The 57,671-nt window shown below is 39.6% G+C and carries 55 protein-coding genes (1 of these 55 running past the window's edge); 32 read left to right on the top strand and 23 right to left on the bottom strand.

What is annotated here, in order from left to right:
• Together IL356_RS13245 and IL356_RS13240 are read right to left on the bottom strand one after the other, a co-directional pair.
• A protein-coding gene (locus IL356_RS13245; RefSeq protein WP_121848059.1) for an RluA family pseudouridine synthase crosses the window boundary here: on the bottom strand, positions 1-543 show its 5' portion. The gene continues 483 nt to the left of window position 1, outside the view; the window shows 543 of its 1,026 coding nt (coding positions 1-543); it begins with the start codon at positions 541-543; its stop codon lies off the left edge, out of view.
• A 3-nt stretch (positions 544-546) separates the two neighbouring features.
• Positions 547-1,134 (bottom strand): PASTA domain-containing protein, encoded by a 588-nt coding sequence (locus IL356_RS13240; RefSeq protein WP_121848058.1) that lies wholly within the window; start codon positions 1,132-1,134, stop codon positions 547-549.
• A 199-nt stretch (positions 1,135-1,333) separates the two neighbouring features.
• On the opposite strand from IL356_RS13240, the gene IL356_RS13235 reads away from it, so the two are divergent.
• The 5 genes from IL356_RS13235 to IL356_RS13215 all read left to right on the top strand — a co-directional run bounded on the left by IL356_RS13235 (position 1,334) and on the right by IL356_RS13215 (position 7,252).
• Positions 1,334-2,311: a D-alanine--D-alanine ligase gene (locus tag IL356_RS13235; RefSeq protein ID WP_121850631.1), complete on the top strand. Its 978-nt coding sequence runs from the start codon at positions 1,334-1,336 to the stop codon at positions 2,309-2,311.
• A 105-nt stretch (positions 2,312-2,416) separates the two neighbouring features.
• Positions 2,417-2,872, top strand: a complete 456-nt coding sequence (gene coaD / locus IL356_RS13230; RefSeq protein ID WP_121848057.1) for a pantetheine-phosphate adenylyltransferase — start codon at positions 2,417-2,419, stop codon at positions 2,870-2,872.
• Positions 2,873-3,114: 242 nt separating this feature from the next.
• Positions 3,115-4,962, top strand: coding sequence for a PAS domain-containing sensor histidine kinase (locus IL356_RS13225; protein WP_121848056.1), 1,848 nt, complete (start codon positions 3,115-3,117; stop codon positions 4,960-4,962).
• The gene (locus tag IL356_RS13220) at positions 4,949-5,353 is read left to right on the top strand and encodes a response regulator (protein WP_121848055.1); all 405 of its coding nucleotides are present in this window, start codon (positions 4,949-4,951) and stop codon (positions 5,351-5,353) included. The genes IL356_RS13225 and IL356_RS13220 overlap by 14 nt, the downstream gene beginning before the upstream one ends.
• Before the next feature lie 102 nt (positions 5,354-5,455).
• Positions 5,456-7,252: a M14 family metallopeptidase gene (locus IL356_RS13215; protein ID WP_121848054.1), complete on the top strand. Its 1,797-nt coding sequence runs from the start codon at positions 5,456-5,458 to the stop codon at positions 7,250-7,252.
• Here the strand turns inward: IL356_RS13215 and IL356_RS13210 are convergent.
• Positions 7,249-7,836: an NUDIX hydrolase gene (locus IL356_RS13210; protein WP_121850630.1), complete on the bottom strand. Its 588-nt coding sequence runs from the start codon at positions 7,834-7,836 to the stop codon at positions 7,249-7,251. The two genes, IL356_RS13215 and IL356_RS13210, sit on opposite strands and share 4 nt — an antisense overlap.
• A 7-nt stretch (positions 7,837-7,843) precedes the next feature.
• Between IL356_RS13210 and pyrE the strand changes: the two genes are divergently transcribed.
• Positions 7,844-8,485 carry an orotate phosphoribosyltransferase gene (gene pyrE / locus IL356_RS13205; RefSeq protein WP_121848053.1) on the top strand — a complete coding sequence of 214 codons (642 nt, stop codon included), beginning with the start codon at positions 7,844-7,846 and terminating at the stop codon, positions 8,483-8,485.
• A 4-nt stretch (positions 8,486-8,489) separates the two neighbouring features.
• On the top strand, positions 8,490-8,882 hold the full coding sequence (locus tag IL356_RS13200) for an SRPBCC family protein (RefSeq protein WP_121848052.1): 393 nt from the start codon (positions 8,490-8,492) through the stop codon (positions 8,880-8,882).
• Positions 8,883-8,909: 27 nt separating this feature from the next.
• Here IL356_RS13200 and IL356_RS13195 read toward each other — a convergent pair whose 3' ends face one another.
• A complete protein-coding gene (locus IL356_RS13195; RefSeq protein ID WP_121848051.1) occupies positions 8,910-9,641 on the bottom strand; it encodes a biotin--[acetyl-CoA-carboxylase] ligase in 732 nt (243 codons plus the stop codon).
• 96 nt (positions 9,642-9,737) lie between these two features.
• On the opposite strand from IL356_RS13195, the gene rsfS reads away from it, so the two are divergent.
• The 6 genes from rsfS to IL356_RS13165 all read left to right on the top strand — a co-directional run bounded on the left by rsfS (position 9,738) and on the right by IL356_RS13165 (position 14,527).
• Entirely contained in the window at positions 9,738-10,115 is a 378-nt protein-coding gene (gene rsfS, locus IL356_RS13190) for a ribosome silencing factor (RefSeq protein WP_121848050.1), read from the top strand.
• Positions 10,116-10,124: 9 nt separating this feature from the next.
• Complete coding sequence (gene ftsH, locus IL356_RS13185; RefSeq protein ID WP_121848049.1) at positions 10,125-12,134, top strand: ATP-dependent zinc metalloprotease FtsH; 2,010 nt, start codon at positions 10,125-10,127, stop codon at positions 12,132-12,134.
• A gap of 63 nt (positions 12,135-12,197) precedes the next feature.
• Positions 12,198-12,812, top strand: a complete 615-nt coding sequence (locus IL356_RS13180) for an LUD domain-containing protein (RefSeq protein ID WP_121848048.1) — start codon at positions 12,198-12,200, stop codon at positions 12,810-12,812.
• A gap of 3 nt (positions 12,813-12,815) precedes the next feature.
• Entirely contained in the window at positions 12,816-13,619 is an 804-nt protein-coding gene (locus IL356_RS13175; RefSeq protein ID WP_121848047.1) for a phosphatidate cytidylyltransferase, read from the top strand.
• Positions 13,609-14,292 (top strand): phosphatidylserine decarboxylase family protein, encoded by a 684-nt coding sequence (locus tag IL356_RS13170; RefSeq protein ID WP_121848046.1) that lies wholly within the window; start codon positions 13,609-13,611, stop codon positions 14,290-14,292. Before IL356_RS13175 ends, IL356_RS13170 begins: the two co-directional genes overlap by 11 nt.
• Complete coding sequence (locus IL356_RS13165; protein WP_121848045.1) at positions 14,267-14,527, top strand: acyl-CoA-binding protein; 261 nt, start codon at positions 14,267-14,269, stop codon at positions 14,525-14,527. The genes IL356_RS13170 and IL356_RS13165 overlap by 26 nt, the downstream gene beginning before the upstream one ends.
• A gap of 23 nt (positions 14,528-14,550) precedes the next feature.
• Here IL356_RS13165 and IL356_RS13160 read toward each other — a convergent pair whose 3' ends face one another.
• From IL356_RS13160 to IL356_RS13140, 5 genes are all read right to left on the bottom strand, one after another.
• Entirely contained in the window at positions 14,551-15,312 is a 762-nt protein-coding gene (locus tag IL356_RS13160; protein WP_121848044.1) for a creatininase family protein, read from the bottom strand.
• A 101-nt stretch (positions 15,313-15,413) separates the two neighbouring features.
• Positions 15,414-16,682 (bottom strand): sterol desaturase family protein, encoded by a 1,269-nt coding sequence (locus tag IL356_RS13155; protein WP_121848043.1) that lies wholly within the window; start codon positions 16,680-16,682, stop codon positions 15,414-15,416.
• A gap of 42 nt (positions 16,683-16,724) precedes the next feature.
• Entirely contained in the window at positions 16,725-17,312 is a 588-nt protein-coding gene (locus IL356_RS13150; RefSeq protein ID WP_121848042.1) for a hypothetical protein, read from the bottom strand.
• A 278-nt stretch (positions 17,313-17,590) separates the two neighbouring features.
• A complete protein-coding gene (locus tag IL356_RS13145) occupies positions 17,591-18,160 on the bottom strand; it encodes a TetR/AcrR family transcriptional regulator (protein ID WP_162987819.1) in 570 nt (189 codons plus the stop codon).
• Between the two features lie 140 nt (positions 18,161-18,300).
• Positions 18,301-20,931, bottom strand: a complete 2,631-nt coding sequence (locus IL356_RS13140; protein WP_121850629.1) for a valine--tRNA ligase — start codon at positions 20,929-20,931, stop codon at positions 18,301-18,303.
• 196 nt (positions 20,932-21,127) lie between these two features.
• On the opposite strand from IL356_RS13140, the gene IL356_RS13135 reads away from it, so the two are divergent.
• Positions 21,128-21,514: a DUF1573 domain-containing protein gene (locus IL356_RS13135; RefSeq protein ID WP_121848040.1), complete on the top strand. Its 387-nt coding sequence runs from the start codon at positions 21,128-21,130 to the stop codon at positions 21,512-21,514.
• Positions 21,515-21,564: 50 nt separating this feature from the next.
• Here the strand turns inward: IL356_RS13135 and IL356_RS13130 are convergent, their stop codons facing one another.
• A complete protein-coding gene (locus IL356_RS13130; RefSeq protein ID WP_225621497.1) occupies positions 21,565-22,893 on the bottom strand; it encodes an aspartyl protease family protein in 1,329 nt (442 codons plus the stop codon).
• Positions 22,894-23,046: 153 nt separating this feature from the next.
• Between IL356_RS13130 and IL356_RS13125 the strand changes: the two genes are divergently transcribed.
• The 9 genes from IL356_RS13125 to IL356_RS13085 all read left to right on the top strand — a co-directional run bounded on the left by IL356_RS13125 (position 23,047) and on the right by IL356_RS13085 (position 31,958).
• The gene (locus IL356_RS13125; protein ID WP_121848039.1) at positions 23,047-24,237 is read left to right on the top strand and encodes a pyridoxal phosphate-dependent aminotransferase; all 1,191 of its coding nucleotides are present in this window, start codon (positions 23,047-23,049) and stop codon (positions 24,235-24,237) included.
• Positions 24,237-25,253 carry a UDP-N-acetylmuramate dehydrogenase gene (gene murB, locus IL356_RS13120; protein ID WP_121848038.1) on the top strand — a complete coding sequence of 339 codons (1,017 nt, stop codon included), beginning with the start codon at positions 24,237-24,239 and terminating at the stop codon, positions 25,251-25,253. The genes IL356_RS13125 and murB overlap by 1 nt, the downstream gene beginning before the upstream one ends.
• 208 nt (positions 25,254-25,461) lie before the next feature.
• Complete coding sequence (locus IL356_RS13115; protein WP_121848037.1) at positions 25,462-26,025, top strand: RNA polymerase sigma factor; 564 nt, start codon at positions 25,462-25,464, stop codon at positions 26,023-26,025.
• 7 nt (positions 26,026-26,032) lie between these two features.
• A complete protein-coding gene (locus IL356_RS13110; RefSeq protein ID WP_121848036.1) occupies positions 26,033-26,791 on the top strand; it encodes an anti-sigma factor in 759 nt (252 codons plus the stop codon).
• Between the two features lie 87 nt (positions 26,792-26,878).
• A complete protein-coding gene (locus tag IL356_RS13105; protein WP_121848035.1) occupies positions 26,879-27,097 on the top strand; it encodes a membrane or secreted protein in 219 nt (72 codons plus the stop codon).
• 17 nt (positions 27,098-27,114) lie between these two features.
• On the top strand, positions 27,115-27,669 hold the full coding sequence (locus IL356_RS13100) for an RNA polymerase sigma factor (protein ID WP_121848034.1): 555 nt from the start codon (positions 27,115-27,117) through the stop codon (positions 27,667-27,669).
• Positions 27,670-27,787: 118 nt separating this feature from the next.
• A complete protein-coding gene (gene lipA, locus IL356_RS13095) occupies positions 27,788-28,663 on the top strand; it encodes a lipoyl synthase (RefSeq protein ID WP_121848033.1) in 876 nt (291 codons plus the stop codon).
• A gap of 44 nt (positions 28,664-28,707) precedes the next feature.
• The gene (gene gap / locus IL356_RS13090; RefSeq protein ID WP_121848032.1) at positions 28,708-29,718 is read left to right on the top strand and encodes a type I glyceraldehyde-3-phosphate dehydrogenase; all 1,011 of its coding nucleotides are present in this window, start codon (positions 28,708-28,710) and stop codon (positions 29,716-29,718) included.
• Positions 29,715-31,958, top strand: coding sequence for an ATP-binding protein (locus IL356_RS13085; RefSeq protein WP_317125495.1), 2,244 nt, complete (start codon positions 29,715-29,717; stop codon positions 31,956-31,958). Before gap ends, IL356_RS13085 begins: the two co-directional genes overlap by 4 nt.
• Here IL356_RS13085 and lpxK read toward each other — a convergent pair.
• Positions 31,951-33,018 (bottom strand): tetraacyldisaccharide 4'-kinase, encoded by a 1,068-nt coding sequence (gene lpxK / locus IL356_RS13080; RefSeq protein ID WP_317125494.1) that lies wholly within the window; start codon positions 33,016-33,018, stop codon positions 31,951-31,953. The two genes, IL356_RS13085 and lpxK, sit on opposite strands and share 8 nt — an antisense overlap.
• On the opposite strand from lpxK, the gene IL356_RS13075 reads away from it, so the two are divergent.
• A complete protein-coding gene (locus IL356_RS13075; RefSeq protein ID WP_121848030.1) occupies positions 32,995-34,089 on the top strand; it encodes a Nif3-like dinuclear metal center hexameric protein in 1,095 nt (364 codons plus the stop codon). The genes lpxK and IL356_RS13075 overlap by 24 nt on opposite strands.
• A 6-nt stretch (positions 34,090-34,095) precedes the next feature.
• Positions 34,096-34,875, top strand: coding sequence for a zinc ribbon domain-containing protein (locus IL356_RS13070; RefSeq protein ID WP_121848029.1), 780 nt, complete (start codon positions 34,096-34,098; stop codon positions 34,873-34,875).
• 74 nt (positions 34,876-34,949) lie between these two features.
• Here the strand turns inward: IL356_RS13070 and IL356_RS13065 are convergent, their stop codons facing one another.
• Positions 34,950-36,296, bottom strand: coding sequence for an FAD-dependent oxidoreductase (locus IL356_RS13065; RefSeq protein ID WP_121848028.1), 1,347 nt, complete (start codon positions 36,294-36,296; stop codon positions 34,950-34,952).
• 251 nt (positions 36,297-36,547) lie between these two features.
• Here IL356_RS13065 and IL356_RS13060 point away from each other — a divergent pair, with 251 nt between their 5' ends.
• A complete protein-coding gene (locus tag IL356_RS13060) occupies positions 36,548-38,080 on the top strand; it encodes a cryptochrome/photolyase family protein (protein WP_121848027.1) in 1,533 nt (510 codons plus the stop codon).
• 158 nt (positions 38,081-38,238) lie between these two features.
• On the opposite strand, the gene IL356_RS13055 is transcribed toward IL356_RS13060, so the two are convergent.
• Positions 38,239-38,787: a ClpP family protease gene (locus IL356_RS13055; RefSeq protein ID WP_121848026.1), complete on the bottom strand. Its 549-nt coding sequence runs from the start codon at positions 38,785-38,787 to the stop codon at positions 38,239-38,241.
• Positions 38,788-38,980: 193 nt separating this feature from the next.
• Between IL356_RS13055 and IL356_RS13050 the strand changes: the two genes are divergently transcribed.
• Positions 38,981-39,664, top strand: a complete 684-nt coding sequence (locus IL356_RS13050) for a hypothetical protein (RefSeq protein ID WP_225621496.1) — start codon at positions 38,981-38,983, stop codon at positions 39,662-39,664.
• A gap of 3 nt (positions 39,665-39,667) precedes the next feature.
• Here the strand turns inward: IL356_RS13050 and IL356_RS13045 are convergent, their stop codons facing one another.
• Entirely contained in the window at positions 39,668-40,816 is a 1,149-nt protein-coding gene (locus tag IL356_RS13045) for an MFS transporter (RefSeq protein ID WP_121848025.1), read from the bottom strand.
• A gap of 330 nt (positions 40,817-41,146) precedes the next feature.
• On the opposite strand from IL356_RS13045, the gene IL356_RS13040 reads away from it, so the two are divergent.
• Complete coding sequence (locus IL356_RS13040; protein WP_121848024.1) at positions 41,147-42,739, top strand: sensor histidine kinase; 1,593 nt, start codon at positions 41,147-41,149, stop codon at positions 42,737-42,739.
• Between the two features lie 59 nt (positions 42,740-42,798).
• On the top strand, positions 42,799-43,191 hold the full coding sequence (locus IL356_RS13035; RefSeq protein ID WP_121848023.1) for a response regulator: 393 nt from the start codon (positions 42,799-42,801) through the stop codon (positions 43,189-43,191).
• A 4-nt stretch (positions 43,192-43,195) separates the two neighbouring features.
• On the opposite strand, the gene kynU is transcribed toward IL356_RS13035, so the two are convergent.
• Both kynU and IL356_RS13025 read right to left on the bottom strand, forming a co-directional pair.
• A complete protein-coding gene (gene kynU, locus IL356_RS13030; RefSeq protein WP_121848022.1) occupies positions 43,196-44,461 on the bottom strand; it encodes a kynureninase in 1,266 nt (421 codons plus the stop codon).
• A gap of 60 nt (positions 44,462-44,521) precedes the next feature.
• Positions 44,522-44,983, bottom strand: a complete 462-nt coding sequence (locus IL356_RS13025) for a GNAT family N-acetyltransferase (protein ID WP_121848021.1) — start codon at positions 44,981-44,983, stop codon at positions 44,522-44,524.
• Positions 44,984-45,048: 65 nt separating this feature from the next.
• Between IL356_RS13025 and IL356_RS13020 the strand changes: the two genes are divergently transcribed.
• Positions 45,049-45,690 (top strand): O-methyltransferase, encoded by a 642-nt coding sequence (locus IL356_RS13020; RefSeq protein ID WP_121848020.1) that lies wholly within the window; start codon positions 45,049-45,051, stop codon positions 45,688-45,690.
• On the opposite strand, the gene IL356_RS13015 is transcribed toward IL356_RS13020, so the two are convergent.
• The 6 genes from IL356_RS13015 to IL356_RS12990 form a co-directional block, all read right to left on the bottom strand.
• Positions 45,656-46,228 (bottom strand): phosphatase PAP2 family protein, encoded by a 573-nt coding sequence (locus IL356_RS13015; RefSeq protein WP_121848019.1) that lies wholly within the window; start codon positions 46,226-46,228, stop codon positions 45,656-45,658. The two genes, IL356_RS13020 and IL356_RS13015, sit on opposite strands and share 35 nt — an antisense overlap.
• Positions 46,229-46,231: 3 nt before the next feature.
• Positions 46,232-46,570 carry a Sec-independent protein translocase subunit TatA/TatB gene (locus IL356_RS13010; protein ID WP_121848018.1) on the bottom strand — a complete coding sequence of 113 codons (339 nt, stop codon included), beginning with the start codon at positions 46,568-46,570 and terminating at the stop codon, positions 46,232-46,234.
• A 119-nt stretch (positions 46,571-46,689) separates the two neighbouring features.
• Positions 46,690-49,002, bottom strand: coding sequence for a M1 family metallopeptidase (locus IL356_RS13005; protein ID WP_121848017.1), 2,313 nt, complete (start codon positions 49,000-49,002; stop codon positions 46,690-46,692).
• A 60-nt stretch (positions 49,003-49,062) separates the two neighbouring features.
• Positions 49,063-49,569, bottom strand: a complete 507-nt coding sequence (locus IL356_RS13000; protein ID WP_121848016.1) for a DUF6702 family protein — start codon at positions 49,567-49,569, stop codon at positions 49,063-49,065.
• Between the two features lie 51 nt (positions 49,570-49,620).
• On the bottom strand, positions 49,621-50,400 hold the full coding sequence (locus IL356_RS12995; protein ID WP_121848015.1) for a carboxypeptidase-like regulatory domain-containing protein: 780 nt from the start codon (positions 50,398-50,400) through the stop codon (positions 49,621-49,623).
• A complete protein-coding gene (locus tag IL356_RS12990) occupies positions 50,387-51,133 on the bottom strand; it encodes a hypothetical protein (RefSeq protein WP_121848014.1) in 747 nt (248 codons plus the stop codon). The genes IL356_RS12995 and IL356_RS12990 overlap by 14 nt, the downstream gene beginning before the upstream one ends.
• Positions 51,134-51,431: 298 nt before the next feature.
• Between IL356_RS12990 and IL356_RS12985 the strand changes: the two genes are divergently transcribed.
• Together IL356_RS12985 and IL356_RS12980 are read left to right on the top strand one after the other, a co-directional pair.
• Positions 51,432-55,154: a beta strand repeat-containing protein gene (locus IL356_RS12985; protein WP_192466556.1), complete on the top strand. Its 3,723-nt coding sequence runs from the start codon at positions 51,432-51,434 to the stop codon at positions 55,152-55,154.
• An 11-nt stretch (positions 55,155-55,165) separates the two neighbouring features.
• On the top strand, positions 55,166-56,314 hold the full coding sequence (locus IL356_RS12980) for a gliding motility-associated C-terminal domain-containing protein (protein ID WP_121848012.1): 1,149 nt from the start codon (positions 55,166-55,168) through the stop codon (positions 56,312-56,314).
• A gap of 297 nt (positions 56,315-56,611) precedes the next feature.
• On the opposite strand, the gene IL356_RS12975 is transcribed toward IL356_RS12980, so the two are convergent.
• Positions 56,612-57,671: gliding motility-associated C-terminal domain-containing protein (locus IL356_RS12975; protein ID WP_192466555.1), on the bottom strand; the 1,060-nt coding region annotated here is incomplete at its 5' end.

Below are 57,671 nucleotides of genomic sequence, written 5' to 3'. Positions count from 1 at the left end.
TTCAGATGTCTTATCAAAAAATTGTTTGGCCAAGTGGGTCATAGCCGCCTCCGTTTTGGCAACGACCAAAAGCCCGGACGTATCTTTATCAATTCTATGTACCAACCCTGGGCGTTCATTACTATTGACAGGCAAATCTTTAATGTGATGCAGAAGGGCATTGATTAAGGTACCAGAGTAGTTACCATGCCCGGGATGCACAACCATTCCGGCAGGTTTGTTCACTACCAAAAGCACCTCATCTTCATAGACTATATCTAAAGGAATATCTTCAGGCACCAATAAGAACTCGTGGGGCGGATGCTCGAACATCACCTTGACCTCATCGGCCGGTTTCACCTTATAATTCTGCTTAACTATAGAGCCATTGACCCAAATATGTCCGCTTTTGGCAGCCTGTTGAATTTTATTTCGGGTAGCATACTCGATAAAATTCATTAAAAATTTATCTACCCTTAAAGGTTCTTGACCTTTCGCCGCTGTAAAACTATGATGCTCAAAAAGTTCATCATCGTTCCACTCTTCATTTTCTTGTGATTGCATAGGTTATTCAGAGTCTGCTTGTACCCTAGCCTCGTCTGAAACGGTACCGTTACCGCAGACCAGTTCTATCTTAGATGTCTTGGGAAGTTTATCGCCAGGTTTCACATATTTACCTTTGTACTTGATGTGGTAAACCATATCTTTTCCGAGCTCATCAATATAAGTGACTCTTTGAATATCGAGCCCTACCGCACGCAACATAGAAGTTGCATTTCGTTGCGTAACCTGTATGATGTTGGGTATGGATACTTTTTTATATCCTGAAGGATTGACCGTAAAGTAGATTTTTCGATTCTCTTTTACTTTATTGCCCGCAGGTGGGTTTTGTTCAATAATAGAAAATCTTGGATATTCAGGATTATAATTGGCAGAATCAAGTACCTCATAGCGTAGACTTGCATCTTCAACGGCCTTTCTCATTTCAGGCACCGACATTTTCGAAAAATCAGGAACCTCTACAAACTCTCCGTGATTAGTGGTATTGTCCAAATAACGTAAAACCAAAAACACTAAAATGATGGTAACCAAAATGGCTAGACCTATTTGTATGAGAAAAACTTTACTTCTTAGAAAATTTAAAAAATTTCGCATGAGGATTATTTAGACGTCACAAATATAAGTAATGATGCGCTTCAATATTTTGTTTTAAGACAAAGTTGGGTGCACCTAAAGTTTGAATAATATAATATTCGATTCAAGAATCGATGATAAATCTACTGCTCACAAAATTTTAGTGACAATTCAGACTGTTTTTCTTTTCTTTGAATCGAACTTTTCAAAAAACGAACAAATGAAAAAGAATATTGCCATAATCATGGGTGGCTACTCGAGCGAAGTACAGATTTCTTTAAAAAGCGGCAATGTTGTTTACGAATCTATGAATAGGGAAAAGTTCAACCTTTATCGCATTCATATATTAAAAGAAAAATGGGTTTATGTTGATGAGAAAGATATTGAGCACCCTGTCGATCGTCATGACTTCACCGTAGAAATCAATGGCGAAAAAATCTCATTTGATTGTGTTTTCAACGCGATTCATGGTACGCCGGGTGAAGATGGTTTGATGCAGGCCTATTTTAAGCTTCTTAACATACCCCAAACATCATGCGATTATTATCAATCTGCATTAACATTCAATAAGAGGGATTTACTCAGTACCTTAAAACCATACGGAATCAAATCGGCTACTTCCTATTACTTGAACATGGGCGATGAGATTAAACCAGACCTCATCGTAGCCAAAGTCGGCCTACCCTGTTTCGTTAAAGCTAACAAAGCGGGTAGCAGTTTTGGTATAACCAAGGTGTATAAAAATGAAGAATTGGTACCAGCCATCAAAAAGGCGTATCAAGAAGATGATGAAGTTATTATTGAGTCATTTTTAGATGGAACCGAAGTATCGGTGGGTGTAATTACTTATCAAGGAGAAACCAAAGTTTTGCCGATTACCGAAATCGTAAGTGAAAACGATTTCTTTGATTATCAGGCCAAATACGAAGGTAAATCGCAAGAAATTACCCCTGCCAGATTATCATCTGCCCAAGAAAGAAATGTTACCGAAGTTGCTAAGAAAGCCTATGAGGTACTAAAGATGAAAGGTTACACCCGAAGTGAATTTATCTTTAAAGGCGACGAACCCTATATGCTTGAAATGAATACCACCCCGGGCCTTACTAGGGAAAGTATTCTACCGCAACAGGCAAAAACTGCCGGAATTTCTATCTCGGCCCTTTTCGATAGTGCTATTGAAGAGGCCTTAAAGAAATAGGGCGAATCTTTGGTCATCAATCGTTCGATTCTTATTTTTCATGAAAAATAGAACCGAAACAACTCGATTGAAGGTTTTATTTTTAAAAAATCCTAACCAACTATTATGAAACGTGCTATTTTCCCCGGCTCATTTGATCCACTGACCCTAGGTCATTATGATATCATCATGAGGGGCATTACACTTTTTGACGAGGTTATTATTGCCATCGGTGTCAATGCCGACAAAAAGTATATGTTCACTTTAGAAAAGCGTATGGAGTTTATAACCAAGGCTTTTCAAAACGAACCTAAGGTAAAGGTTCAGACCTATGAAGGCTTAACGGTCGAGTTTTGTAAGAAGATGGACGCCAGTTTTATTTTAAGAGGATTAAGAAACCCTGCCGATTTTGAATTTGAAAAAGCAATTGCCCATACCAATAGAAAGCTTTCCGAAATAGAAACGGTATTTCTACTCACTTCGTCAGGTAAATCTTACATAAGTTCATCAATTGTTAGAGATGTCATAAGAAATGGTGGTGATTATACAGGGCTGGTTCCTGATACTGTGAGAGTATCTTAGCCTGTTTTTTTCACTTAATGCAAAACTTTAGCATTATATTTTCTTTTTTTGCAATTAAATTATTTTCTTGCCATAGATAATCATACTACTTTTAGATTATAATAGTAGGAAATAACTTTCAAATTTCATTATTTTGACCAAACCACTTGAATCTTGAACCAAACAACGGCTTTCGTCATATTCACAACAAACCTTTAGATAAATCCCCCATCCGCACTACTTTAGTACGAAATTTCGTTATTATGCCGAAAGGAACCGAAATAGATAACCAAAAATATCTGATTAAACAATTGCCGAACGCTACGGCATTTGTCAATGTAGATTTTGAGGTAGTTTATGCTTCCGACAAGTGGCTCAAACTATACAACCTAAAGGCTTCTGAGGTTTTCGGCAAGCGTATCGACTACTTATATTCCAATTCCAATAATCAGATTACCAACACTTTAAGTGACTGTATTTCAGAAAAAGTTGATAAAACTTTTGAAGAATGCAAATACGACCCCAGTGGAAAAAAATGGTTTGAATGGCACTGTAATCCTTGGATTGACGAAAAAGAAAATGTAATCGGTCTTATCATTCATACGGAAGATGTTACCCATCAAAAATTAGCGGAAACCAACTTAGGAAGACTTAGATCCAAATTGGATATCATTTCGAAAATCGGAAAAATTGGAAGTTGGGAGTATGACCTAGCTGCCGACAAACTAATCTGGTGTGCGGTAACCAAAAAAATTCACGAGGTAGCCGCTGATTACGAACCGACCATTGAAGAGGGTATTCATTTCTATCGTGATGGTTACAGTCGAAACATGATTGCCATGGCAGTTCATGATGCTATGACGAAAGGTACTTCCTATAGCGAAAAATTAATGCTGATAACGGCCAAGGGCAATGAAATATGGGTTCAGGCCAATGGAACACCGGTTTACGAAAATGGGCAGGTAGTTGCGCTTAGAGGGACCTTTCAAGACATAAACGAAAAGGTAATTTCTGAAAACAAGACCAAGGCGAGTGAAACGCTTTTACATACTTTAATAGATAACCTACCCTTGAATATATATATCAAGGATAAAGAGTCGCGTAAGATTTTGGTCAACAAATCTGAATGTGATTTTCTCGGCGTTAACGACCCTCAAGAATTGTTGGGAAAAAGCAACTATGAGCTTTACGATAGCGACATTGCCGAAAAACTCAATCAAGAAGACCAACAAGTGATGGACACTCTAGTGCCTATCATCAACAAAGAAAGTAGCATACGTCAAAAAAATGGCAAAACCACCACTTTTTTGGTTTCAAAAATACCTTTGATTGGCGAACATGGCAAGGTCAACGGTATTGTTGGTATCAGCCATGATATTACCAACATTAAACAAAACGAATCAAAACTGCGCGATTTGGTCAATGTAGCTTCGCTACAAAATAAAAAATTGGTCAACTTTGCCCATATCGTATCCCATAATTTACGCTCACATACTGCCAATTTTTCGATGTTATTGGAGTTTTTGGTCGATGAAAAAGACGAAGACGAAAAGAAAAATATTATGGGCATGCTTACCAATGCTTCCAACAATTTGATGGAAACGTTGGAAAACCTTAATGAGGTCGTAGCCATCAATACCAATGTAGGATTGGAGAAAAAGCCAATCTTACTTCATGAAAAAATAGAAACGGTACAACAGAATTTAACTGCTTTCCTTAAAAGTCATAATGCCACTATAATTAATGACGTTGAAAAAGACGCTACCGTAAAGGTAGTACCTGCATATATGGAAAGTATTTTAATGAACTTTATTACCAATGCCGTAAAGTACAGAGATCCAAACCGAGAGCCTATCGTTAAATTGAGTTTTCAAAACACGAACGGTTCTACTATGCTATCTATTGAAGATAATGGTTTGGGCATAGACCTAAAGAGGTATGGCGACAAACTCTTTGGCATGTATAAGACATTTCACAACCACAAAGACTCGAGGGGAATCGGTCTCTACATCACAAAAAATCAGATTGAAGCCATGAAAGGACGCGTGGCCGTCTGTAGTGAAGTAGGTACGGGAACTACGTTCAACATATATTTTAATGAAAAAGATTGAGAGTATTTGCATTATTGACGATGACCCCATAACTGTATTTGGAGTACAAAAAATGCTGAGCTTGACCGTTTCTTGCGACAATATCAGTTCTTACGTAAACGGTAAAAAAGCACTTGACGGAATTAAAAAAAATCTTGAGGAAGGGGCAAACTTACCACAGGTCATATTTTTAGACATTAACATGCCCATCATGGACGGGTGGCAATTCTTGGAAGAATTCATCGCTTTACCCTCAGAAGAAAAAGTTCGCATCAATATCATCACTTCATCAATTGATGCCCACGACAAAGAGAAATGGGAACACTACCAAACAAGAACGGACCATTTAATCACTTACAATAACAAACCTCTCTACAAACAACAAATTGCCGAAATAACCCAGAAAGCCTAGATATTGCTAACAATTGTCGGTATTTTGTTATAGCACCGTTCTTTTTGTTTTTAAACTCTGTCTATCATTCTTGCCAAAAGTGTTTTTGCTTAATTTTACCGAATGAGAGCATCAATACAAGAGCATTTTATAAAGAGGTTTTACTATATAATTTTAGTTTCCTTTTTAGTTCTTTCGTGCAAGAGTGAAGAGCAAAACGAAGGTGAAACCTACCAGACGCATTTTGAATCGAGCAATGGTGAAGAAACGGCAACCTACCTACAGACCATAGATTTTTATATTAGGCTGGCTCGAGAATTTCCTGAAATAAATATGCAAACAATGGGTAAGACCGATAGCGGATATCCTTTGCACATCATTACTTATAACCCTGACGGCGATTTCAATTTTCAAAAAATAGGAGATAAGAAAACCGTTATTCTTATCAACAATGGCATACACCCTGGTGAAAGTGACGGAATCGATGCAACCATGCTCTTGTATAGAGATTTGGCTACCGGCCAAATCGAGGCTCCTGAAAATACCGTTCTAGTTACCATCCCCATTTATAATATCGGGGGAGCAATGAATAGGAACAGTACAACCAGAGTCAATCAAAACGGACCCAAATCTTACGGTTTTAGGGGTAATACTCTAAATTACGATTTGAATAGAGACTTTATAAAGGCAGATTCAAAGAACGCCAAGACATTCTACGAGATTTTCCACATGGTAAAACCTGATATTTTTATAGACAACCATGTTAGTAATGGTGCCGATTATCAGTATACCTTAACTCATCTATTCACCCAACATAATAAACTTGGCGGAGCGTTAGGCACCTATTTGCACGAAGAAATGATGCCTAAGTTAGTAGAAGGTCTAAAAAAGGATAATTGGGAAATTACGCCTTATGTGAATGTTTTTAATGCTGTTCCTGAAAATGGTTTTTCCCAGTTTATGGATTCTCCAAGATATTCTACTGGATACACCACCTTATGGAACACGTTTGGTATGATGGTCGAAACCCACATGCTTAAACCATATGAGCAGCGGGTAAAAGGAACCTATAAGCTTATGGAAAAGATGCTTTCAATTGCCGAAAGCGACTATGAGAAAATCAAACTATTAAGAGCTGAAGCCGTACATAGGCACAAAGAATGGAAATACTACCCAACTCAATGGCAAGTTGATACCACACGGGTTTCCCAACTTGATTTCCTAGGCTATGAAGCCGATACGTTGACTAGTGAAATAACGGGGTTTGATCGATTAAAATATGATAGGGAAAGACCTTTTAGCAAAAAAGTTCGCTATTCAAATTATTTCAAAGCGGTCGATTCTGTAGAGATACCAAGCGCGTACGTTCTAAGAAAAGGATGGACAAGAATTACCGACCTGCTAGACCTTAACGATATTGATTATCAAACTTTACAGAGAGATACTTCTCTGACGGTCGAAGCATACAAAATCAAAAATTATGACACATCTGTAGTACCTTATGAAGGCCACTACCCGCATAAAAACACCGAAGTAAATGTCACTGTAAAAAGAGTTCAATTTCAACAAGGCGATGTAATCATACCTACCGACCAACTTGGTTTTAGGTATATTTTAGAGGCATTGGAACCTTCGACCGTCGATTCGTTTTTCAATTGGAACTTCTTCGACCCCATATTGCAACAGAAAGAAGGTTTTTCGCCTTACGTTTTTGAAGATTTAGCATTAGAAATTCTAGAAGAAAACGCAGCTTTAAAAGATAGTTTTCTTCTTAAAAAAGAGAATGACCCGACCTTTGCCAGCAATTGGTATAGTCAACTAAGTTACATTTACGAAAACTCTGAGTATTACGAAAAAGCGCACAACCAATACCCGGTTTACCGCTTAATGAAAGAAAGTCAAGAAGGCAACAAAAACTAGTCGCCGAACAACAATTTAATATTGGGGTAAGAATTCTGAAGAGCCTTTTGAATCTTTTGCGGGCCTTTCCATTTCACTTTTACAATACCTTCTTTTTTCTCTGGTTTGAGTTTACCAGTATACTCGGTTTTCATGGCATACCAGTGAACCTCTTTTAAAGTATACTTCCCGCTATTACTAAAAACGTGATAGGTAGTTCTCAAGAAATTTTCGATCCGCAAATTTTTCACACCTGTCTCTTCCATTACCTCTCTAACGGCGCAATCTTCTATTGATTCACCCTTATCAAGTTTTCCCTTGGGCAAATCCCATTTATCGTTTCTATAGATAAATAGTACCTCACCCAATTCATTGGTAACTACCCCACCGGCGGCCACCACCAATGGTATTTCTTTAGTGAATTTTTTAAGTATTTCTTCGTGGTTGGGATGGTAGATATAAGCGGCGTTCAGCTTCTTCTTCTTGAGTGATTTGATCGCATCTTGAATCGAATTTTCATTCAAGGGAAAATATTCTCCATTGGCAGTTTCCGAGAGCTTATTTGTTAAGATCAACGGCAATTCGTTCACAAAAACTTTATACATTTGCGTCATGGTTTTAGACAAAAACACCGCCAAAAAAACAGCCGAGCTTCTACTGCAAATTAATGCAATAAAGTTGAAACCCGAAAATCCATTTACATGGGCTTCCGGATGGAAATCGCCTATCTATTGTGACAATAGAATTCTGCTTTCTTACCCGGCCATTCGCAACTTTGTAAAAGAAGAAATCGCCAAGCAAGTTGAAAGCCTATATGGTAAACCAGATGTCATCGCTGGGGTAGCTACAGGTGCGATTGGTATTGGTGCCCTGGTTGCCGATGTTTTAGGCCTTCCGTTTATTTATGTGCGACCAGAACCCAAAAAACATGGGCGACAGAATCAAGTAGAGGGCAAGCTGGAAGCCAACCAGACCGTAGTGGTCATAGAAGACCTGATAAGCACCGGAAAAAGTAGCTTGAACGCCGTTGATGCCCTTCTTGAATCTGGGGCGAACGTAAAAGGAATGCTGGCTATCTTCACCTACGGTTTTGATGTGGCGGAAGACAATTTTAAATCCAAAGAACTAGACCTTCATACACTCAGTGATTATGAGCATTTAATTCAACAGGCTTCAGAAACTCACTTCGTCAAAGAAGAACAGTTAAATACACTAAGAGAATGGAGAACAAACCCTTCTCAATGGCAAAATTAGACTTATGCATATAGAAACCCCTAATACCGTCGTACCAAAAGGAAACCAAGAAGTTTACGAATTCTTGACCGACCTGAAAAACTTCGAGAAGCTCATGCCAGAGAATATCGATAAGTTCGAAGTTATCAATGAAGACCGGTTTCTTTTCGCACTTAAGGGCATGCCCGAAATAGTACTTCAAAGAAAAGAGCAAATACCTTATAACAAAATCGTTTTGGGCGCCGCTAGTGACAAACTTCCTTTTTCATTAACCGCCCATATAAATTCGGTGGGTGATACCTCAAGTGAGGTGTCATTAAGTTTCGAAGGTCAGTTCAATGCTATGATGGCGATGATGGTCAAAAAACCGATTACCAACTTTATGGGTACCCTAAGCAGCAATCTGTCCAAAATATAACTGCGACTGGCCCGCTTGATTTTACGCTCAGTAAAGGAGTTTGATTTCCTTTAGTCCGAAGTTTTGAATTATTTGGTCTTCCAACTCTACTATCAGACTACCGTCACTGGAGACCCCTCTGATAAAACCCATAAACAAATCACCCCCTTTACTCTCAAAGGTCGATGGTTTATCTTTACGGAAAAGAACATTTTCATAACGCTTCCATAATCTTGCCATACCTTTGTTGGCCGATAAGTCAAACAAAATTTGAAGTTTTTTTAAAATTAGGGTGAGTAATTCTTCGATGTCATAAGATTTACCTAACAACATTTTTAAGGAAGCTGCGTTCTGTAAGTTAGGAAAATTGGTTTGGTTAACATTTAACCCAATACCGATGATGGCCGATTTAATTTGAGATTCGCGTAATTGATTTTCAATTAAGATGCCACATATTTTATAAGAACCTGACAGAATGTCGTTGGGCCACTTTATTTTTAAATCAGGCACCCCTATGGCGCTCAAACTGTCATAAATGGCCAAAGAGGCACAGATATTGAGACTATAAGAATCAGTTGGAAAAAGACTTAAATTGTTTTTTAATACGCTTAAAATCAAGTTTTTACCTTCTTCTGACGACCATTTAGCACCCATTTGACCCTTACCTTTGGTTTGGCTTTTGGCAACAACGGCGGTAAAGTCGGGCAGAGTCTCTTGAGAGGCCAAATTTTTCAAATAGTCATTGGTCGATTCCGTGGCATTAAGTTTGATTAAATGCATAAACTATGGTTTTCGCAGATAATACCTTTATTGGGGAAAAATCTGAACCTAAAAGAACAAAAAAATAAATAACTTTGTAGAAACTAAAATTTTTGAATGCAAGAAAGCAAATCCAGTGCAGATGAATTAATTGCAGTGATCTTACAGGGGATTGAGGAAGTCAAAGGACAAGATATTAGTTTACTCGACCTAAGAGATATTGAAAATACCGTTTGTGACTACTTTATAATATGTAATGGTACTTCTAATACACATGTTAACGCAATAGTAGGATCAATCCGAAAAACCGTAAGCAAAGCTATCAAAGACAAGCCTTGGCATGTAGAGGGCGAAGATAATGCCGAGTGGGTTTTAATGGATTATGTAAATGTCGTTGTACATGTTTTCCAGAAACATATTCGTGAATTTTATGACATTGAGGGGCTTTGGGGCGATGCCAAAGTAACTTCGGTAGAAAGTAGTTTAAACCAGTAAAAAAGAATAATGGCTAAAGATAACAATACAAACCCTAAAAAACCTAAGTTCAGCTCGTGGTGGATTTACGGATTGATTGCGGTACTTTTATTAGGTTTTCAGTTTTTAGGAAGCGGTAATTTCGCCAGCACCAAAAAAACGACCACCTCAGAATTACAGGAATATCTGAGAAACGGTGATGTCAAAGAAATTATGATCATCACCAACACTAGACAGGCAAAGGTTTTTCTAACGGAAGAAGCGCTCGCCAAAGATGTTCATAAAGAAGTAAATGACAAACCCTTCTTACCTTCAACAGGGGCTACACCTCAGTATGTGTTAGATTATGGTGATCTTCAGAATTTCGAGAATGAAATCAAAAATATCAAGAAAGAGAACAATCTTGACACCATCGTAGATTACGATACCGACAACAATTATTTAATGGATCTGTTGTTGGGTATTCTGCCCTTTGTGTTGATTATCGGAATTTGGATTTACCTGATGCGCAGAATGTCAGGTGGTGGTGGAGCTGGCGCTGGTGGCCAAATTTTTAATATTGGTAAGTCAAAGGCGAAGCTTTTCGACGAAAAAACCGATACCCGCACATCCTTTAAAGATGTCGCAGGTCTCGAAGGGGCCAAAGAAGAAGTAGAGGAAATTGTTGAATTCCTGAAAAACCCGGATAAGTATACTTCTCTTGGAGGTAAAATACCGAAAGGGGCACTGCTCGTAGGCCCTCCGGGAACAGGTAAGACCTTATTGGCCAAAGCGGTTGCAGGGGAAGCCAAAGTACCTTTCTTTTCGCTATCAGGTTCCGATTTTGTAGAAATGTTTGTAGGTGTCGGTGCTTCGAGGGTGCGTGATTTGTTCAAACAAGCTAAGGACAAATCGCCGGCTATTATATTTATCGATGAAATCGATGCTATTGGTAGGGCCCGTGGAAAAAACAATTTTACCGGCAGTAACGACGAACGTGAAAACACGCTAAACCAGTTATTGACAGAAATGGATGGTTTCGGCACTAATACCAACGTTATCGTATTGGCCGCAACGAACCGCGCCGATGTGTTGGATAAAGCTTTGATGCGGGCAGGTCGTTTCGATAGACAGATTTATGTCGACCTACCGGATATCAGGGAAAGAAAAGAGATTTTCGAAGTGCATCTAAGACCTATTAAAACCGCTGAAGCCTTAGATTTAGAGTTCTTGGCACGTCAAACCCCCGGTTTTTCAGGGGCTGATATAGCTAACGTATGTAATGAAGCTGCTCTTATTGCTGCTAGAAAAGAACGTAAAGCGGTAACCAAACAAGACTTTTTAGATGCTGTGGACAGAATCGTTGGTGGTCTTGAAAAGAAAAATAAGATAATTACACCTGGCGAGAAAAAGACCATTGCCTTTCACGAAGCGGGTCACGCTACGGTCAGCTGGATGTTGGAGCATGCCGCCCCGCTTGTTAAAGTGACTATTGTACCTAGGGGTCAATCATTGGGTGCTGCTTGGTACTTACCGGAAGAGCGACTAATCGTTCGTCCTGAGCAAATGCTTGATGAAATGTGCGCTACCATGGGTGGTCGTGCTGCAGAAAAGGTAATTTTTGACAAGATTTCAACTGGCGCCCTTAGTGATCTCGAAAAGGTGACCAAACAAGCTAGGGCCATGGTCACTATATATGGTTTAAACGATGAAATCGGCAACCTTACCTATTACGATTCATCAGGACAAGAGTCCTATGGCTTTACCAAACCGTATAGCGATGAGACTGCCAAGAAAATAGATCAAGAGATTTCAAAAATTATCGAGGAGCAATACCAAAGGGCGATAAAAGTTTTGACCGACAATAAAGACAAACTAACTACCTTGGCCGAAAGGTTATTGGATAAAGAGGTTATTTTTAAGGAAGATTTGGAGAAAATTTTCGGGAAAAGACCTTTCGATAAAGAGTTTGATGAAAAGGGTCAAGAAAAGCTTGATGACAAAAACGTCGATGATACCGAGGTCGCGGGTACTTTGGCCGAAGAAGGTGAAGAAAAATAAATCATTTAATTTAACGTTTTCTATAACTTAGGGAAACGAATACATATAGAGTTATAATACCAAATGGGGCTATTTGACAAATTATTTGGTGGAGGCAACAAGAAAAAGGTTTCCAAAGAAACAGCAGAGACCCGAGGAGCCCACATGCCAGACCTGAACATTCCCGTTGACGAAAAATTTACCATACATTTCAAAAAAAATGGTGGTAAATTTCTCTATTGTGACTCTTTCACCGAAATATCCCAAGCCCTTAAAAACATCATCACAGAGAATAACTGGCAAGACCATCCTTTCTTTGTGCTGGATTCTAAATTAAAAGACAAGTTTGGTAAAGAAAAGGTGAAATTTACCCATCGAAGTGCCGATAGTGATGTTTTCTTTACGACTTGTGAGCATCTTGTAGCCCAGAATGGATCTATTTTGGTCTGCTCGAATCAGCTAATGGAAAAAAAGCTTCACGAACTGCCATATAACGTTATCGTGTTTGCAACCACCAGTCAATTGGTAGAGTCTATTGGTGAAGGTCTCAAGACCATCAAGAAGAAATACAGTGGCAGAATTCCTGCCAATATTACCACCTTAAAACATTTTCAGGCCAACGAAGAAAATTCAGATGATTTTCTAACTTACGGGAGTAGTTCCAAAAATCTGTATCTTTTACTTTTGGAAGACCTGTAAATTATGAGGGAAATACTTCGGCGTTCACTTACTGGGGCAGTTTATATTGTGCTACTATTATCCGTGGTATTTTTAAGCTCCGACGCCTTTGATTTTTTATTCATGGTTTTCGGCCTCGCCTGTCTTAATGAATATAAAAAGCTCGTTGGCCTAAGAGGGTTACATATTTACTTTGCCTATTTAGTTCTATGGTGGGCATTCATCTATTTTGTAACCGACATGTGGCCTGTTTACACCCTTTTAGGGTGCACCTTGGCAACCAACGCTGCCCTCTTATTTTACCTTTTCAACAAAAAAGAAAGACTTTTCAATACTCTTCAAAAATTCATTATTGGCCTTTTCTATATTGGTGGGGGATTTATTTTTCTTACCATGATACCTTATACCAATGATGACTTTGTGAAGTTCCTTATAATAGGTATTTTTATCCTGATTTGGGTGAACGATTCTTTTGCCTACATTACAGGTAAAGCGTTTGGAAAACATAAGCTTTTTGGACGAGTTTCTCCCAAAAAAACAGTGGAGGGAGCGCTCGGAGGCTTGATTTTCGCCATGGGAACTGCCTACTTTTTAGGAAAATACGAACCCATAGTTACACCGATGCAATGGGTACTTTTAGCAATCGTAATTGTAGTTGCCGGTAGTTTAGGCGACCTTGTGGAATCAAAATTAAAAAGAGCCGCAGGAGTTAAGGATAGCGGAGCACTTTTACCAGGTCATGGCGGAATGTTGGATCGTTTAGATAGTTTAGTATTTGCGGCGCCATATGCCTTTTTAACATTAAAGATTATTGACTATGTTTCATAGAGAGGGTCAAAAAATAATACTGACCACTTTTTTTATAGTTTGCGCCATCATCTTGGTTTCGCAATTCTACGTTGATATAATGTGGCTTAGATGGGGATTGCAATTATTGGCGGTTGTTCTTTTGATTCTCATTCTCCAATTTTTTCGTAATCCGACAAGGAGGGCAGCTAAGACCTTTGATGAAATTCTTGCCCCTGTCGATGGTAAGGTCGTGGTTATTGAAGAGGTTGAAGAAACCGAATACTTTAATGATAGAAGAAGACAGGTATCTATTTTTATGTCGCCAACCAATGTACATGTAACAAGATATCCTGCTAGCGGTAGTGTCAAATTCTCTAAATACCACCCCGGAAAATATTTGGTAGCGTGGCACCCCAAATCGAGCACTGAAAACGAACGTACAACTGTTGTCATACGCACTCCGAAATTCGGGGATATTTTATACCGTCAAATAGCCGGGGCCCTTGCCAGAAGAATTGTCAACTATGCCGAGATCGGGGAAAGTGTTCAACAGGGCGAAGATGCCGGTTTTATCAAGTTTGGTTCAAGGGTCGACTTATTTCTACCTCTAGACTGTGCCGTAACAGTAAAACTTAACCAAAAAGTAGTTGGGGCAAAGACATGTATAGCAGCTGTTGTAAAGAAAGATGAAGAAGGAGAAATTGCATACTGATTTTGCAGAAGCGGTCGAGTATATAAACAATTATACCGATCCGTTACCGGCAGACCTATTGCTAAAACTGTATGCTTACTACAAGATTGCAAACAAAAACTATAGTAGCCCCGATAGTAAAGTGCCCCTTATCAATGCCTTTAAAGCCAATGCTCTGATACAAGCGAAAAACATGGGGCGAGAAGATGCCATGAAGGCTTATATAAAACTCGTTAAAACAGAGGTGAAGAATTAATTACTTTAAAAAAGCAGTAATTACTATTCGTAAAGGTCTGACAAATCTGCTTGGCATAAATCCAGAACAAAATCGCCCATTTTAGAAGTAATATCCTTAAAAAAGCGTTCGCCTTTTTCTTTTGTAGCTTTTTCGGGATTACCAACTCCAGTATCTTCCGTTACCTGAGACCATTTTCTTTCGGCCCACGCCCAACCTTCTTTAAAAGCCTGAATTTTATATTTTTTTGAGGCCCCACTACCCCATTTGTCTTTTGACAGCACCAAGTCAGGTCTGAGATAGAGCATTAGACTGGTTTCCATCTCATCGGCATGATCACCTTCTTCCTCAAAATAATTACGCTTATTTACCACCTGAGGAAAAAAGCTGAAACTTATAAACATCTTCGGAAATTTCAGTCCTAATTCACGAACCAAAGGCTTAAAGTCATTTCCTCCATGACCATTAAAAATCAAAAGCTTATAAATGCCTTGGCGATTCAGCACCTCAACAATATCGGTAAGAATTGCCAATTGGGTACTTGGGTTCAAGTTTATATCTAAATAAATATCAGACTGCCCTGTATTGACCCCAAATGGAAGTACAGGCAATACTATGGGCCTACCCCCTTTTTCCCAAGCATGCTTGGCCATTTCCGCCACCATATGTTCTGCCTGTATATTATCAGTGGCATAGGGTAAATGATAATTATGTGCTTCGGTTGCGCCCCAAGGTAAGATTACCATATCAAACGATGCACTTTTAAGGGCTTCCCAATTGGTTTCGGCCAGAATATAAGGTCTCATAAAGTATTTGATTCTAAACAAACTTAGCAAAGCTCTAGATAAATATAACCCCTTGCCTAGAATTTATTTTTAGAATTTAATTACAGAGGCTAAGGACAGACCTAGACGACCCAACCCTTACCGAAGGTTTTATTTTCAATGAAGGCGAAATAGACAGAGCATATTACAGTCACAAAAAAATAAGTCAAAACCAACCAACTACCAAATGAGAAAAATTGATTGATTCCGAACCAATCGCCATTAAAAGTCACAAACAAAATACCTACAATACCCCTAAATAGTTCTATATAAACACCATAGTTCAATTGATCCATAAGGCTGGTGTATCCATAGATACCAACAAATACAAAAGTGCCAAACAAGAGAAGACCACTAAAACCTATTGCCTCGAAATTATAGAACATAAACCATAGAAAGCATAAGGTCACTATTAACTGAAAGATAATATATGCCTTAAATGCCGGAGTTGAAGGTGTACTATATCTCTTAAAATTATAAACATCTTTTATCGTTTCGACGGGATATTTTGATTTTACGTCAGCAGGTCTCCAACCTGTTGGCATGAACCAAATTCTTAATTTGTCTTTCAGGCTCTTGGTACGCCAAGCATCTTGAACCAACCTATATAAATGTTGAAAATTGATTCTTATAGGGTTCCAGGTACGAGGTTGCTTTAGAACACCATATTGCGGAGGAACGTGATCTAATTCTTCTTGAAAAGTACCAAACCACCGATCCCAAACACATAAAACCTGACCTAAATTTTTATCTATATACTCAGGATTGATGGCGTGATGCACCCGGTGTTGCGATGGTGTTACCAAAACATACTCTAAGAAACCAAGCTTTCCGATATGTTGGGTATGATACCAAAATTGAGCAAACAAGTGTACGGGCGCTAAAATCGCAATTACCTCATTCGGTACCCCAAGAATAGCTGCTGGCAAAAGAAAAAGCGAAAAATAGCCTATAAGGTTTGATATGGGCTGTCTTAATGCACAAGCCAAGTTAAACTCTTCACTACTATGGTGAATTACGTGTTGATTCCAAAAAATATTGATTTTATGGCTTAACCTATGGTTCCAATAGCCTGCAAAGTCAATCGTCAGAAAGGCAATTAACCAGACCAACCAAGTTGATTCGAATTCGGTAATGGCCAAATGGTCACTTAAAAAAGGATAAGAAATGAGAACCAGACCAAGCCCTAGGGTATCTTTAATGATATTAGTAAAACCTGAACTGATACTTGCAACCGAATCAAGCACCTTGTGTTTTTGGTCTTTTTTAAAATAGCCGTAAGCTATTTCAATCAACAATAAAATGACAAAAAAAGGAATGGCGTACAATAAGGCCGTGGCATATGTTTCCAAACTTCAAGTTTTAAAATCAAGTTATCTATAGATATCACTCTTTTAATTGAAAGGACCGACCATTATATGTGCCCGAAAAGTACCTGGATCCATCAACCAAGGCATTCCTTTTTCGTGGGGCTTGGTCGGCAGTCCCGTAGATTTGGCTGTAGCGAAAGGCGTGTAAATTACATAGCGATATTGCCCATCACTTAATTCGCCCGTCTGTTTATCATAAGCATCGTCACTCCCGTAATAAACGTACATCATACTCGGTGCCAATGGCATCTGCCATTTGCCTGCAGAGACCTCAGCACCTTGAATTTCTCTTTTCTCCTTTGTATTCTTACCCTCTAAGGTCAACTCCCGACCTCTCTTCATAAAAGGCTCAAGTTCTTTGGAATAACACGCCACACTAATACCTTCAACTTTCGGGTCATCGCAAAGACAAATTAAATTGTTGGTACCCTCGCGCAACACCACCAACTCCCCTTTTGGCGAATAGCCATAAACCGTAGTTGTTTCTTTGTCCCCTTCTGGTACAGGAATCAAAGCGGTGGCTATCTGAACCTCTTTCGGCAAGATAGTTTGTTCTTGAGAACATAAAAATTGAACCGACCCTAAAACCAGTACTAAAAGAAGACTCCTCATTTGTTCGTGTTTCTTTTAAATATACAAAAAATGTAGGTTTCTGTGAGTGGAAGGAGATGATAGAATAAAAAGCAGAAACCCCTATGCGAACTGACTCGGGGGGAACATTATCAATAATCGCACAAACGGGGTTTCCATTAACTAAAGAAATACGGTCTTCGTTCCGAAAGACTCAGGGCAATAAACTTAATCCTAAAAACAAAAATTAAAAACTCTTAGAAAGTTGCGGTAAAGATAAGTTATAAATGAATATGTATTCACTAATAAATGTTAAAAAATCATGCTTTGATAGCATCCCAGCAAATAGTAAAGGTCTGTCTTATAATTTCTGGGGTTAAGCCTATATTTTTATAAACCAAGTGCCTGGCCAAATTGTCTACATAGCCATACATCAACGGCAGTAATATGTCGTTGCTTAAATCTTTTACTATCAGCTCTTCCTTTCCGGCATCAAGCAGTTTTAAGATGTGCAGGACAAACTCTCTATCCATCATCTTGGCATCATCACTTAAATAAGGAGAGTACCTAAACTCATGCATAAAGGCAACTTCGGCACTATTGGCCATCCTGAAATTAAGAACGTTCGACCAAATGTTGAACAGTTGTTGTTTGATGGGGAGGTGACTAATAGCAGGTAACAATGAGAGTGTACCCTCGGATATAAGCCTCTTGTAAAGGTCGTTCAGTAATTGCTCTTTACTATTAAAATAGACATAGAGCGTACCACTTGCAATATTCGCTTTGTCGGCTATAGCGGACATTGTCAGCTTATTAAGGCCTATCTCTTCGGTCAGCTCAATAGCAGAGTTGAATATGGCCTCAATCTTAGCATCATCTTTAAGTCTCACACAGCTAAGATAGCAATTTAACCGAATACACATTCATTAATATTCAGGCTTATTTAAAAATTAATGAGGAAACCTCAAGAATTTAACTAAAAGAGCAAGTGTATCAATGCATTAGCAAGACTTTTAAATACCAACCTTACTTATTCCAAATTCGCCAGACTTTTCTCTAATGTTTCGATTTTAGCTTCTGCGTCAGTTTGCTTTTTTCGCTCAATCTCAATTACTTTTTCCGGCGCATTGGCCACAAATCTCTCATTGGCCAATTTTTTCTGTACCGATTGCAAGAAACCTTTGGTGTATTTTAGTTCTTCCTTAATTTTCTTTATCTCTGCCTCGACATCTATTGCTTCCGCCATAGGAACGAAATACTCGTTACTTTTAACCCTAAATGATAATGACCCATCAACGGACGCATCTACATAGGAGAGTTCTGCAATATTGGTCAATTTGATGATTACCTCATCCCACATTTTTGAAGCATTCTCTTCGTTCAAAATGAACAGGTTTAAAGAATCTTTATTAGGAATGTTCTTTTCCTTACGGATATTACGAATACCTGATACCACTTCTGTAGCAAAATCAAATTCTTCGATTACACTCCTATCCACAGCAGACAATTTTGGCCATTCTGAAGCAATAAGCGCCTCTTCAGGTGAACGTTCTTTGATATGCTGCCAAACCTCTTCGGTCAAGAACGGCATAAAAGGATGTAATAATTTTAAATTCTGTTCGAAAAGAGCAATAACCTCATCAAAGGTAACGCGGTCGATAGGCTTTTGGTAATCCGGTTTTATAATCTCTAATAGCCAAGAGCTATAATCGTCCCAAACAAGTTTATAAATAGCCATTAAAGCATCTGAAATTCTGTATTTGCTAAAATGGTCTTCTATTTCGGCCAAAGTACTATTGAATTTCGCCTTGTACCATTCTATGCCCAATCGAGACGCTTCCGGTTGGGGAATATCGGCAATCTCCCATCCTTTTAAAAGTCTGAAACCATTCCAGATTTTATTGGCAAAATTTTTGCCCTGCTGGCATAAATCTTCATCGAACATAAGGTCGTTACCTGCTGCAGAACTTAACAAGAGACCTACCCTAACACCATCCGCGCCATAATTCTCAATCAATTGTAGGGCATCAGGAGAGTTACCCAACGATTTTGACATTTTGCGTCGCTGCTTGTCACGAACCAAACCGGTAAAATATACATTCTTAAAGGGTCGCTCATCACGGTATTCATATCCGGAAATAATCATTCGCGCCACCCAAAAGAATATAATATCGGGGCCTGTAACCAAATCACTGGTAGGATAATAATAATCGACCTCTTCATTATCCGGCTCAAGTATTCCGTTGAATACACTAATTGGCCATAGCCATGAAGAGAACCAAGTGTCCAATACATCTTCGTCTTGCCTCAAATCCTCAATGGTAAAGTCTGAATTGCCAGACTTCTCTTTTGCCAATTGCAAAGCTTCTTCGATAGTTTCTCCCACAACGAAGTCGTCTTGGCCATCACCAAAATAATATGCCGGTATTTGCTGACCCCACCATAATTGCCGCGAGATATTCCAATCGCGGATATTCTCCATCCAATGGCGGTAAGTATTTTCAAACTTTTTAGGAAAGAACTTCACCTCTTCGGTTTCAAGTACCGCTTTCAAAGCAGGCTTTACCAGTTCTTCCATTTTAAGAAACCATTGATCGCTAAGACGTGGTTCTATAACCGCTTTGGTACGCTCAGAGGTACCCACCTTATTTACATAGTTTTCCTTTTTAAGCAGAAAACCTTTTTCTTCAAGCTCTTTTGATATCTCTTTGCGTACTAGGAATCGGTCTTTTCCTTGGTAATGAAGACCGAAAGAGTTTAAGGTCGCATTCGCATTAAAAATATCGATGGTTTCAAGATTATGCTTTTCACCCAAGGCCTTATCGTTGACATCATGGGCCGGGGTTATTTTTAAACAACCGGTACCAAACTCGATATCGACATACTCATCTTCTATGATGGGAATGACTCTATTACAGATAGGCACTATCGCTTTTTTGCCTTTCAAATGCTTATAGCGTTCATCGTTTGGGTTGATACAAATTGCCGTGTCGCCCAAAATGGTTTCCGGTCTTGTCGTAGCAATGGTCACCTTTTCATCACTACCCTCAATTGCATAATTTAGATAATAAAGTAAGCCTTGTCTTTCTTCATAAATAACTTCTTCGTCGGAAAGAGTTGTCAAAGCCTCTGGATCCCAGTTGACCATTCGGTGACCCCGATAGATCAATCCTTTTTTATAAAGATCCACGAATACCTTGATGACCGATTTGTACATATCGTCATCCATTGTAAATTTGGTACGGTTCCAATCACATGAACAGCCCAATTTTTTAAGCTGTTCCAAAATTACCCCACCGTATTCGTTCGTCCAATCCCAAGCGTGCTTCAAGAATTCATCACGGCTCAAATCGGTTTTCTCTACACCTTCAGCCTTTAATTTGGCAACCACTTTTGCTTCGGTTGCGATACTGGCATGATCCATTCCCGGAACCCAGCAAGCATTCTTGCCCATCAGCCTAGCCCTTCTAATCAAAACGTCTTGCAGCGTGTTATTAAGCATATGCCCCATATGCAATACGCCTGTTACGTTTGGGGGAGGTATAACTATGGTATACGGTTCTCTATTATCAGGTGTTGATGAGAAGTAATTATGCTGCATCCAATAGTCGTACCAGTGGTTTTCCGCTTTGCGCGGATCATATTTTGAAGGGATTTCCATATTTTTGGAACGGTTTTTGACTGAAAAGTGTCGGTCAAAAAGAAAGACCGCTATAGAAGTTTCATTGTTAATAAATATGGGCAATTTTGCCCTTTTTGAAATACGAAACAAAAATAAGTAACGTTAACTGATAACAAAAGAATTTTGGAGGTTCATCTGAAAAGATTTATTTTTGAGATTCCCTAAATTTAAAAAGATGAAAAAAATAGTACTTGTATTATTTGTCGGCCTCATGGGCTTAACTCTAACCGCCCAAGAAAAAGCCGCTAAAATCGAATTTAAGACGGAGACCGTAGACTACGGAGAGATAGCCAAAGGTTCTGATGGTGTAAGAGTTTTTGAATTCACCAATACCGGTGAATCTCCTTTGATCATTAGCAAGGTAAGCTCTAGCTGCGGATGCACTATACCAAAGAAACCGGAAGAGCCAATTTTACCAGGAAAAACTGGTGAAATTCAAGTTAAATATGATACCAACCGCGTAGGACCGATTAGAAAGGCCATTACGGTCATTTCCAATGCCGATACACCTACTAAGGTTTTAAAAATTAAAGGAGAGGTTAAGGCTACCGAAGGCAAGTAACCTTCAAATCAACAATAAAATAAAAAACCCTGATTAAAAATCAGGGTTTTTTATTTCAGCACATTTTTAAGAACGAAGGTAAAAAGCAAATCAGAATTATACCTACCTACCAAGAGCTTGATTCGCTTTCCTTCCTTATCGTTCAACATATTCATGACCTGCTGTAGTTTGTAGCGGTGTATTCGTTTACCATTTACCGCAAGTACCACATCGCCCTCTCTTAGACCGGCCTCATGAGCAGGGCTACCTGTTCGAATTGCGGAGATAACTATTTCCGGCACCAAACTTAATTTGGCCTGTGATTCAAAAAGCAACTGCACATCTCCAAAGCTTTTTTCCTCATTTCTCACCACACCTCTAGAATCAGCAATGCTTTCAGCAATGTAACGCATACCATTATGCTGAAGATCTAAGCCACTGAGATTATATTGAAAAGGTCGCTCGAAATACTTATTTTTCTTAAAGATGACCTTACCCCTACTATAGTCAAAAACCACGTTAAAACGCTTAAGAACCTCCCCTCCAAGACTTCCATTTCTGCTACCCAAACTTGTTAGAGAACTAAAAGATTTTTTATCAGGAAAGGCTGCCTTGGCATTTTTAATAGAGAAAGAACCGATGTCCAAACCATCGATCTTGGTGCGTTTTCCGTAAACTTCGCCGTTCAAACCTTTTCCCAAAAACACCTCATAGTTTTTTTCTGGTACACTGATTTGATCATCTTCAAACAACCAGATAGAATCGCTACTACCGGTATCGACCAATAAGGTCACCGGAAAATCTTCTAAATTATTTAGATGGACGTTCCCTTCCAAAAAGGCCTTCTTTTTATTGATTTCCAATGGTAAGGTCTGGGCGGTTCTATCTTTTCGATACTTATAAGTTTCGGGGCGAAAAAACTTAATTACCTTTCTACTGTAGTTGATATCCACCACAAAATCGCGAAAAAGCTCGTAACCCATGATGCCGTGAATGGTCATGCCAACCATTGGCGAAAGGTTAATGCTTTTGTCCATCACCACATATAACCGTTGGTCTAAGTTGGTAATATTATTGAGTCTAAAAGTATTGTTTTTTGAACTCAAGGCCTTAATGGGCTCTCCATGCCCCACCCCTCTTATTGTTATTTCAGAGACATTATTTATTTGAAGGGAATCTAAATCTGAAATGTTAAAGAGAATAGGCTGGCTCACCCCCGAATCCAACAAAAAATTAAGCTTTGACCCATTAACTTCAATTGGCAATACGATAAGATTGTTCACCAACTCGAACCTTAGCTTTTCAGAATCCTTACTTTTTGGCAAATCGAACTGTTGTGCCTCAGCGAAAAAGGGCAGCAGAGCTATAAAAATGATAATATGTAGAAGGGAACGATTCAACTTTCTTCAAATTAAACCTTCAATTCTTATCAATTTACAAATATTTATGACTCCCTGCCTAAATTTTAACAATCTAGATAACAATCAAATACCAGCCGCTATTTTAGTTTTATCGAATTGGATTTAGCACTTTTGTCAAAAATTTCATTTTTTATGCCGTCAGTATCAGAGAAAGGGCGCTTAATGCCGCAATCACCGATTAGAAAACTAGTTCCTTTTGCCGAAGAAGCGAAAAAGAGGGGAGTTAATGTAATTCATTTGAACATTGGCCAACCAGACATTAAAACACCTCAAGTAGCTCTAGATGCCGTTAAAAACAACAACCTTGAGATTGTCGAGTACAGCAGAACCGAGGGATCAGAAGAATACCGTCAAAAATTGGCAGGTTACTACGCCAAAAATGATATTTCGGTAACAGCACAAGATATCATCGTTACCACAGGTGGATCTGAGGCCTTATCGTTCACTATTGGCAGTATTACCGATTTTGGTGACGAAATAATCGTTCCTGAACCTTTTTATGCGAACTATAATGGTTTTGCCACAGCAGCGGGCGTGAACGTGGTTCCCATAGTTTCGAGTATTGAGAACAACTTTGCCTTACCCCCTATTTCTGAGTTTGAAAAACTGATTACAGATAGAACCAAGGCCATTTTAATTTGCAACCCGGGCAACCCAACAGGTTACCTTTATACACCTGAAGAAATCGGCCAACTGGCCGAGATTGTCAAGAAGCATGATATTTTTCTAATATCAGACGAAGTGTACAGAGAGTTTACCTATGATGGACGAAAACATTACTCCATTCTTCAAGAAAACGGATTAGAGCAGAATGCCATCATAGTCGACTCCGTTTCAAAGAGGTACAGCATGTGTGGCGCCAGAATTGGTTGTATGGTCAGTAAAAATAAAGAAGTTGTAAGAACCGCCATAAAATTCGCGCAAGCGAGGTTATCGCCGCCGACATTCGCACAAATTGCAAGCGAAGCCGCATTGGACACACCTCAAAGCTACTTCGAAGAGGTGAAAGAGGAATACTTAGGAAGAAGAGACTTATTGATTGCTGAATTGTCAAAAATTGATGGTGTAAAAATTGGCAGGCCGCAAGGTGCTTTTTACTGTATTGCAGAGTTACCGGTATCGGATACCGATCATTTCGCACAATGGTTGTTGAGCGATTTTAATGTGGATGGCGAAACTGTCATGGTTGCCCCGGCAGCTGGCTTCTATGCTAGCGAAGGGTACGGCAAGAACCAAGTACGAATTGCTTATGTATTGGAAAAAGAGAGCTTAAAAAGGGCCGTGAGCATACTAAAGCAGGCCTTAAATAGTTATAAAGGCTAATGGATATCAAGTCAAATACCTCTCTTAAGACATACAACACTTTCGGCATTGATGTAAGGGCAAAATACTTCTATGAAATAAACCACATTGCAGATTTAAAGCAAGCCCTACAATTAAAAGAACACCCACATAAGTTTATTATCAGCGGTGGCAGTAATATGCTGCTTACCAAAGATATTGACGCTCTTGTGTTACATATCAATCTCAAGGGGATTGAAGTCGTCGACCAAAACAACGAAACCGTTCAAATAAAGGTAATGGCAGGTGAAAATTGGCATGACATGGTCATGTGGACATTAGAACAAGGCTATGGAGGGTTGGAAAACATGTCATTAATACCCGGAAATACCGGCACGGCGCCCATACAGAATATTGGCGCTTATGGGGTTGAGTTAAAAGACGTAATGGTTAGCTGTGAAGCTATGCGAATCAGTGACCAACAACTGAAGAACTTCACTAATGCCGAATGCCAATTTGGGTATAGAGATTCATTTTTTAAAAACGAAGGAAAAGGTAAGTTCATCATCACTTCTGTCATATTTGAACTAACTAAAAAAGGACATAAGAAAAATACTTCTTATGGAGCCATTGAGGCAAAATTGAATGAGCGGCAAATTGTCGAGCCTTCTATAAAAGACATTTCAGATGCTGTAATAGCAATCAGAAGAGAAAAACTACCCGACCCAACAGTTTTAGGTAATAGCGGCAGTTTTTTTAAAAATCCAGTGGTGAATGAATCTACTTTTAAAAAGTTTATCGAAAAAAACTCCAAAGCACCTTTTTATCAAGTAAGCGAACATGAATACAAAATACCTGCGGGTTGGTTGATCGAGCAAAGTGGATTTAAAGGAAAAAGATTTGGCGATGCAGGTGTGCATAAAAACCAAGCATTGGTTTTGGTGAACCATGGTCATGCCACTGGCGTAGATATCTTAAAACTTGCCTATCGCATTATAGAAGAGGTAGATAAAAACTTCGGCATAAAGATTGAACCTGAGGTTAATATCATAAAATAACCCCCAAAGAAAGCTCTTCAGGGGTTATACCAAACCAAACTAACCAAAAATTAAATGTGCAGTTACCAAGTGCACATTTATTCATTAATATTTTCACAAAACGCCTATATAACAATCAATTTTATAATTTAGCGTTTCAACATATACGGACTAAACTACCCGGTTGGATGCCCAAAAATCAAATTTTTTTTGAGACCTACCAAAATTTATGAGCACCTTACTTGAGAAACACATTGTAGAATTGCTTCAAGAGCGTAATGAAAAGGCCATTTCTTTACTGTATGAGCATTACGGAGACACCTTGTTAGGGGTTGCTAACAAGGTAGTTAGAAACGAAGAACTTGCCCAAGACGTACTTCAGGAGAGTTTTGTAAAAATTTGGAAAAAATCTGATTCATACGATGCTTCAAAAGCAAAACTTTTTACGTGGCTTTTTCGAATAACCAGAAATACGGCCATCGATAAATTAAGAAGTGTCAATACAAAATCAGATAAAGAAATCCAAATTGATGTTTCAGACGTATATAATTTGGGCGTCAATAGTACTAGACCAGAGTTCATGGACGTTCGAGAGAATCTTGACAAGATTGAGCCAAAATATCAAATTGTGTTAGATGCCTTATTTTTTCAAGGCATGACACAACAAGAGGCGAGCGATGAACTTGATATACCCCTGGGAACCATCAAGTCTAGATTAAAAATTGGACTGAGAGAACTTAGAAAAATTTATGGTCCTACGATGATTTTAGTCCTATCGATGAATATGATATAACAACATCATGAAAGAGAAAATAAAACAGTTTTTAGATTCGGATATACTTGAAAAGTACCTGATTGGAAATGCAACCCAAGAAGAGACCTTACAAGCCGAACGTTATATTGCCATGTACCCTGAAGTGCGTGATGCCTATAACGAACTACAGGAAAATTTGGAGACCTACTCCAAGCTATTTGCCGTAAAGGCGCCCGATGCCCTTAAAGACGAAATAATAAAAAAGGTAAGAAGAGAGCATGTCGGGAGAAAAAAGTACTACAGGTTGGCCGTAGCCGCAACCATAGCTATTCTAATGTCTTTCGGCGCGAGCTTTTTCTTTTGGGACCAAAACCAGAGTCTTCAAGAAGAGAATGCTATCGTGAACAACAAGATCGATAATCTTGAGGAAACGATGAGAGCTCAATTAGAAGATGTTCGCAACCAGTTCATTGTTCTTCAAAACCCTGAAACCAAAAAAGTTAGTGTTAAGGGCAATAAGAAGGCAAAAGAATTGAAAGCAGTTGCTTACATCAATCCCGTTAAACGACTTTCTTACATTAATGTGAGCAAATTACCTAATCTACCGGAAGACCAATGTTACCAGATGTGGGCAGAGGTTAACGGTGAAATGGTGAATCTTGGTATAATTCACGAAGCCGATAGCCAAGAAAAATTATTGGCACTGCCTTATGCAGATAAAGCTATAAGCTACATTACTATTGAACCGAAGGGCGGTAACAATACCCCGACGGTAGAAAACATCGTAGCCAATCTCGCTTACTAGAAATCAACTTTAAACACTTATATATCCAAAGCCTCGAGACTTTTGTTTCGGGGCTTATTTTGTATCTTTGCATAAAAGATATCTGATATGAAGTTGATATTGCTTACCGTAGCTTTGATGGCGGTTGCATTCGCCGGAATCGCCATAAAAATTTGGGCAAAAAAAGATGGAAAATTTGCCGGAACTTGTGCAAGCCAAAGTCCGTTTTTAAATAAAGATGGCGAAGCTTGTAGCATGTGCGGTAAAATGCCCGATGAGCAAGATTGCCGAAAAGAAGATTCGTCTAAACTTCAAACACAAATTTAACCTAACAACCCCCGCTATTGGCAGAAGCTGAAGATATCCAAAGCACTATTAAAAAAGCCCTCTCGGGCAATCAGATTGCCTATAGCTCATTGCTCGATAGATTTTGGAACGGTGTTTACGGTTTTCAGTTAAAACGTACCGAAAACGAGAACGATGCCGAAGACATTACCATACAGACTTTCTCAAAGGCATTTGACAAACTGCACACTTACGACAATAATTATGAATTTAAGACTTGGTTAATAGCCATTTCAAAGAATATTCACGTCGACCTCATCAGAAAGCGTAAGAAAAGTGTCGAAATTGGGGAAAATCAAGATTCCGTAAAGAAAGTATTGGATGATGCTCCTTCTGCCGAAGATCTTTTGATAACCGAACAGAATTTAGCCAACCTTTTACTTCACATTAAAAAACTTAAACCCCATTATCAAGAAGTTATCAATCTTAGGTACTTCAAAGAGCTAAGTTATGCAGACATTGCCGAAGAGCTCAATGAACCCATCAACAATGTAAAAGTAAAACTTCTAAGGGCGAAAAAATTATTGGCCCAAGTAATTAAGGGCACGAAATAGATCATTGTCCATATTAAAAATTTCAAGTTTTGAAAATGACGGTATGGAAACTCTTCAAATCGGCGAGTTACCTTAAATGGATTTAATAGTTCGTATATTTGTATAAAATTAGTTAAACATGAGTACAGAGACCGTAGCAAGTGTAGCACCCCCAAAAGGAAAGCCGAAATGGCTCAGGGTCAAACTTCCCACGGGAAAAAAATATACACAATTAAGAGGGCTGGTAGATAAATATGACCTTCATACCATTTGTACTTCCGGTAGTTGCCCCAATATGGGCGAATGCTGGGGAGAAGGTACTGCCACCTTTATGATTTTAGGTAACGTTTGTACCCGGTCATGTGGTTTCTGCGGGGTGAAGACAGGAAGACCCTCGACAGTCGATTGGGCAGAGCCTGAAAAAGTAGCCCGTTCCATTAAGATAATGGGCATCAAACATGCGGTAGTTACATCGGTCGACAGAGATGATTTAAAAGATATGGGATCTATCATTTGGGCAGAAACCGTAAAGGCTATCAGACGAATGAACCCCGAAACGACCTTAGAAACCCTAATTCCCGATTTTCAGGGAATTGAAAGGCATTTAGACCGAATCGTCAAGGTAGCCCCTGAAGTAGTTTCCCATAATATGGAAACCGTTAAAAGACTTACTCGAGAGGTACGAATACAGGCCAAGTACGAGCGTAGCCTTGAAGTTCTGCGTTATCTAAAGGACAGCGGGGCTAACAGAACGAAGTCGGGTATAATGCTAGGTTTGGGAGAGTTGGAGGAAGAGGTCATTGAAACGATGGAAGATTTGAGAAATGCAAAAGTTGATGTAGTTACCATCGGCCAGTATTTGCAGCCTTCGAAAAAGCATCTTCCGGTGAAAGAATTCATTCTTCCCGAACAGTTTAAAAAATATGAAGAGCTTGGCCTCAAAATGGGCTTTAGGCATGTAGAGAGTGGCGCCCTGGTACGCTCATCGTACAAAGCTCACAAACATATTCATTAAAAAAGATGAGGGTCTGATTAATAGACCCCATTTCTCAATATTCAATGAAAACAACCAAAATTGGTATAAATGGGTTCGGTCGTATCGGTCGAACCCTCTTCCGTTTATTACAAAACCAATCGAATCTTGAGGTAGTCGCAATAAACGATTTGGCAGATGCCCGAACTTTATCGCACTTACTTAAATTCGATAGCATACATGGCATTTTTGAACCTGAGGTTACGTACCGTGACCGAACTATCGTTGTAGAAGGCCATGAAATTATTCTTTTCAATGAAAGCTCTCCAGAAAACATAGATTGGTCCGCCTATGATGTAGATGTTGTTGTTGAATGTTCAGGAAAGTTCAAGACCCGAGATACGCTACAACACCATATTACCAACGGTGCCAAAAAAGTAATCCTTTCGGTTCCTCCAGCTGAAGATGATATACCCTTGGTAGTATTGGGAGTAAACGAATCAATCATACAGGAAGGAGACGATATTATTTCCAATGCCTCTTGTACCACCAATAACGCAGCTCCTATGATAAAGGTCATAGATGAGCTTTGCGGCATTGAACAGGCCTACATTACCACTGTGCATTCATACACTAGTGATCAAAGTCTTCACGACCGACCTCATTCAGATTTACGCAGGGCAAGAGCTGCCGGTCAATCAATCGTGCCGACTACCACAGGTGCTGCCAAGGCTTTGACTAAAATATTCCCGCATTTATCGGATGTTATAGGTGGGTGCGGTATACGCGTACCAGTACCCAATGGCTCACTTACAGACATCACTTTCAATGTAAAACGACAAACCAGTATAGAAGAAGTAAATTCATCTTTCAGAAAAAATTCGCTCAATGAATTGAAAAACATACTTTTATACAGCGAAAACCCATTGGTGTCAATTGACATAAACAATAGTTGTCATTCTTGTACGTTTGATTCAGAGATGACTTCTGTAATTGGAAAGATGGTGAAGATAATCGGTTGGTACGATAATGAAACCGGTTATAGCAGTAGAATTGTAGATTTAATTCAATTACTGAGAAGCAAAAATTACATTTGACAATAGATTTCAAACATATAAAATACTACAACATAGTAGTTATTCTTGCAGCAATCTTGACATTTCAAATGGTCGTTGCCCAAGAAACCTCACCTATTTCCCAAGATACGGTTGAACTTCTCGAACCTAAACTACACTTAGATCGGGCCCGTGATTTCAGTAATCGCAACCAAACCGATTTGGCTCTCGAAGAGTTGGAAAAAGCATCTAAATCAGCTGAAGCCAATGAAGATGTCAAGGCATTGATCGATAGTTATCAAGCTCACGCCCTACTCTATCTTAAGTTAAATAAAGAAGAAACCACTTATTTTTTCTGGGATCGGGCAAAGGCACTTTTAAAAGACATTGAATACCCGTATGGCGATGCCATGCAAAAATATATTGAGGCCATTCTTTTATTTCATGATGGAAAAAACTTTCAGGCTATTTTCTTATTGAACGAGGCTAAGCAATTGAATAATGATCGAAATTTTTTCAACAATATCCTGCTGGCAGAAGCCCAAATATATATGAAACTTGATAAGTACGAGAGTGCTGCCAAGAACTTCAATTCTTTAATTGTCAATACCGACATATACGAAAGTGATTACCTAGCTACCAAGGCCCATCTAGGCTTGGCCGACCTTTACCTTAAGACCGACAAGCTTGAGGAAAGCGCCATGAATGGAGAAAGTGCATTGAAACTTGCCAAGAAAAATGCCTTTTCAAAGGAAATATGGGATTCTAATGAAATGCTCACTAGAATTTATGAGCGTCAAGGAAGATATGACCTGTCTCTAGCCAATAATAAAAATCTGCTTTACATCAGAGATTCGCTCTTCAACATTGCGAAAATGAAGACCGAGACAAAGACGGCTGAAAAAATTCAGTTTGATTTTATGAGCGATGAGATAAGAAGGCAAGAGCAAAAGATTGAGGAACTGAACGAATCAAAAAACCAATCGGATATAGCGGCTATACTCACTTCTGCCCTACTGATCATTATCACTCTTTTAGCGGTTTCACTTTTTAGAAACAATCAAATAAAGTTGAAGACGAACGATCTTCTCCAAACAAAAAACACCGAGCTAAAAGCAGCCCGAGATGCCGCTGTTACAGCCATGGAAGCCAAAACAAATTTCTTGTCTACTGTGAGCCATGAGTTGAGAACCCCTTTATATGCCGTCACCGGTTTGACACATTTGCTGTTGGAAGAGAACCCAAGCGAGAATCAAAAAGAGCATTTAAAAGCGCTAAAGTTTTCAGGAGATTACCTATTGAACTTCATTAATGATATCCTTCAAATCAACAAAATTGATGCGGATAAGCTTGAGCCAATGAATGTAGAGTTCAACCTTAAGAAGGTGCTTCAAGAGGTAATTGATTCATTGCAACAAAGTGCTCAAGGCAACAAGACCGCCATTATTTTAGATTATGATGAGGATATTCCCTCCCACCTAATGAGCGATCCTCTGAAGCTATCTCAGGTGTTCATGAACTTAGTTGGCAATGCCCTGAAATTTACAAAGAATGGTGAGGTACGGGTAGTTGCCAAAATGCTCGAAAAAGAAGAAGAAAACGTAACGCTGTACTTTGAAGTACAAGATAACGGCATCGGAATCTCTAAAGATCAACAAGAAAATATCTTCGAAGGTTTCGAGCAGGGTTCTATTCAGATTAACCGTGAATATGGTGGGTCTGGCTTGGGGCTTACCATAGTAAAAAGTCTATTGGGTCTTTTTGATAGTAAAATTCAGTTAGAAAGTGAGTTGGGCAAAGGAAGTAAGTTTTACTTTGAACTCGACGTTAAGAGTAAAGATGCCATCGTAGACGATGTACCATTTGAGCTATCGGAAAAAGATTTCGAGTTCAACGGCCTTCACATATTGATAGTCGAGGATAATAAAATCAACCAGGTTATTACCAAGAAGATGCTTACCAAAAAAGATATCACCAGTGATATCGCTAATAATGGCGGGGAAGCAATCGATTTGGCCAAAGAAAATAAATATGACGCTATTTTGATGGATATTCATATGCCGGGAATCGGGGGTGAAGAAGCTACCATTGAAATCAGAAAGTTCGATAAGATTACTCCGATTGTGGCCTTGACCGCCATTTCTTTAGACGACAGCTTGGAAAGTTTTTATGCAGCGGGATGTAACGATGTAATCACCAAGCCTTTTAAACCAGAAGTATTCTACCAAAAAATTGGGGAAAATATCTTTGACAACAAAAACCTACGCGACACGGTTATATAATATTCCTTATCTCTTTCAGTATTTGTTCCCCGTCATCATCAAAAAACCGATGCTTCACGGGTAGATAATATAAATTCTGAAGCTGATTCTTTAAACGAACATAGTCTTTCTCGGTAGTTAGAATCAAATCCTTTTCTTTAAGGTTTTTCAATTCATTTTCCGAGAAGAAATGATGGTCTTTAAATTTCAAGTGCTTAAACGAGACGCCTTCATTTTTTAAAAATTCCACTAAAGGAGCTGGGTTTGCTATACCAGTGACCAAAGTGATATTCTTTGATTTCAAATCATTCAAAGAATAACTCTTATCCAGACCAAAAACTTCATCATGGTAATCTAAATAACTGAATAGTACCCTTTGATGTGTTTGTGGGTTGAGCTGATTTATAATCTTCTTTCTTGCTTCTGTTTTTAAATTTTTCGGGCACTTTGTAACCACAATACAATTGGCGCGATTGGCCTGTGACTTGGCATCTCGAAGGTTTCCAGTTGGTAAGTACCAATCTTTTGAATACAAATGACCGAAGGCAGTCAATAGAATGTACGAAGTACATTTCACCTTACGATGCTGATAGGCATCATCCAATAAAATTAAATCAGGGTCTACCATCTTTTGAAGAGAGGTAATACCATTTTGCCTATTCGCATCTACTGCTACGGCTATGTCCTTAAATTTTGAGTAAATCTGGTACGGCTCATCACCAAGCTCTTCAACGCTGCTGTCGGTATCGGCAAGTATAAAACCCTCTGATTTTCTTCTATACCCCCTACTTAAGACAGCTATCTTCAATTCAGCTTTGAGGTTATCGACAAGAAATTCAATCATAGGAGTTTTACCTGTTCCGCCTACACTTAAATTACCAACGCAGACGGTTGGAGTCTCAAAAGTTTTTGATTTCAAAAACCCGATATCGAATAAGAAATTTCGAAAGTAAACTACTAAAGCATATAGGAGCGAAAACGGAAATAGTATTTTTCTCAGTACTTGCATTTGGGCGAAATTATAATATTTTATCTTTAGGCGATACAAAAACTCTTCATGACAGTTAAAGAAATTACCCATATTTTAGAAGAATTGGCTCCTTTGGGCAATGCTGAAGATTTTGACAATGTTGGTTTACTTGTTGGCGATTACAACTCTATTGTTAATGGTGTTTTGATAACCCTCGACACTTTAGAAAATGTTGTTGACGAAGCCATCAAAACCAATTGTAATCTTATAGTAAGCTTTCATCCCATAATTTTCGGGGGATTAAAAAAACTTACAGGATCCAATTATGTTGAGAGGGTAGTTTTAAAGGCCATCAAAAATGATATCGCCATCTACAGCATGCATACCGCTTTAGACAATGTTCAAAATGGGGTGAACACTAAAATATGTGAGGTTCTGGGCATCGAGAACCCTCAGGTTTTGATTCCTAAAAAATCAAACCTTAAAAAGCTTACCACATATGTACCTAAAGACGATGCCGAGAATTTAAGACAGCATCTATTTGAGGCTGGGGCCGGCAATATAGGCAACTATAGCGCTTGCAGTTTTAACCTAGAAGGGATGGGCACCTATGAAGCAGGTGAGAATTCTAACCCTACAAAGGGCGATATTGGACAACTACATCACGAAAAAGAGACCATGATAAGTGTCGTTTTTTCTGGTATTGACCAGAAAAGAATCGTCAATGCCCTATTAAACAACCACCCGTATGAAGAAGTCGCCTATGACATTGTTTCTTTAGACAACACGAACCCTTATGTGGGCATGGGTATGGTAGGTATGCTGAACGAGCTGGAAGAAGAGAAAGATTTTTTAAAGAGGGTAAAGAAGTCAATGAACGCTTCTATCATTAGGCACTCGCAGTTATTGGGTAAACCTGTTCAAAAAGTAGCCGTTTTAGGCGGAAGTGGTGCCTTCGCCATCGATGCAGCCAAAGCCACGGGTGCCGATGTTTTTATAAGCGCAGACATAAAGTATCATGAATTTTACAAGGCTGAGAACAAAATAGTGGTTGCAGATATCGGACACTATGAAACAGAACAGTTTACAAAAAATTTATTAGTTGATTATCTTACAAAAAAAATTCCTAATTTTGCAGTCCGTTTATCGGAAAGTAAAACCAATCCCATCAAGTATTTATAAAAATTTATGGCAAAAAAAGAAGACGCTACGGTAGAACAGAAACTTAGGGCATTGTATGACCTGCAATTGATCGATTCAAGAGTAGATGAAATACGCAACGTTCGAGGTGAACTGCCACTAGAAGTTGAGGATTTGGAAGATGAGGTATTAGGTCTCAAAACCAGAATAGATAAATTAAAGACCGATGTCGAAACCATTAATTTTGAAATCGGCGCCAAGAAAAACTTGATTGAGGAAGCCAAGGCTCTCATCAAAAAATATGGCGAACAGCAAAAGAATGTTCGTAACAGTAGAGAATTCAACTCTATCAGTAAAGAGCTTGAATATCAAGAATTGGAAATTCAATTAGCTGAGAAAAACATTAAAGAGTTCAAAGCACAAATTGAACAGAAAAAAGAGGTTATTTCTGAAACCAAAGAGCGTTTAGGCGAACGTGAATCTCATTTAAAGCATAAAAAAGGAGAGCTTGACGCCATTTTGGCCGAAACGGAAAAAGAAGAGCAAGCCCTTTTAGAGCAATCTGAGAAATACCAGGATGAAATCGAAGAACGCCTAGTAAAGGCTTACGCTAGAATTAGAAACAATGTGAAGAACGGTCTTGCGGTAGTACCTATCGAAAGAGGTGCTTCAGGAGGTTCTTTCTTTACGATTCCTCCGCAGGTACAAGTAGAGATTGCTTCTCGCAAGAAAATCATTACTGACGAGCATAGTGGCCGTATATTGGTTGACCCAGTATTGGCCGAAGAAGAACAGGAAAAGATGCAAAAGTTTTTTCAAAAACTTTAATTGCTAATAGTCAATAAAAAGAAAGGGCCGCGTTTTAAAACGCGGCCCTTTCTTTTTATCACACTTACTTTGAATCAATCTTGCAAAAGAGAAAGCATTTTGTTTTCTACTTCGGTGCTATCCCATTTATCTTCAATTTGGGGCATTTTCATTACCTCTTTCATAATACTTTCTTGTTCATCACCCATAGCCAACGCCTCTGAATATGGTCTATCTGAAAAGGTAACGCGGCTATAAATCGGAATCCACTTATCGGGATGCTTTGAAGCAAAGTGTTTCTCAATTTTTTTCTGCAATAAGAATTTCGGGTCAGCAGTTTTACTGCTCATTTCAACAAAATTCCGGTAGCTCAATTCAGCAATAGCATCGGCATTGGGCTTTCTTTCTTTTTGGTACTGCTCAAAAATCTGTAACCAATCGTCACCATGTTTTTGAATCAATTCGTGAAGAACGAAAATATCTTCAAAACCGGCATTCATACCTTGACCATAGAATGGCACAACGGCGTGCGCAGAATCCCCTACTAGGGCCACCTTGTCCCAATAAGTCCAAGGGTAACATTTCATGGTCACCAAGGCACTGGTCGGGTTTTTAAAGAAATCAACTAACAAATCATCTATCACCTGCATCACATTGGGGAAGTAGGTTTCAAAAAACTTTTTTGCTTCTTCTTTAGTGGTCAGACTGTCGAAAGATACTTGGCCTTCAAAAGGTAAAAATAAGGTACAGGTAAAGCTACCATCTAAATTCGGCATCGCAATCAACATAAACTTTCCTCTCGGCCAGATATGAAAAGAGTTCTTGTCTAGCTTATGGGTACCATCAGCGTTGGGAGGTATAGAAAGTTCTTTATAGCCAACATCAATAAAATCTTGTGAATAATCGAAGCGACTGCGTCGTTGCATTTTGTGTCGCACCCGCGAAAAGGCGCCGTCACAACCAAAAATCATATCGTAATTATACTCCTTCCACTCCCCTTTTTCGGTTTCTCCGGTAAAGATTTTAGCTTCCGGCAGATCAACATCCCAAACTTTTTCATCAAATCTGAAATGAACTCCTTCGGCTTCTGCCAAATCTATCATTCTTTTGTTCAACACCCCTCTTGAAATAGACCAAATGGCTTCTCCTTCCTTTCCGTATTTTTGAAAATACATGGGTTTACCGATTACGTGCATAGCCCTTTTATCCAAAGGAATAGCAATCTTCTTGATTTCCTCGGCGATACCCACCTCTTCGAGTGCATTCCAACCTCTATTACTCATGGCAAGATTGATAGAACGCCCTGAAAATGTAATATTTCTAATATCCGGTCTTCTGTCAAAAACGGTAATAGCGTGTCCTAACTTTTTTAGATAGATAGCCAAAAGCGAGCCCACAAGACCTGAGCCTATAATGGCAATGTTTTTAGATTGTTGGGTCATAGATGCAGAAAGCCTCCCAAAAATGTAACTATATTATCAATTACTTGGTCAGCTATAAAGGTTTAGGAATTTATAAGAAGGTCTTACAGTAGGAAGCAATACCCCAATAAACCCTTTAAGTTTAAGAAAATCAGTTATTCTGTTCGAGCAAATATACTGTTAAATACGGTTCATATAAAATTTGAAAGCATCAATGCTTTTATCGCTACATGTATTAATTGCATACCTCCATCAAATTAAAACCCTGACAGATGAAAACTTTACGCTTGATTTTGGGCGACCAATTGAACCATAAACATAGCTGGTTTCAAAACACCGACCCCGATATCACCTATTTGATGGCAGAGATGCGGCAAGAAACTAATTATGTTAAGCACCACATACAGAAGGTGGTCGCTTTTTTTAGTGCGATGCGAACTTTTGCCGAAGAAATGACCGACAAGGGCCATCATTTTATATATCTAAAGATTACCGATGATAACAACAGCCAGCAGTTAGACCAAATTATCAAAGAAGCCCTGAAAAAAAGCAAAGCCGAAAGGTTTGAATATTTGCTGCCCGACGAATATCGATTGGATATACAGCTGAAAGAAATATGCGACTCAATAAACGTAACATGTTCAAATTGTGATACTGAACATTTTTATACCAGTAGATATGAGCTAAAAAATTTCTTCTCAAACAGGAAACAAATAGTCATGGAGAACTTTTATCGCATGATGCGGAAAAAACATGATATCATGATGGTAAGCGGCCAACCTGAAGGCGGCAAGTGGAACTACGACCAAAGTAATAGAAAAAAATGGCCAGGAAAGCCGGAAATACCACATGAAAGAGGATTTAGAAAAAATGTAGAGGAGGTTTTAAAAGACCTCAAAAAGGCCAACGTCGAAACTTTTGGCCATATCGAACCTTCTTCATTCAACTGGCCTACTTCCAGGACCGACTGCCTAACCGTTCTCAATTACTTTTGCAAGAACCTTTTGGAACATTTTGGCGATTATCAAGATGCCATGCATACCGACCAAAAGTTCTTGTTTCATTCAAGAGTATCGTTCGCCATGAACAGCAAGCTACTTTCACCAAAAGAGGTAATTGATAAAGTACTTGACCATTACTATGAAAATAAAAGCATTATAGACATTTCGCAAATTGAGGGTTTCATTAGGCAAATTCTAGGTTGGAGAGAATTCATGAGAGGCGTTTATTGGAAAGAAATGCCCAAGTATTCCCAATTGAACGAACTTGGTAACAAAAACAAGCTACCTGATTTCTACTGGACCGGTGACACCAAAATGAATTGCCTGAAGAACTGCATAACACAAAGTTTAGATGAAGCTTACGCCCATCATATTCAGCGTTTAATGGTGACCGGTAATTATGCACTTCTCACCATGACCGACCCAAAGGAGGTTGACGATTGGTATTTGGGTATTTATATCGATGCTATTGAGTGGGTAGAAATCACCAACACTCGCGGAATGAGCCAATTTGCCGATGGTGGCATTGTGGGTACCAAACCTTATGTAAGTAGTGCCAACTACATTAATAAAATGAGCAATTATTGCAAAGATTGCCATTATTCGCATACCAAAAAAATAGGAGAAAAGGCCTGCCCATTTAATTCGCTTTATTGGAATTTCCTTGATGAAAAAAGAGTTCATTTTGAAAACAACAACCGAATGGCAATGATGATGAACTTGTTGAACAAAAAGCCAAAAGATGAACTAGAAAAATTGAAAAGTAGAGCTCAAGAGGTTATTGAGCATCCGGAAAGGTTTTAAAGTCTATTTAGTAATTATTTAACTTTCACAGACCATCTGAACACTAATTGCGTAGCGTATATAAAGAAAAACATTCCGCGTCAGCGCCTATATATATTCAAAAAAAAGTCCTTCACAATAGATTTGCGAAGGACTTTTTTAATGTAGAACCTTAAATCTTATTCCAAGACTCCGTCTACAATACCGTATTCGATAGACTCCTCGGCGTTCATCCAGTAATCTCTATCGAAGTCTTTCAAGACCTTTTCATAATCTTGACCACAGTTATCAGCCAATATTCGGGCACTCAACTCTTTGGTTTTGATAATCTCTTTTGCTTGAATTTCAATATTGGAAGCCTGACCACGAGCACCCCCACTTGGTTGGTGAATCATAACTTGGGCATGGGGTTGAATAAACCTTCTCCCCTTTTTTCCAACAGAAAGAAGAATAGAGCCCATTGAGGCCGCCAAACCTGTACAAATAGTTGAAACTGGGCTTTTAAGTGATTTAATGGTATCGTACATGGCAAAACCCGATGTAACATAACCACCCGGACTATTAATGAACAATTGAATTTCTTCATTGCTCTGCATATCTAGATACAAAAGACGATCGATGACGTGCTTGGCCGAATCATCATCAACCATACCCCAAAGGAATACTTTTCTTTCCTCCAATAATTTTTGGTCGATAGCCTCTTGAACTTTTCCTTTTTTAGAACTCATTTTATGTATTTTGTTACTACCAAAATTAAGCAATTTATTTAAATAGATCTCTTGGCAAAATTCCTAGGAAGATATTCAATTGCCTTGTCCCAAGAGCCCTATTTAACAAATATATGATGGCTTCACCTATTTTTTCTTAAGTGACTCAGCTAATGATTGCTAACACAAAAAGATTATATTTGAGAAAACTTCAATGATGATACGACCGCTACTTGTAATCGCTATAACTGCCATTCTTTTCTATTCTTGTAAAGACAACCCAAAGACCGAAGCCCAACCGGAGCAGAAAGAACTTTCTCTTTTAGAAGAGATAGCCTATGCTAACGGATATGAGAATTGGCAAAATATTGAAGAACTCAAATTTACGTTCAATGTTGACCGCGACACCTCGCATTTTGAAAGAACTTGGATCTGGAAAACGAAGACCAACGAGGTAACCGCTATTTCTGCGGAAGACACCCTTAGCTATAACAGAAATGAAATGGACAGTATCGCCAATAAGACAAATGGAGGGTTTATCAATGATAAATATTGGCTGATGGCGCCCATCAATATTTTGTGGGATGAAAATAGCATTACGACCGAGCACAACGCCAAGGTTTCAGCCCCCCTCAGCAAAAAAGAAATGCAAAAGCTGACAGTTACCTACAACCAAGAGGGTGGGTATACCCCTGGTGATGCCTACGATTTCTATTTTACCGATGATTTTAAAGTTCACGAATGGGTTTTTAGGAGAGGTAATCAAGAGGAGCCTTCAATGATAACCACTTGGGAAGACTACAAAGATGTTGGCGGATTGAACCTTGCGCAGATGCACCAAAATGAAGATGGTAGTTTTAAACTCTATTTTACTAATTTGGAAGCAAAACTCAAATAAATTCTACCTTCCTCTTTTATGCAAGGCATAGGTAGAGCCCAGAATTACAAAAGCACAACAAAGCAAAACCACAAAGCAGGTAAAAAGGGAAAAAGAATCTGCAAGAAAACCTAAAATGGGCGGTGCTGCCAAAAAGCCGGCATAACCGGTACCCGCGATAAAAGAGACCCCCTGTGACGAATCGACACCTTTCACATTACCGCCGATTCTAAAAACTTCGGGTATAATCACCGAAAAGCCTAGGCCGCTGATGGCAAACCCTAAGATGCTTATATAAACCTGTGTAGTCAAGACAAAAGAGTAGCCCAAAATGACCAAGACAGATGCCATTGCTACCATTTTTACCGAACCGACTTTAGAACTGATTCCATCCCCTAAAAACCGGCCGATGGTCATCGTAAGTTGAAAGCCTAAAAACCCGGCGCCCCACAAAAATTCGGGCGCTAAACTTATTTCCTTCAGATAAAGACCGCTCCAATCAACTATAGCCCCCTCACTGCCCATTGAAACGAACGATATCAATCCTAAAAACAATAGAGGCTTAAAAAGTCCGAAGCTAAAACTTTCTTTCTCTTCCGGGGCCGCAACCACAGTTTGATATTTTCTGTAAAAGAATGCATTGACCACTACCACCAAAACAACTGCCAAAGCCATATGTAAAGGTGGGTTACTTAGCGGACCAATTAAAAAACTACCCAGACCGGCCAAAACACCACCTAAACTGAAAAATCCGTGGCTTGCGGACATGAACTTTTGTTTATCCTCTTTTTCAATTTCCGTAACCAAGGTATTCATTGAAATATCGGTGAAACCATTCGAAGCCCCAAAGATGAATAGTGAAGCTGCCAAAGTAAAATAATTGGGCGCCAATAAAGGTAACATTGCGGCAATACAACTAAATATAACCCCATTTCTGGTAGCCTTGCCAACTCCCATTTTATTGATAATTGTCGACGCAAAAGGAAAAACGGTAAAAACACCCAAAGCCAAAAAGAAAAGGGCAAAACCTAATTGCGATTTATCAATTTGCAAGTTTTCTTTTACTGTGGGGATGTATATCGCCCAAGTACCAAAGAGAATATTGATACTGGCGAATACCCATGAAGGACCAAAGTATCGGGCATTCGTCAAAATGGTAATAAGAGATTTCATCGGCTATTTGATAAGACCGACGAAGATAACCGAAAAAGATGAATGAAAAATGGCTTTTGAACATCAATCAGAAGATGAATTAAACTGCCCTTCAACCCATAGAAATAATTATGTAAATTTGATAGAGCACATTATTTCCCCTTTTGAGTTATTGGTGATTATCATAATATCGATAATTTAATATAGCCTTTTACGCAGGCTATAGTAGGTTATTTCTTAATTAAAAAATGTTATGTTAAAAAATTACCAATAATTTCACCCTTTAGATTTAATTATCGTAATTCACTTAGCGTAAAGCTGAAAATCTGACAATACAACTTTCAACCGAAAATGAGGTTCAAATTAACCCAAGTTAATCTGATTATAATTTCATTGGCTATCTTTTTGATAACCAACATCTTATTATGGTCCTCCGCTTGGCGTCGTATTAATACCTATCAAAGCAACATTCTAGAGATTGAGAATGGACAAGCACAAAACAGGCTTAAGGATGCTGAAACTAGATTTCTAAACCTATATGAGATAAGCAAAAAGAATATTACGATGATACGTAATATGGTCGAATTTGAAATGATGAACAATGACGAAATGCCATTGATTTCTCGAAAATTAGCCAAGTTTGTTGAACTCGATGACTATTATTTTCAAGCCAGAATTATTGATATGGCCGGCAATGAGTTGGTCAAGGTAGAAAATACCGACAATCAAGTTACCATCACACCACCTGAAAAACTACAAAACAAACAAGATCGTTATTATTTTAGGGAGGCTGTCAACGTCGGTAGAAACGATGTGTACGTATCAGAACTCGATCTCAATGAAGAAAATGGATTGATTGAAATGCCTTACCGCCCTACCCTTAGATTTTTTAGTCCGCTTTATACTTCAAATAAACGAGCAGGTGTTATTGGCTTGAATCTGAACATTCAAAACTGGTTTGACACTTTTAAAGGGCAAAATATTGGACTGTTAAATGGAGATAACCAAATATTTTATGACGAGCAGAAAAAACTCTACACATCTTTTGAAGAAGATTTAGATGCACGGGGTAACTATGACCAACCCCTTTATTATTATAAAAAACTAAGTCTAGAAGGCAATCAATTTTGGACTATCTACACACGTTCAGAAACAGATGAAATTGAAACTAAGTTATCCAATTTTAAAAAAGCGGCCTATCGCACCGCATTATTGGTATCTGCCTTCGTGCTATTTCTTCTAATCATAACCTACGCCCTTAACAACAAGAATGCAAAAATCACTAGATTAAATCAAAACATTGCCAGCCAGTTAAAGGAACGTGATACCCTAATTAAAGAAATTCATCATCGGGTTAAGAACAATCTTCAGGTAGTAGCTAGCCTCTTGAGCCTTCAATCTAGCTTTATCACCGACGAAAATATAAAGATGCTTTTCCGTTATAGCCAATACCGAATCAATTCAATGGGTATGGTACATGAAATGCTATATAAGAGCGGTGATTTAAGTAAAATTGACTATGAGGCCTACATTAAAGAATTGGTTACTGCGCTCATTCAATCAATGAAAGGTAGTGGTAGCGATATTAAGTTGGTCACCGAAATAAACAACGTACACCTAAACCTAGACACATCAATACCCTTAGGATTGATTATCAATGAAATAATAACCAATTCACTAAAGTATGGTTTTAAAGGTCAAGAAAAAGGCACCATTTTTATCAAACTGGAAAAACTGAATTCCAGTAACTACAACTATCAATTAATTGTAAGCGACGATGGTATAGGTTTTCCCGATAAGATAAATTTCAGGAACACCAAGTCGTTAGGGCTAAAGCTCATTCACAAACTGGTACTGCAACTGCGCGGTAACATTGAAAAAGACAATACCAAAAAGGGTACGTATTATATCATCTCTTTTAAAGAAATAGAACAAATCTCATAGAATCTTATTATTTTATTAAGGAGATGTTCTGATTAATGAAACTGAAAATTATTTGAGTTATGGATTTAAGAGTATTGATTGTTGAGGATAATTTTATTATTCAAATGTTTTTAGAGTCTGGAATAACGGCACTGGGGCATGAAGTGATAGGAGCCCTAGATTTAGGTAATGATGTACTTACTTTCTTGGAATCTGAAAAACCCAACCTAATTTTTTTGGACATCGGACTTACAGGTGACCTTAGTGGAATTGATTTGGGAGAAATCATACATACCAAATATCAAATACCTTTTGTATACCTAACAGGAAACTCTGACAAACCGACGTTGGCAAGGGCTATGGCAACAAAGCCCCTTCACATCATAAAAAAACCGATTGACGAAGACAAGCTCAAAAAAGAAATAGGCCTTATTGTAGAGAAAATCAGCTCTTCGGATATTTTAAGTAATTAAGATTTTACCGCTCAATACCGCTTTTTAAAATTTGACCGAAGCGGTACATATCTTCGAACGAACAGTAAAAAGGTGCTGGCGCCAATCTAATTACGTTAGGTTCTCTCCAATCTGTAATTACTCCATTTTCCATAAGATAGTCGAATAACTTTCTACCCTGGCCGTGCAGAAATACAGATAATTGGCAACCTCGATCTGCCGGTGTGATAATTTCAAAAGATCCTTCGGTTTCCTTATCAATTTCCCTCAGAACGAACTCAAGGTAAGCGACAATCAATTTTTGCTTCTTGATCAACTTCTCCATGCCCACTTCATCGAACATCTCTAGAGAAGCCAAATAAGGGGCCAATGAAAGAACCGGTGGGTTGCTCAATTGCCAAGAATCTGCAGTGTGGGTCGATTCAAATTCTGGTTTCATCAAAAACCGGGTATCCTTTTTGGTACCCCACCAACCTTCAAAGCGCTGAAGCTTATCATTCTTTAAATGCCTTTCGTGAACAAATATACCCGAAGCATTGCCTGGCCCGCTGTTCATGTATTTGTAACTGCACCAAGCGGCAAAATCTACCTCCCATTCATGTAGTTCAAGTTCAATATTTCCTGCGGCATGGGCGAGGTCCCACCCTACATTGGCACCAACCGCTTTACCCGCTCTGGTGATGGTTTGCATATCAAAGACTTGTCCATTATAATAATTGACACCTCCTATTAAAACCAAGGCAAGTTTATCGCCAATCTCTTCGATTTTGGCCAAAATATCTTCCGTTCGCCAATAATGCTCTCCATCTCGCTTAGCCACCTCAACAAGGGCCTCACTAGGTTCAAAGCCATGATGCCTTACCTGACTTTGCAACATATATTGATCGGAAGGAAACGCCTTTTCTTCACATAGTATTTTGAACCTCTTTGATGTTGGCCTATAGAAAGACACCATTAATAGGTGCAGATTGACGGTCAGCGTGTTCATTACGCATACTTCTTCCTTTTTTGCACCCACAATATGCGATAAAGGCTCGGCCAACCTTTCATGGTAGTCCCACCAAGGTTTTGAGGCATGAAAATGACCTTCCACGGCCAAGTCTCCCCAGTCGGCCATAATCTCATCTACAAACTTTTTGGTTCTCTTAGGTTGAAGACCTAATGAATTTCCCGTAAAATAAACTACAGGTTTATTGTTGACCTTTGGGAAATGAAATTGAGACCTATAATCGGAGAGTTCATCTTTTAAATCAAGTGATTTGGCAAAACTCAAAGTATTTTCAAACTGCATAAAACCGAATTTTTTCAAAAATACGATTACCTAAAGAAATTTATCTGGTTCAAAGCCTATTTACTCCGTTAAACGCATCTCGATAATATGCTTTTTAAAACCCTTTTTTTCATAGGCCCTTACCGCAGCTTCATTATCATTATAAACAGTTAACCTAATCTCTTTAATTCCTTTTTTGGTCGTCCATGCCTGTAAGGCATCAACAATTTTGGCATTAAGCCCTTGCCCCCTATGGTTGGGGTCTGTATACATGAAACCTAAATATGAATAGGTCTCGTGATCTAGATAATGCCGGGCTTCCCTAATTCTCGCATGCCCGGATGCCACTACATTTCCGTTGTATTCTACGACCACCACTTCGGCATCTGGGCTTAGAATCAACTCCCTTATATCATAATAACTAATATCTCCCTTTTGAATGGTAGGATCAAAAGGCCGTTCGGCCTTCACTATTTCCTGCTCAAAATTCAATAGGGTTTCTAAATCTTCGATTCTAGCGGTTCTCACTTTATAGCTATTCATAGTAACAGTTTTCGAATTTCAGGTGGAGTTCTAAAGTACTGTATATTTGTAAAAAATAAAGGCATATGCATTTTCTTTCCCCTATATTGGAAAGTTATATTGAGGCAAACTCGCAAGAAGAACCTCAAATTCTTCAAGAGCTTACCAGAGAGACACATCTAAAGGTTTTACGCCCCAGAATGTTAACGGGCCATTTTCAAGGAAGGGTATTGAGCCTACTTTCAAAAATAATATCCCCTAAAAATATTCTAGAAATTGGCACCTATACTGGTTATTCAGCTTTGTGCTTGGCAGAAGGAATACAAAAAGACGGAGAGCTGCACACCATAGACATCAATGAAGAACTTTATGAAATTCAACACCGCTATTTTGAAAAAAGTGGATGGGGCCATCAGATATTTCAACATATTGGTGATGCCAAGAAAATAATACCTGAATTAGATCTTACCTTCGACCTAGTTTTTATTGATGCCGAAAAAGCTGATTATCCTGATTATTTTGAGCTTGTACTTCAAAAGACACGACCGGGAAGCATTATACTATCCGACAACGTTCTTTGGTCTGGCAAAGTGGTAGAACCCATCGAAAAGAAAGATAAGGTGACACCGATACTTTTATCCTATAACAAAAAACTGAAGGAAGACCCTCGCGTAGAAACCGTTCTATTACCTGTCAGGGATGGCTTAACCCTAACGAGGGTGCTATAAACCTCACATATAAAAAATAAAAGAAAAAAGCGGAAGCAATACCTACCGCACTGCCCACAATGATATCTACCGGAAAGTGCACACCTACAAAAATTCGACTCATTACGAATAAGATGGGCCAGATATAAAACAACCAACTCCACTTAAAGCGGTCTTTTAAAAAGAGTACAATCAAGGTAGTAATCGAAAAAGAACTGGAAGAATGGCCTGAGAAGAAACTATAGGTGGTCGGGGTTTTTAAAATACGTATCAAGGTATTGATATCCTCATCATTATTAGGCCTTAGGCGAGCCACGGTCTGTTTGGTGAGGTCTGTCAAAGTATTGACAAAAAGTGCCATGACCAATATGGTAGCAATAACAAAAATTGCTTCCCTTTTGGGGTACTTTTTAAAGATTAGATAGATTACAAATACGAAAAAAGGAATCCAGGTACTGAAATTGGTTACGGTCGTCCAAAAAATATCGTAATCCTCAATACCAAGATTATTGAGATAGATAAATGTCTGCCTGTCCCATTCAAGAATTCGTTCAAGCAAAATTTAGCTTCTTTTAATGGTTCCGGTCACATCGTCTACACTCTTCTTAACCTGATCCACTTCTTTTTTAATATCGGTACCGATACCTGAGGTAAGGTTATCCTTCACATCGTTTATATCGTTCTTGATATCATCAACGAACTTCGTATCTATACCCTGCTTCTCTGCGCTTTTTTGAATCTCACGCTTAATATCTTCGGTAGCATCTTTCAACTGGCGCATACCACTTCCCAATCCCTTGGCTATACCAGGAATCTTATCGGCACCGAAAACCATGACGACGATAAACATGATAAAGAATATCTCGCCACCACTAATGAATAGAAATTGCATCATATACATAAGACAAATATAGTGAAGAATAGCTTCGCTACATAAAAAGACCTGTTAGGTTTTTTTATGCATCACCTTAATGGTAAATCGCATAACCTAACAGGTCTGATCAATCTGAAAATTGAAATTTACTTCCCTTTTATATTCTCTTTCATCTTATCGAAATCAGAAGGACCCTCATTAGCTGGCCAAGTATTATTGGTCACATCTATATCGGCAGTCTCCATTTTTGGGTCGACTACCACACCGGTAAGCTCTGTTTGAGATGAAATAACCACGCTAACTTCTTTGTCGCTCTTTCTCCAAATTTCCGGAGGATAAGTAATATTCTTTGTAGTACCGTCGGCATAGGTGTACTCAACAATCAAAGGCATGGGTACTCCACCTGGTTTATCATAGGTAACCTCGTAGAAATATTTCGGTTCTTTTACCGAAGCACGCTCGCTCTCGGTCATATTGTCCATCATGAATTCTTTAAGGGATTGAGATGATTCTGATGGAGACTTACCCTTTAAATCGGGGTCGGCGTCTTCGCTACCCTCTTCGGCAAGATAAACCAATGGTGGCAGATCATCTTCGCTAATATCGCGTGCCGCCATGTATTCTTGCATCTTTTTGCTAGGCTTGTTCGAAACATAATACTTTTTGATTCCCTTAACGCCGATGTCAACATAATCGGTAGTGTAGAACCAAGCCCTCCAGTACCAATCTAAATCAACGGCTGAGGCATCTTCCATTGTGCGGAAAAAATCTTCAGGGGTCGGATGTTTGAATTTCCAACGTTGTGAGTATGTTTTAAAGGCATGGTCGAACAATTCACGGCCCATGACGGTTTCCCTAAGAATATTTAAGGCCGTTGCCGGTTTACCGTAAGCGTTAGGCCCTAACTGATATACGTTTTCAGGGTTTGACATGATGGGTGCAATCGTGCTTTGATCACCTGCCATATAAGGCACAATTTTAGAAGGCTCGCCCCTTCTTGACGGATATTTTGAGTTCGGGGCAATCGCCTCCGGATAAATCTCTCCAAATTCTTGCTCGGCCATGTACTGCATAAAAGTATCAAGACCTTCATCCATCCAACCCCATTGACGCTCATCTGAATTAACGATCATCGGGAAGAAGTTATGACCCACTTCGTGAATGATTACACTGATCATACCGTATTTTACCCTGTCGGAATACGTACCATCTTCATTGGGTCTACCGTAATTCCAACAGATCATTGGGTACTCCATACCTTGATTCTTGGCGTGTACGGATATAGCCTTGGGATAGGGATAGTCAAACGTATGCGAAGAATATGATTTCAATGTGTGGGCTACCGCTTTGGTAGAATACTCTTCCCAAAGAGGATTTCCTTCTTTTGGATACAAGGAAACCGCCATAACATCTCGATTACCGACCTTTACGGCCTGCATATCCCAAATAAATTTTCTAGAAGTAGCAAAACCGTAGTCACGTACGTTTTCGGCTTTGAACTTCCAGGTTTTCTTTTTGGTCGAAAAATTCTTTTCGGCAGCTTCGGCCTCTTCTTGAGACACGATGATCACTGGCCTATCATAAGATTTTTTGGCCCTTTCATAACGGCTCATCATCTCTTTCGAGAAAACATCTTTTCTATTCTGCAATGTTCCTGTAGCATCTAAAACGTGATCCGCCGGCACGGTGATATTAACTTCATAGTTTCCGAAAGGCAAGGCAAACTCGCCGCTTCCCCAGAACTGATGGTTCTGCCAACCTTCTACATCGCTATACACGGCCATTCTCGGAAAAAACTGTGCAATTACATAAGCGCGGTTACCATCTTTAGCAAAATATTCGTAACCGGAGCGAGCCCGGTTAACGGTATGGTCAGGAATGTTGTAACTCCACTTGATTGAAAAAGAGATTTGTTCTTTACTTTTCAACGGCTGCGGTATATCAACACGCATCATCGTCTGATTAATAGTGTAGGGCAAAGCCTTTCCACTGGCATCTTTTACGTAGTCAATAACGAAGCCACCATCAAATGGCTCGGTAATATATTTTTGAACGAAAGCACCGGCTTGCTCGGCCATTGGCACACCGCCACCATCCCTCAAAGGAGATTTTGAAGTCTTCGCCCTTACATTTTGATCTAACTGTACCCACAGATACTCTAGATTATCAGGGGAGTTGTTGGTGTACGTAATGGTTTCCTCACCAAATATCTTGGCGTTCTTGTCATCCAATTCAATATCCATTACATAATCAGCCTGTTGTTGGTAGTAATCAGGCCCTGGGGCTCCGGAGGCAGAGCGATAATTATTCGGGGTAGCAAACTCTTCGTACAATTGTTTGAATCTGCTTTGGTTGTAGTGCCCTGGTTCTCTTTCCTTTTTCTCTTGCTGATCTTGTGCGCTCGCCAAGGCAGCGAACATGGTGAGAACAGCGAAAATGTGATACTTAAATCTGTTCATTTACTCGTTAGTTTATAATCCGTGAAAAATAAAGTTTTTTAAGGATATGTTAACTGATTGTTACAAGTTTAACATACCTTTAGTATGCGATTTGACAAGTACGAAACTTTTCTTCTTGTTTTTTACCTTTATGTGAACCACATTTTGTTGTTCATCATAGAGGTCGGTCAAAATCTCATTTTCTATTTCTATGGAAGTCGTTTTGCTCAAATCAATCTTGGGCACCTCAATATAGAGTACCACAACATCAGCATCGTATTGCTTGCCAATGTAGTCATATGAAACGGGCTGGCCGTTAATTGATACCAAAAACTTAGAGCGCAGGTATTTTTCGATATATGTATCTGCCTTGGGCGATTCTTGTTCGGAAGCCAATTCGGCATCGAGATCATACCGGGCCAATAATAACTGGTCGAAATCATCGATAAAAACCCTCGAGGTTATTTGAATAGCCTCATCTTTTTCAGAATAGTTAACATTGGTTACGCTTACATAAAATTTGTGGGCCACCGCAAATGACAAAAGCGGTAAGACGAGAAGAAAAAGTATTTTTCTTGTGAATGCCATATGCTTGTTTCTATGCTGCAAAAATAAACAAAACCCATGCCATACGGCCAATTAAAGTCCGTTGTTATCTTTATAGACCTTACTTTTACGTCGCATGAATTCCCAGATTCTCAATCGATCATGAGTGTCGACCACGGATTGAAAACTAGGGTCGACTTCACAGAAATACATAAACTCTGCTATTCTATCTTCGGGAATTTCAAACTCTTGAACATAAAGAGAATCCGCAAAAAAATTACGTACCCGCTGTGTACGGGCATACCTTTCATTTCGGGCTATTCTATTTTTTAGCATTTTGGTACGGCCCGATATGCCATTGAGAATAGGGTTTAGCGGAATAAATCCTCCTCCGGTCGTAGCCTCGTTGAGCAATCTCTCGGCCTGACTCGGAAAAACGGCATAAGCATTTGGCAAGCCCAAGGTAGAGGCGGTAACTACGGGACCTACGGACATACGATTGACATCTCTACTTACGTCTCCAGAGAGATTATATGGCATAACCACTACTTCTTCCAGTTCTGTCAGGTTTTCCTCCAAAGGCACTAAAAGCAGTTTAGATTCCAGCATTTCCGAGGTTATAACGATTTCTTTTTTTTTGTACTGAACCGCCGAGAATAGCAAGGTGTCGTTCGTGTTGGCCATAATGGAAAAGAAACCATTGATATCGGTAATAGCGGCCTTGCCGGTTGTCATATTAAGAACGTGGGTGGCGGCTACATCTCCATCCTTACTATAGACCCTACCTTCCAACTCTTTTTGAAAAAGTTCTTGCGCCTTGCTTGGAAGCGTAAGGGTCAAAAGAATCAGAAATGTGATGCTATTTCTCGCCATTCATTTGATTTCGGTATGCCTCGCTTTGGTTGACCAAAAAATCGATCAGTTGAAATTCGTTCTGCTTGAGAAGTAGATTGTTTTCAGGTACCTTACCATCAACATATACCAAAAAGTCATCAATCTGGGCTTGTGACAGTTTTAAATCGACCACAAAGAATTCATCATCATATACCTGACGTAGCACTTGGCTCATTTTTAATCTAGCTTTTGGGCTGTCGTTCTTTTGTATTGATTTGGTCAATGCCTTAAAGATATTCACAAAATTAATTCCGTCTTGCATGCCACGTTCCGAACGGCTCAATGCTATGTTCTCAACCTCGGTCGAGCGGTCGATTTCGTACTCTACCTCTTTAAACTCCTCATTTTGAACTTGCAAGAATCGCTCTCTGTTTTCCGGTGTAACGACCACTTCGTCCAGTTCGGTTACTTTCTCCTTCACTTCCACCACCAAACGACCATTGGCAATCATTTGTTCGGTCAATTTAACCACTATCATCTGATAGTTTACGGCGGTAAATGCCAATTCATCCCCCGCCTTTGCCTCAATCGCAAACTGTCCTCCGTCATTTGAAATAACTGCATCTTCGGAAGTAATATTAATGACATTCTCGTTGGGTACAGGTACATCTCTATAGAGTACCGTACCTCTCACTATTTGTCGCTCACCGTCTTGAGAAAAGGCATTGAGTGTTAAAAAAAGTACCAGTATAAGGGTAGGGATATTCTTCATTGGATTGTTTAATTATATAATTTTAGTTCTTGGCCTCAAAAAATAAACAAGTCATTTTCGGCGGGCCAATCACCAAAAAACAAAAATGTTTATAAAGAAAATACATGTTGGGGTCTAAAAAAAACCGTGCCGTCTAAACTTTTGTTAATTCGCTTTCTAACGTTATCGCCAGAGATGGCTCTTGTAATAAAAAACTTTCACCATTCAACAGCAGTTAACGGTAGTTCGACCTTATTAATTAGCAATCTAGCCGGATAATTCTATTTTTGTTGACCCTAATACCTTAAATCTTGATCATATGCTGAATCGTATTGCATTACCTATTCTCTTCATCGGTCTGTTAATGACCACCGCCGTTACGGCACAGGTTAAAATAGGCGATGATCCCCAAACAATCGACGCCAACTCTTTGTTAGAGCTACAGAGTAATGATAAAGTTTTGGTCATTACCCGAGTAGATTCGTTGCAAATGACCAATATTGTACCTAATAGAGGTGCCTTGGTTTATAACACTACCGCCAATTGTGTCTATTACTATAATGGTACCCAATGGGTGAATCTTTGCGATGGTAGTAGTGGCAATCTTACTGCTGACCCCCTAGTCAATGACATCAGCACCATTGTCATTACCCAAACAGAAAACGGAAGCAATTTTGAGATTGCCCCCAATAGTATCAATAGTGAGCAAATTGTAAATGGAGGTATTAATGGTGTTGATATTCAAGATGGATCGATAGGGCAGGGAAAACTTCAAAACAATTCGGTAACTCAAGACAAACTTTCTGAAAACTCGGTAGGTGCCTTTGCTTTGGATAACGATAATATCAATTTGTCAGATTTCACCAATGATGAAGGTTTTATTACCAACGCCGATATTATTAGTGGCGATGCAGGTAATGTGATACAAGCCGGTTCTGACAATGGTGCATTTTACGACGATTCTTTATTACAGGCCGAGATAGATGCCAATACCGCAGCCAATACGGCTGATACGGATCAAAGCCCTACCAACGAATTACAAAACCTATCCATTTCTGGAGACCAACTGAGCATTACGAACGGTAATACGATAACTATACCTACTTCAAATGGTTCCGACACTCGAATAATTGGAGGTACCAATACTCAAGTTGCCGGAAATGGCACCATCGCTACCCCATACCAGATAAATGTGACCGGAGTAGATACCGATACTACCAACGAAATTCAAGATATAACTTTCAACACTACTACCAACGTACTGACCATCAGCAATAATCTCACCACAGGCGGGCAAGTAGATTTAAGTTCTTTGGCTGGTGGTGGAGGCTCCACAGAGGTTGTCGACGGAATTACTTTAACGGGAATCGGAACTGGTGCAGACCCTTTCAAAATTGAACCATCAACGACGACAGGTCAGTTTTTAAGTACCGACGGAAGCGGTAATGTGGTATGGGCCAACGTACCGGCTACAGGGGCAACACCTGCTTTAAGCCAAGTACTCACAACAAATAACAGTGCCGGAAATTTACAGATTAAAGATTTACAAGACCCTACGGTTAATCAAGATGCCGCTACTAAAGCATATGTTGATGCTACGGTTGCGTCAGGCGGAGCACTTACTGATGGTAGTATTCTCATTGGCGGTACGGGAGACGTTGCACAACAACTCACGATTAGTGGCGATGCCGCTATGGATAATGCCGGAGTGCTTACCATCCAAAATGATTCTATCACATCCTTAAAAATTAAAGATGGTACCATTGCTCTTGAGGACTTTAGTAATATGGGGGCGGATACAGACGGCCAAATCATGAGATGGAGTGAAACCAATGGCCAATGGGAAATAGCTTCTGCAGCAAGCCATACCGGCCAATCAAAATCGCTATTCTTTGCTGATGTTAATGGTGACCCTGCTCAGGCATTTCATCCTACTAATGGCAACCCGAGCCTTATCTGGGATTATGATGCCCGTGTGGTAAGTGGTAGGGCCTATGGAGCTCTAGGTATTGGTTTAGACGGCCAAGCGATTAACAACAATACCAAAGTACACATAATTGATAACGTAGGAGGTAACACATCATTTCCTCTAGAAATACAAAATAGGCAAGAGTCTGCCGGCTCAGCAGTAGGCATTCTATTTGCCAATGATAGATTTAATGATGGCAAAGGGGCTATCATATTTCAAAGAACCGGCAATTTTGGAGTTGGTGATTTTCATTTTGTACTGAACCAAAATAATACTGGTAGAGAAGCTCCACAATTAACTTCTGATAAGGCGTTTACAATCAAGAACAATGGGGATATTCAACTATACGGCAACCTGATTGCTAGAAATGGAGCAGGAAGCGACGGACAAGTTTTAACCACCAATGCTGCAGGTGAAACTGTTTGGGGTGCAGGGGGGGTAACCAATTCAACTTTTGCGGTGACTGATACAGATTCTGATGGTACTGACGACTCTTTAACACTAACTGATTCAGATGGCACATCACTATCAGTTGCACTTTCATCTATCAACAGCGGAAGCGACACCACTAATGCCAGCCTTACAGTATCCGACACCGATGCGGATGGCGACGACGATACCCTCACCCTGACAGATTCGGCAGGAGGTACCGTGACCATTGCTTTGGCTGATATCAACAGCGGAAGCGACACCACCAATGCCAGCCTTACAGTATCCGACACCGACGCCGATGGCGACGATGATACCCTCACCCTGACAGATTCGGCAGGAGGTACCGTGACCATAGCTCTGGCTGATATCAACAGCGGAAACGACACCACCAATGCCAGCCTTACAGTATCCGACACCGACGCCGATGGCGACGATGATACCCTGACCCTAACCGATTCGGCAGGGGGTACCGTGACCATAGCTCTGGCTGATATCAACAGCGGAAGCGACACCACCAATGCCAGCCTTACAGTATCCGACACCGACGCCGATGGCGACGATGATACCCTGACCCTAACCGATTCGGCAGGGGGTACCGTGACCATAGCTCTGGCTGATATCAACAGCGGAAGCGACACCACCAATGCCAGCCTTACAGTATCCGACACCGACGCCGATGGCGACGATGATACCCTGACCCTAACCGATTCGGCAGGGGGTACCGTGACCATAGCTCTGGCTGATATCAACAGCGGAAGCGACACCACCAATGCCAGCCTTACAGTATCCGACACCGATGCGGATGGCGACGATGATACCCTGACCCTAACCGATTCGGCAGGGGGTACCGTGACCATTGCTTTGGCTGATATTAATAATGTAAGTCCCCAAAATATAGGGAACTCCAATTTAACTTTAGAGGCAAATAGAACTTTGGACCTGGATGGATTTGACTTATCTTTTGATACTGGAGGAGGTAATATTGGTATAGGCGGGCTCCCGGGTGCACCACAAAGTCAATTGGATGTTAATGGTTCTATTAGAACTAGAAATGGTTTTTTAGCGCCCCCTAGCACAATTGCAGGAGGACCCAGCAACCCGTCATATGGCTTTTATACTGAATCTGGAATTGGCATGTTTAGAGCAGGTGTTACACAATTAGCCTTTGCCACAGGTGGAATTGAGGTAATTCGTATTGATGATTTACAAAATGTAGGTATTGGAACCGATTCTCCAGTCGAAAAACTCCATGTTGCCGGAAATATTCGTGCCGACGGTAATTTTATTTCCAATAATACCACTATCCAAGTTCCAGACTATGTATTTCAAAAATATTACTTAGGAACCTCTGAACTTAAAGAAAGTTACCATTTTTCAAATCTAGAAGAAGTTGAAGCTTTTATTAAAAAGAATCATCATTTACCTGGTGTGACCTCTGCTGTGCAGGCCGAAGAAAATGGACATTGGAATTTAAGTGCTTCTAACCTTCAAAACCTCGAAAAAATAGAAGAACTGTTTTTACATACCATTGCTCAAGAAAAAGAAATCAATAGACTAAAAGCTGAAAAAGAAGCCTTGGCAAATGAAGTTCAGGCCATGAAAAAAGACTTGGAAGAAATCAAGTCACTTCTTCAGAAATAGAAAGCACTTTTATGAGAAATAAATTTTACATACCGCTTCTATTTCTAGGTGTTTCCCTACAGGCCCAAACAGCCCTATACAACACGGGCAACCTACGCATTCATGAAGGGGGCGAAATAGGTTTTCATACCGACTTGATCAACGACGGTATTTTTGATGAAAACAGCGGCTTGGCAGGTTTTTATGGCAATGCTGACCGCAATATTAGTGGTAGCCTACCCCCTACCTTTTTCGATGTTGAGTTTATGACCCAAAGCGGCACTTTTTTAAATACTCCGGTCAATGTTGACAATATTGCCAATTTTATTACCGGCGATGTGATTACCATTCCGGCCCAGCCCGGTATCACGCTTAACTTCTTAGAGCTCGCCCTACCTTCGGGCGAAAGTAATATTAGTAAGGTAGACGGGTACGCAAGTGTATGGCAACAGCAAGAATTTTATTTCCCCGTGGGGGATTCCGAACAATTGAGACCGCTAATCCTAAATTCTGAAGCGGTAAACAATTTGGCCAAAGCGGCCTATTTTTTTGAAGACCCGAACACCCCGAGCGAATTTCAAAGTTTTAATACCAATACACGCGCCAGCGGCATTGATGCCATAAGCACTATTGAGTTTTGGAGGCTTGAAGGCTCGGTTCTCTCATCGGTACAGCTTTCTTGGAACGATAGAAGTGAAATCGGTAGCCTAAGCGACGATGTCGAGGAAATTGTTATGGTCGGATGGAGCAAAATTACCAATCAATGGGAAATGCTCGGCGGACCTGCTTCTGTTGGTGATTTGGTTAATGGGGTGGCTATTTCGGGTTCGTTCGTTCCCGATGATTATGAAGTGTTGACTTTCGGTGCATTTGGCGAACCCCGTGATTTTCTTGACTTGGAAAATTACTTTGTATCACCCAATGGCGATGGAATCAATGATTTTCTTGAAATTCCTGAATTGGCCTTATCGCCCAATAACCATATGATGATTTTTGATCGTCAGGGAAGCAAGGTTTTTGACCAGACCAATTACACTAATGAATTCAATGGTTTCTCTAACCAGAACAATTTTGTGCTCAATAGAGACAGTGGCCTACCTTCAGGTGTTTACTTTTATATTGTTTCGTTGGATGATTTGAACCTAGAATTCCAAGGTTTTCTCTACCTGGCCAACGATTAAATCATTTTTCATTTTCAGCTGATAACATAACCTACCACGACGATAACAGCTCCCCAGCCCCAACTTTCTATCGGATTTATCGCCATGGTTTGTTATGCTCTACATTCTCCTTTTCAAAAACTTTTATTTATCATTTTGAGTTAATCACATAACTCGCCACGGCGATGACAGCTCCCCAGCCCCGACTTTCGCCGGATTCACCACCATGGTTTGTTATGCTTTACATTCTCTTTTTCAAAACTTTTGTACGTCTTTCCCTCTTAGGGAAATCATCTCTCTTACCGGAGACCTCAAGAATTATCTATTGATATAGAGGTATCCGTTAAGAGTTCTTTGTTCGTTGTTATTCACATAATTAATGATGTAGAAGTATACGCCTACTGGCAATTCTTCTTTCTGTCTGATGGTCACCCTTCCGTTCGATATTCCGGTAAAGGCATTATCTGCATTGTTATAACCATCTGTCGAGAATACTTTCACACCCCATCTATTGTAAACTTCCACCGTATTGACAGGGAAACTTTCAATGTTGTTGATGATAAATCTTCCATCATTAATTTCAGGCGATACCAAATCAGTTTCCACATTAATATCACATGGAGTACCTTGTGGTGGAGTACCTCCTAGCGAGCTACATGGGTCTAATGGATCTGTACCATCAATTACTTCTTGGCCATCCATAATACCATCCTCATCGGTATCTGCTTTTGATGCATCGGTACCTCTAGCTTCTTCTTCCGCAAGGGTTAATCCATCATCATCACAATCAGATTCTGTAGTCGGTATTCCTCCAATTGAATCACAATCATCCAATGGGTCGGTACCATCGGTATTCACTTCCTGTCCGTCGTTGACACCATCATTATCAGTATCTGCTATATCAGGATTCGTACCAATTAGGGCTTCTTCAGCAGTCGTCAGTCCGTCTCCGTCACAATCACTATCAGCCAATGGTGTACCTCCGTTGCTGTCACAATCGTTTAATGGATCTGTATTATCTACATTTACCTCTTGACCATCGTTGATACTGTCTCCATCCGTATCAGGATTGTTCGGATTGGTGCCCAGTATAGCTTCTTCGCTACTGGTTAGACCATCATTATCTGGATCGGTACCACAAGTACTACCTGTACCATCAGGATCACAACTATCCAAAGGATTACTGATGCTGGTCGGTATAAGCGCAGTGCTTGGATCATCTACATTATTGACTTCCTCTCCATCTGTCAGGCCGTCACCATCGGTGTCCGCATTGTTCGGGTCCGTTCCGTTGGTGGTCTCCTCCGCCGTGGTCAGCCCGTCGCCGTCGCAGTCGTCAGTCGATAATGGGGTTCCGCCTACGGAATCACAGCTATCG

It is taken from the genome of Euzebyella marina (assembly GCF_014855515.1).
Taxonomy (GTDB): domain Bacteria; phylum Bacteroidota; class Bacteroidia; order Flavobacteriales; family Flavobacteriaceae; genus Euzebyella; species Euzebyella marina.
This window is presented reverse-complemented; position numbering and strand designations above follow the sequence as displayed.

Excerpts from the sequence above, each read along its gene's own strand:
- IL356_RS13240 (WP_121848058.1), bottom strand. The coding sequence starts at position 1,134 with ATGCGAAATTTTTTAAATTTTCTAAGAAGTAAAGTTTTTCTCATACAA.
- IL356_RS13235 (WP_121850631.1), top strand. The coding sequence starts at position 1,334 with ATGAAAAAGAATATTGCCATAATCATGGGTGGCTACTCGAGCGAAGTA.
- coaD (WP_121848057.1), top strand. The coding sequence starts at position 2,417 with ATGAAACGTGCTATTTTCCCCGGCTCATTTGATCCACTGACCCTAGGT.
- IL356_RS13225 (WP_121848056.1), top strand. The coding sequence starts at position 3,115 with ATGCCGAAAGGAACCGAAATAGATAACCAAAAATATCTGATTAAACAA.
- IL356_RS13220 (WP_121848055.1), top strand. The coding sequence starts at position 4,949 with ATGAAAAAGATTGAGAGTATTTGCATTATTGACGATGACCCCATAACT.
- IL356_RS13215 (WP_121848054.1), top strand. The coding sequence starts at position 5,456 with ATGAGAGCATCAATACAAGAGCATTTTATAAAGAGGTTTTACTATATA.
- IL356_RS13210 (WP_121850630.1), bottom strand. The coding sequence starts at position 7,836 with ATGTATAAAGTTTTTGTGAACGAATTGCCGTTGATCTTAACAAATAAG.
- pyrE (WP_121848053.1), top strand. The coding sequence starts at position 7,844 with ATGGTTTTAGACAAAAACACCGCCAAAAAAACAGCCGAGCTTCTACTG.
- IL356_RS13200 (WP_121848052.1), top strand. The coding sequence starts at position 8,490 with ATGCATATAGAAACCCCTAATACCGTCGTACCAAAAGGAAACCAAGAA.
- IL356_RS13195 (WP_121848051.1), bottom strand. The coding sequence starts at position 9,641 with ATGCATTTAATCAAACTTAATGCCACGGAATCGACCAATGACTATTTG.
- rsfS (WP_121848050.1), top strand. The coding sequence starts at position 9,738 with ATGCAAGAAAGCAAATCCAGTGCAGATGAATTAATTGCAGTGATCTTA.
- ftsH (WP_121848049.1), top strand. The coding sequence starts at position 10,125 with ATGGCTAAAGATAACAATACAAACCCTAAAAAACCTAAGTTCAGCTCG.
- IL356_RS13180 (WP_121848048.1), top strand. The coding sequence starts at position 12,198 with ATGGGGCTATTTGACAAATTATTTGGTGGAGGCAACAAGAAAAAGGTT.
- IL356_RS13175 (WP_121848047.1), top strand. The coding sequence starts at position 12,816 with ATGAGGGAAATACTTCGGCGTTCACTTACTGGGGCAGTTTATATTGTG.
- IL356_RS13170 (WP_121848046.1), top strand. The coding sequence starts at position 13,609 with ATGTTTCATAGAGAGGGTCAAAAAATAATACTGACCACTTTTTTTATA.
- IL356_RS13165 (WP_121848045.1), top strand. The coding sequence starts at position 14,267 with ATGAAGAAGGAGAAATTGCATACTGATTTTGCAGAAGCGGTCGAGTAT.
- IL356_RS13160 (WP_121848044.1), bottom strand. The coding sequence starts at position 15,312 with ATGAGACCTTATATTCTGGCCGAAACCAATTGGGAAGCCCTTAAAAGT.
- IL356_RS13150 (WP_121848042.1), bottom strand. The coding sequence starts at position 17,312 with ATGAGGAGTCTTCTTTTAGTACTGGTTTTAGGGTCGGTTCAATTTTTA.
- IL356_RS13140 (WP_121850629.1), bottom strand. The coding sequence starts at position 20,931 with ATGGAAATCCCTTCAAAATATGATCCGCGCAAAGCGGAAAACCACTGG.
- IL356_RS13135 (WP_121848040.1), top strand. The coding sequence starts at position 21,128 with ATGAAAAAAATAGTACTTGTATTATTTGTCGGCCTCATGGGCTTAACT.
- IL356_RS13125 (WP_121848039.1), top strand. The coding sequence starts at position 23,047 with ATGCCGTCAGTATCAGAGAAAGGGCGCTTAATGCCGCAATCACCGATT.
- murB (WP_121848038.1), top strand. The coding sequence starts at position 24,237 with ATGGATATCAAGTCAAATACCTCTCTTAAGACATACAACACTTTCGGC.
- IL356_RS13115 (WP_121848037.1), top strand. The coding sequence starts at position 25,462 with ATGAGCACCTTACTTGAGAAACACATTGTAGAATTGCTTCAAGAGCGT.
- IL356_RS13110 (WP_121848036.1), top strand. The coding sequence starts at position 26,033 with ATGAAAGAGAAAATAAAACAGTTTTTAGATTCGGATATACTTGAAAAG.
- IL356_RS13105 (WP_121848035.1), top strand. The coding sequence starts at position 26,879 with ATGAAGTTGATATTGCTTACCGTAGCTTTGATGGCGGTTGCATTCGCC.
- lipA (WP_121848033.1), top strand. The coding sequence starts at position 27,788 with ATGAGTACAGAGACCGTAGCAAGTGTAGCACCCCCAAAAGGAAAGCCG.
- gap (WP_121848032.1), top strand. The coding sequence starts at position 28,708 with ATGAAAACAACCAAAATTGGTATAAATGGGTTCGGTCGTATCGGTCGA.
- IL356_RS13075 (WP_121848030.1), top strand. The coding sequence starts at position 32,995 with ATGACAGTTAAAGAAATTACCCATATTTTAGAAGAATTGGCTCCTTTG.
- lpxK (WP_317125494.1), bottom strand. The coding sequence starts at position 33,018 with ATGGGTAATTTCTTTAACTGTCATGAAGAGTTTTTGTATCGCCTAAAG.
- IL356_RS13070 (WP_121848029.1), top strand. The coding sequence starts at position 34,096 with ATGGCAAAAAAAGAAGACGCTACGGTAGAACAGAAACTTAGGGCATTG.
- IL356_RS13065 (WP_121848028.1), bottom strand. The coding sequence starts at position 36,296 with ATGACCCAACAATCTAAAAACATTGCCATTATAGGCTCAGGTCTTGTG.
- IL356_RS13060 (WP_121848027.1), top strand. The coding sequence starts at position 36,548 with ATGAAAACTTTACGCTTGATTTTGGGCGACCAATTGAACCATAAACAT.
- IL356_RS13055 (WP_121848026.1), bottom strand. The coding sequence starts at position 38,787 with ATGAGTTCTAAAAAAGGAAAAGTTCAAGAGGCTATCGACCAAAAATTA.
- IL356_RS13050 (WP_225621496.1), top strand. The coding sequence starts at position 38,981 with ATGATGATACGACCGCTACTTGTAATCGCTATAACTGCCATTCTTTTC.
- IL356_RS13045 (WP_121848025.1), bottom strand. The coding sequence starts at position 40,816 with ATGAAATCTCTTATTACCATTTTGACGAATGCCCGATACTTTGGTCCT.
- IL356_RS13040 (WP_121848024.1), top strand. The coding sequence starts at position 41,147 with ATGAGGTTCAAATTAACCCAAGTTAATCTGATTATAATTTCATTGGCT.
- IL356_RS13035 (WP_121848023.1), top strand. The coding sequence starts at position 42,799 with ATGGATTTAAGAGTATTGATTGTTGAGGATAATTTTATTATTCAAATG.
- kynU (WP_121848022.1), bottom strand. The coding sequence starts at position 44,461 with ATGCAGTTTGAAAATACTTTGAGTTTTGCCAAATCACTTGATTTAAAA.
- IL356_RS13025 (WP_121848021.1), bottom strand. The coding sequence starts at position 44,983 with ATGAATAGCTATAAAGTGAGAACCGCTAGAATCGAAGATTTAGAAACC.
- IL356_RS13020 (WP_121848020.1), top strand. The coding sequence starts at position 45,049 with ATGCATTTTCTTTCCCCTATATTGGAAAGTTATATTGAGGCAAACTCG.
- IL356_RS13010 (WP_121848018.1), bottom strand. The coding sequence starts at position 46,570 with ATGTATATGATGCAATTTCTATTCATTAGTGGTGGCGAGATATTCTTT.
- IL356_RS13005 (WP_121848017.1), bottom strand. The coding sequence starts at position 49,002 with ATGAACAGATTTAAGTATCACATTTTCGCTGTTCTCACCATGTTCGCT.
- IL356_RS13000 (WP_121848016.1), bottom strand. The coding sequence starts at position 49,569 with ATGGCATTCACAAGAAAAATACTTTTTCTTCTCGTCTTACCGCTTTTG.
- IL356_RS12995 (WP_121848015.1), bottom strand. The coding sequence starts at position 50,400 with ATGGCGAGAAATAGCATCACATTTCTGATTCTTTTGACCCTTACGCTT.
- IL356_RS12990 (WP_121848014.1), bottom strand. The coding sequence starts at position 51,133 with ATGAAGAATATCCCTACCCTTATACTGGTACTTTTTTTAACACTCAAT.
- IL356_RS12985 (WP_192466556.1), top strand. The coding sequence starts at position 51,432 with ATGCTGAATCGTATTGCATTACCTATTCTCTTCATCGGTCTGTTAATG.
- IL356_RS12980 (WP_121848012.1), top strand. The coding sequence starts at position 55,166 with ATGAGAAATAAATTTTACATACCGCTTCTATTTCTAGGTGTTTCCCTA.